This window comes from Acinetobacter bereziniae, assembly GCF_016576965.1.
In the GTDB taxonomy this organism is placed as follows: Bacteria; Pseudomonadota; Gammaproteobacteria; order Pseudomonadales; family Moraxellaceae; genus Acinetobacter; species Acinetobacter bereziniae.
Window position 1 is genome coordinate 1,960,832 of record NZ_CP066119.1, and the last position, 57,671, is coordinate 2,018,502.

Sequence of the window (57,671 nt, forward strand, 5' to 3'; positions counted from 1 at the left end):
GAATAGGTCCAGTCAGCTGCCGCTGAATCAGAACGTGACCAATTGATCAGTGATTCATCTTTATAGTATGAAGGTAAGCCCCCACGTGCGATGCCTGTAATATCAATTTGTTGGTGGCTGATACCGAAACTTGCTTTGGTTCGATCAGTCAAATCAGCTTCAAGTACACCATAAGCAACTTTACGTTCTTCAGCATAACGATCGATATAAGAGTCACCATCTTGATAAGCCAATACGGCACGACCACGAATACTTCCTGATTGGTTTAATGGTGATGAAACATCAATATCGGTACGATATGTGTCCCATGAGCCAGCACTTGCACTCACTGAAGTTTTAAAATTCTGTAATGGTTTTTTCCTAACCATGTTGATACTGGCACTTGCTGAACCGGCACCTGTCATTAAACCATTAGCACCACGTACAATTTCGATACGGTCAAAAAGCGCAGTATCTTGGCTTTGAAAGATACTTGAATAAGAGTTCAGGAGTTTTACACCATCCAATAAGTAATTGTCTACGCTTTGACCACGAGCATAAATTGGTGTGTTATCGGAGCCGATATTACCGCCTTGATTTATGGTTAAACCCGCAGCTTGAGTGACCACATCTGTTAACTGAGTGAGATTTTGATCTTCCATTTGCTGGCGAGTAATCACGCTCACCAGTTGCGGTGTTTCTTTTAAGCTGAGGGCTAATCCAGTGGATGCCGTGGTTGCTTTCGCCGTATAAAGACCTGTTTCTTCGGTTGTTAATGTATCACTGTTGGTAGCAGTGACCGTAATGGTCGGAAGTTGTTCGGAGTTTTGTGGCAGGTTCTCAGTATTATCTGATGCCGCAAATAATGATCCATTGACTAAAATAGATCCACCCCAAAGTACAGTTCGAATAGCCACAGTCAGAGCATGCTTAGCTTGATGTTCCTTCATAAGATTCTCATACGAGTTATATTTATCTATTAGTCGTTTAATGTGAAAAAAAAGCTCAAATTTTTCTAACTTTTTTACTTTTAGACAATTTGGAAATAAAAATATTAAAAAGAAATTCTTATTATTTTATATAAATCAGTAGCTTGATGTTAATCTTGTAAAGCCTTTATCTAATCGAGAAAATTTTAATCTGATCACGATATATCTAGTTCAAGGTATTGTTATAGGTTTTAGAACAAGCGCTGAATGCCTGCTTCATATCTCTTTTTACTGTGGCCTGTGAAATATTGAGTTGCTGACCAATGGCGCGATAAGTCATTCCTTCTAACTGAGATAATAAAAAAACCTGAGCAACTCGATTGGGAAGGTTTTCAAGGGTTTGTTGGACCTGATTCAAAGTTTCGCGCATGCAGATTTGATGTTCGGTCGAAGGATAATCATCTTGAGGGATTGAGGGGAGTGTCTCTAAATAACCTCGTTCAATTTGCTGATGTCGCCAATGATCAATGATGACATGTTTGGCTATGCCCAATAGCCATGCTTTGGGTTCTTTGATTTCTTCAAAACGATAGTTGCTTTTTAATGCACGATAAAAAACTTCTTGACTCAAGTCTTCTGAAGAGTGGTGATTATGCAGCTTATGCTTAAACCACAAAACCAAACTACTTTGATAGTCTTGATAAATATGGTTGAACCATTGCTGTTTTTCTAAGTTCAAATTCATTGAAGTTGCCTGTTGAATCAGCGAACAGAACAAAGTTTTGCTGGGTAGATATAAGTATTGAAAATAATGATAGTGATAATGATTATTAAATGTAATAATAAACATTACAAAAAGCAACATGTAGTATTGAACTGATTTAAATCAAGTTTCATCAAGCGAATGGATGAAATGAGCACTGATTTTTAGTGAATTGTCACTTTATTTGGTTTGATCTTTGTAAATATCGCGAATTCTGCGACTGTCTGAATAAGAGTTTTTATGAGTAATCCATTAGTCAATATAAGCCCCAAAAAGAGTTCACTTCAGCAGAAGTTTAAATATTTAATTGGATTAATCATTCTCATTGGCTCGGCGCTAGCAGGTTTTTATTGGAAAAAATCGACGTCTAAACCTGTAGAGGAATACAGTCAGTGGAGTAAACCTGTTCCTGTAAGAACAGTATCCGTACAGCAGCAAAATTTACAACTTGAGATCAAAGCTATAGGAACGGTAATTCCTGCACATACAGTCAATGTTCAAAGTCAAGTTTCTGGTGTGCTACAACAAATTTATTTTAAAGAAGGTCAATGGGTTAAAAAAGGCGAGCTACTTGCACAACTAGATCCTGCAGCGTTTCAAGTTGCATTGGCACAGGCGCAGGGCACCCAGCAGCAAAATTTAGCACAACTGCAAAATGCAGAAACAGAGTTAAAACGTTATCAATTACTGTTTAAGCAAGACTCGATTGCCAAACAGCAAGTCGAGCAACAACAAGCATTGGTGAATCAGCTTAAAGGGCAAATACAATCGAACAAAGCCCAAGTTGATGCGGCTAAATTACAGCTCTCGTTTACACGAATTTATTCACCGATTGCAGGGCGAGTAGGCTTTAGACAAAAAGATGCGGGTAATTTAATTCAGGCCAATGAAACAACAGGCTTGGTCACAATTACTCAAGTCCATCCTATTTATGTGCAATTTGCAGTTGCCGAAAATTATTTGATGGGGCTACGTGATACTTTGAAAAAAGGACAGCAAATTGAAGTGAGTGCATGGGACAAAAGTGAGCAAAACAAGTTAGCGATGGGACGTGTACAATCACTGGATAATCAGATTGATGTCAGTACCGGGACATTAAAGCTAAAAGCAGTGTTTAACAATCAAGACGATACTTTATTTCCAAATCAATTTGTCAATGTTCGCTTGAATACACAGACGATTCAGAATGCCATCACGATTCCAAATGATGCTGTGCAACATGGCGCCAAAGGAACCTATGTTTATATTGTTAATCCACAACATAAAGCTGAAATTCGCATGCTAAAACTGGGCATGACTTCAAACGGTCAAATTGAAGTGATAGAGGGTTTAACAGCAAAAGAGCAGGTGGTTTTAGAAGGGATTGATCGACTATCAGAAGGAAAAGAAGTTCAAATCGTTTCAGATCAGCGCCAACAAACTTCAAACGTGGACGCAACTCAGAGATAAATCATGAATATTTCACGATTCTTTATTTTACGTCCAGTCGCTACGACGCTGTTAATGCTTGCCTTGTTATTCAGTGGTTTCTTAGTTTGGCGTTTGCTCCCTGTATCTGCTTTGCCACAAGTCGATTATCCGATTATTCAGGTATATACCTTTCAACCCGGTGCAAATCCCGATACGGTGCAAAGAACCATTACCGCGCCACTTGAACGTGAAATGGGGAAAATTGCAGGGTTGAAACAGATGTCGTCCAGTAGTTCTGTTGGTGCGTCGGTAATTACTTTACAGTTTGAACTCAGTGCGGAATTGGGTGTAGTTGAGCAAGAAGTGCAGTCCGCACTCAGTACAGCCAGCAATAAGTTACCCAGTGATCTGCCCACACCGCCTGTGTATCGCAAGGTTAATCCTGCCGATGTTCCAGTGATTACTTTGGCCATTAGTTCTGATACTTTGCCTTTAACTACAGTCTATGACATGGTTGATACACGTGTTGCTCAGAAACTTTCACAACTGACTGGTGTGGGCATGGTCAGTCTTGCAGGTGGGCAAAGACCTGCAATACGGGTACAAATGAATCCAGCAGCGCTTGCTTCTTATAAAATGAGTGCAGAGCAAGTACGAACAGCGATTCAGTCAGCCAATGCCAATCAACCAAAAGGCAGTTTTGATGGTCCTTTTCGAACCACAATGTTGGATGCCAATGACCAGATTCGCTCAATTCACGATTATGAAAATTTAATTTTGCGATGGAATAACGGCGCACCGATACGTTTAAAAGATGTGGCAAAGATCATAGAAGGTAGTGAAGATCGTTATATGGCAGCTTGGGCAGACAGCCAGTCAGCGATTTTGGTGAATATTCAACGCCAACCGAATGCCAATGTGATTCAGGTTGCTGATCAAATTAAGCAGGTATTGCCTGAATTACAAAAGAATTTGCCTGAAAACGTTAAAATTCGGGTTTTAACAGATCGTACGGAAAGTATTCGAAGCTCAATTCGCGATGTACAAAAAGAATTGGTTTTTGCTGTTTGTCTTGTGGTCATGGTGACCTTTCTGTTTTTAAAGAATTTATCTGCAACCATCATTCCAAGTATTGCTGTACCGCTTTCAATTATTGGTACTTTTGTGGTGATGTATTTTCTAGGTTTCTCTGTTAATAATCTGACCTTAATGGCACTGACGATTGCGACGGGTTTTGTGGTCGATGATGCGATTGTGATGCTGGAAAATATTGCACGGCACCGAGAGTCTGGAGAAAATTTATTACAAGCAGCATTGAAAGGTGCTCGAGAAATTGGCTTTACTCTTATATCTTTGACAGTCTCATTGATCGCAGTACTGATTCCATTACTGTTTATGGGCGACGTCGTTGGGCGCTTATTCCATGAGTTCGCAGTCACTTTGGCCGCAGCAATCGCAATTTCTTTGGTGGTGTCTTTAACATTAACACCGATGATGTGCGCCTATTTACTCAAAAATACTCAGCTTGTAACTTCAAAAAAGTCTTGGAGCTTAGATCAAGTTATTGATTATTATGCTAAAGGGTTGGCGTGGGTTTTTCGCCATCAACCCCTGACCTTAGTCGTAATGTTGAGTACAGTATTGCTGGCAGGATTCTTATATTGGGCGATTCCCAAAGGATTTTTCCCAGTGCAGGACAGTGGGGTGATTCAAGTCGTAACTGAAGCACCAGATGATATTTCATTCCAAGCCATGAGTGAACGTCAGCAAAAACTTGCCAGTCAAATTCTCAAAGATCCTGCGGTTGAAAGTTTATCTTCATTTATTGGGGTAGATGCCAATAATCCGAAACTGAGCAATGGGCGTATTTTAATTAACCTAAAGCCACATGCTGAGCGTGATGATGCTGATCTGGTGATGTCCCGTTTGCGTAAACAAATGAGTCAAGTTCAAGGTATTTATGGATGGATACAACCTGTACAGGAGTTGAGTATTGAAGACAAAATTAGTCGGACTCAATATCAACTCAGCTTAAGTGCAACACAAGCTTCAGACTTAGAAAAATGGACGCCTCTATTGGTAGATGCATTGGCACAACGTTCTGAATTTGCAGATGTCACCAGTGAGGGGAGTGGACAAGGTTTACAGGCATTTATTGAGGTCAATCGAGATGCTGCATCTCGTTTAGGTTTAAGCGTTGAAGATATTAGTTTGGCTTTACAGAATTTATTTGCCCAACGTCAGATTGCGACACTGTATACCCAATCAAATCAGTATCGTATTGTCTTAGAGCTCAATCCTGATTTGACACAAGGTTTGGATCATTTAGGGCAAACTTATATTCATAATGGTAATGGTGAACCCATATTACTCAGTACTGTTGCTACGATTGTTCAAAAAAGAGTGCCGACTATTTTACAACAACAAGCACAATTTCCTGCCAGTGGTGTGTCTTTTAATCTTGCTTCAGGTGTGGCATTGGGAGATGCAATTAAAACCATTCATGAAGTGGAACGACAGCTCAATTTGCCTATCGATGTGAAGTTGAAATTACAAGGTGCGGCGGCAGCATTTGAAAATGCCCAACAACATACATTTTGGCTGGTCATCGCCGCGATTGTCACGATGTATATTGTTTTGGGGATTTTATATGAAAGTTTTATTCATCCCATTACCATTCTTTCAACATTACCCTCTGCTGCAATCGGTGCTTTAGTGGCTTTGTTTTTGGTACAACGACCGTTGGATATGATTGCATTGATCGGAATCATCCTATTAATTGGTCTGGTCAAGAAAAACGGCATCATGATGGTCGATTTTGCTTTGGCTGCGCAAAGGAATGAAGGCTTGACACCGCAGCAGGCGATTTATCAAGCAGCATTAATGCGCTTTCGTCCGATTTTAATGACCACACTTGCAGCATTGGTCGGAGCGATTCCACTCATGTTGGCTTCGGGCGCTGGTGCAGAATCACGCCAACCACTCGGCATCGTGATGGTCGGTGGTTTGATTGTTAGTCAGTTACTCACCTTATTTACAACACCCGTGGTTTATTTATTCTTTGATCGATTGCAACAATCTTTTTCAAAATCTGAGTCATCAACAATAACGGCAAATGAAGTAGGGAGAGAGTCTTGAAGGTGCTCTCAAACTTTATTCATCGACCCGTTGCCAGCATATTGTTGGGTATAGCAATTGTATTGTTGGGCATATTGGCTTATTTCCGCTTGCCAGTGGCAGCTCTACCGCAAGCTGATATCCCCACAATTGTTGTGCGAGCCAGTTTACCGGGAGCAAGTCCAGAAAGTATGTCTGCAACAGTGGCAACTCCTTTGGAACGAGCCATGATGGGCGTGTCAGGGGTTAAAGCCATTAACTCTTCAAGTAGTCAAGGTTCAAGTCAAGTGGTTTTGCATTTTGCTTTGGATACGGACATTAATGAAGCTGCTCGAGAAGTACAAGCAGCGATTAATGCTGCTATGTCACAGCTTCCTTCTGGTATGCCTAGCCCACCTGAATATTTTAAAATTAATCCAAGTCAAAGCCCGATTCTTTATTTGGCATTGAGTTCAAAGCATTTATCTGCTGGAAAACTCTATGAGATTGCTGCGAATCAATTACAACCGAATCTTGCTCAAGTCAGTGGTGTTGGTGAAGTTGCCATTGATGGTGCTTCTATGCCTGCGGTGAGAGTGACACTTAACCCGAATGCTTTGATTGCTCAAGGGATCTCTTTGGAGCAAGTTCGTGAAGCGATTGTTCAGGCAAATCGAACACAGGCATTGGGTGTCATAGAGACTGAAAAATTACGATGGCAGGTCGCACTTTCAAATGACTTAAAAACTGCACAAGACTTTGCTGATTTGGTGGTTTATCGAAATGCGCAGACATTGGTTCATTTAAAAGACGTTGCAGAGGTACAAGACTCCGTTGAAAATCGTTATGTCAGTGGTTTTCATAATGGTCAACCTGCTGTGATTATTAAAATCAGCCGTCAACCCAATGCCAATACTGTTGCGACCATTGAAAAAATAAAAGAAAAGATACCTGAATTAAATGCCTTAATTGCTGCGGACGCTCAACTCATCACCGTGATGGATGGATCAGAGATTATTCGAGCCAGTCTTGATGAAGCACGTGATACTTTATTATTTTCCATGTTTTTGGTGATCGTCGTCGTCGCATTGATGTTGGGACGTTTACAAAGTGCAATTGTGCCCAGTATTGCCTTGGTCGTGACTTTGATTGGCGCATGTAGCTTGATTTATCTCGCAGGTTTTTCACTGAATAATTTGTCGATCATGGCTGTGATTGTGGCAATCGGATTGGTTGTGGACGATGCCATTGTCGTCTTAGAAAATATTGAGCGTCATATTGAACAAGGTGAACAGCCTGTTCAAGCTGCAATTAAAGGTATCAGCGAAGTTGGGGCGACTTTGGTGGCAATGAACTTAGCTTTGGTAGTGATTTTTATTTCCGTACTATTTATGGGCGGTGTGATTGAACGATTGTTTAGAGAGTTCTCTTTAACTTTAGTGTTTATTGTCATTTTATCTGTATTGGTGTCATTGGTTCTCACCCCCAGTTTGTCTGCACGGACACTTAAACCCCTTAAAAGTTATCAGCATCAAGCTTTGTACCAGTTTAGCCATCGTACAACACAATATTTAACTCAGCTCTATTTGCGCTCCCTGAAATGGATGATTGGACATGCCTATATTGCAATTCTATTGTGGATTGGGGCAATTGGGGCATCCGCATATCTTTACCAGAATTTATCGAAACGGGTGCTACCTGAGCAAGATACAGGTCGTGTAGATGCCTTTATACGTGGTGATGATGGATTCTCTTTTCAGATTATGCAGCCGAAAATTGCCAGTTTCAGTCAAAGTGTATTAAAAGACCCAGCCGTAAAAGATGTCATTGGGACTTCAGGCGGAGCAGGAGGAACCACAAACTCTTTTCTCATGGTGAGTTTAAAACCAAAAGCCGAGCGTGGTGGAAAATCTTCACATGAAATTGTTGAGCGACTTAAGCAAAATGCACCTTGGCAAGCTGGGGCAATTTTCTCGGCACGTGTTAAGCAAGAGTTAGAACTAGATGATCCATTTTCAAGCGGGAGTGGCCAAGATTATATGTTGCTTCTGCAATCTGACAATGTTGCCTTATTACGCCAATGGGTGCCCAAAGTTGCGCAGGCCATGCAAAAACTTCCTGAACTTGAGGAAGTTGAAAGCATGGGAGATGAAGGCGCTCAGCATGTCACATTAGATATAGATCGTGAAGCTGCTCGTCGTTTGGGTGTAGAGATTGAAAATATATCGAGTGTATTGAATAACTCATTTTCACAACGTCAGATTTCAACCATTTATGATCAAAATCAACAATTTCATGTGGTGATGGAAGTCGATAAGCATTTTACTGAGCATCCAGAAGCTTTGGCGAATGTGCGTATACCAAATCAACAGGGTGCATCGGTACCATTGAGTAATTTTGCCAAATGGTCATATGGGATTAGTAATGATCGAGTATATCGCCGTAATCAGTTTGCAGCGATGGGTATCGGTTATGTGGTGAAACAAGGTTACAGTTATGAACAGGCCGATGCTGCGATACGATCTGTTTTGCCTGAAGTGATGTTGCCCAATGAAATATTTATGACCACGGATAAAGATGTAGAAGCAGAAAGTTTACAAGGTGGCTTAAGCACAGCATGGTTAATTTTGGTGGTGATACTCCTGATTTATATTCTATTGGGGATTACTTATGAGAGTGTTGTTCATCCCTTAACTATTTTATCTACCATCCCAGCTGTGGCATTGGGAGCGCTATTTACCCTATGGTTATTTGATTTCCAATTTACCCTCATTGCACTTTTAGGCATGTTTTTGTTGATAGGTATCGTGGTGAAAAATGCCATCCTTTTAATTGATTTTACTTTGCTTGAACGGCGTCAAGGTAAGTCCGCATACCAATCTGTGTTGTCTGCTGCAAGCTTGCGTTTTCGTCCGATTTTAATGACCAATAGCGCAGCATTACTTGGCGCGATTCCTTTGGCACTTAGCTGGGCTGAAGGGGCTGAGTTACGCCAACCTTTAGGTGTTGTCATTGTGGGTGGATTAGCACTGGGTCAGTTATTCACCTTATATAGCACACCTGTCTTATATTTAGCTTTGGAAAAATGCGCAGAATTTTGCGCAAGATTGAAGCGCAGCCATATCGTTCAGTCTGGTCAATAGGAACTATAACATGCAAAATTTAATCAAAAAAAATGTGATCAGTCTAAGTTGTATGTTGTTCCTGACAGCATGTCAATTAACCAAAGTTTGGCATCCACCGCAATATCAAGTGCCAATTATTCAAGCAGATCAGCACTATAAATATTCAACTTTAAACTGGAAACAAACCAAAAATTTAAAAATACACTCAATTGCATGGTGGGAGATTTATCATGATTCAACCTTGAATCAATTGATGCAACAACTCAATCTCGAAAATTTGGATTTAAAACAGGCTGAAGCACGATATCTGCAAGCTGCCGCATTACTCAACCAACAGTATGCGCAACGTTCAGCAAAGTTAACCGTAGAGGGTGGAGTAAATCGTCAAGCAACCAAGCAAAGCTCAGCAAAAAATCAATGGTCTACGGGTATTCAAGTCAGTTGGATCCCAGATTTGTGGGGCAGAGTTGCAAAAGCGATTGAAGGGCAAAATGCAAATCTAGCCGCTTCTCAAGCAGACTTAGATGCTGTAAGACTCAATCAGCAATTATTAGCAACAGAGGCTTATTGGAATATACGGATATTGGATGCGCAGTTAGCGGTATTACAGCAAACCCAAAAAAGTTATTCACGATCTGTCGAGATTCTCAATAACCAATATCTTGCTGGAATGATCGCACGTGCAGATGTGATTCAAGCAGAAACACAGCGCAAACAAGTTGAAATTCAGCAGATTGAAATACAACGTGATCGTGATTTACAAGAAAATATTTTGGCTGTACTACAGGGCAAAACGGTTTCACAATTTCACATGGCTCGGCAGCAACAAACCTTTCAAATACCTGTTTTACCCACACAAATTCCTAGCCGTTTATTAATTCAGCGTCCAGATGTTCGACGTGCTGAACGAGAACTCGCAGCCACACATGCAGAACTTGGATTAGCGCAAACGGCTTGGCTACCTGATCTTAGTATCGGTATAAATGGCTCAGTCAATGCTCAAACTTTGAGTCAATTATTCCAAGCGCCACAATACTTATGGTCAACAGGTTTGCAAGCGACATCAATTATTTTTGATGGTGGTAAACGTAAAGCTGAAATTGAGCTTGCACAAGCACGTTATGCTGAAAAAACGGCGAATTATAAACAAACGGTTTTAACAGGATGGAAGGAAGTTGAAGATGCACTTCTACAATCTGCCAGTTTTAGGCAACAACAAAATGAACAAAGTCGTTTATTTGAATTAGCAAGAGAAAATGAACAAGTGGTCACTCGCCGTTATCAAGCAGGTATGGTGAGTTATTTAGAAGTGGTTACGGCACAAAATTTGCGCTTACAAGCAGAACAAGCAACTTTGGAATTAAAACAACGACAGTTAAACAATACAGCACAATTGATTGCAGCATCAGGCGGACAGATTAATTAAAAGCATTCATCAATGTTGATTATTGAATAATGCTTTGTGGTTTTTTTCTCGTATTGAGTCTTTTAGATTTTGCTATGCCGTGTATCATCAATGAAGATGTACACCTCCTTGATAGACGATGTGTAGGTTAATTTAAGCAAGTCTCAAACTTACCGCCCTAAACCGAATTTTGCTTTAATTGTTGTCATTTTAGGGTGTTTGGTCCATAAAAATGTACTGTTCAAGTGCGATATTTTAATAAATGTATCTTGATTCATTTTTTTAGATAAAAGTGTTATACAGTCACAAAATATATGTATAATCGCCGAAATTTATCACTTGACATGATTTAAAAATGGTAAAGCTCATAACTTTGACAGTCTTCGTTGGGATTTTATTTCTTGGTTATTTTACCTATGTGGATACGCAACAGAAAAAACAGCAAGAAATGCTGAATATCATTAAAGAAGCAAATTTAACCATTAAAAATGTTGAAGCGAACCCAAATAATCAGCGTATTTTAAAGGGCAATCATTCATCCATATAATCTCAAGAGTGGCTATGCTGATGTTCAAAAATTATCAGATCCGATGAAATGAACGGGGGAGGACGTTCAGTTTGATAAAATTATATAAACAGTATGATATAATTTGCGAAATATAACCGATCAAGTCCGTTTATACATTCTAGAATATTAAAGCTGCGCATTCGCAGCTTTTTTAATTCAAGTTTTTTATCGGAAATGTCATTTTGGTATGTTTATTGAATGCTTAACTACGGCTAAATTGATGCCATGTATCATTTACTCAATCAACTCGATTTTATCAACGAATAGCTCAAACTTAACAGGGGCTCAACAATGACGAATCCAAATCCTTCAGCGGGTTTGCTCGAACGCTTATTTAAATTAAGTGAAAACAAAACAACGTTTAGAACCGAAATACTTGCAGGTTTAACAACGTTTTTAACGATGTGTTATATCATCATTGTTAATCCATTGATTCTATCTGAGACAGGTATGGATCATGGTGCAGTATTTGTCGCAACATGTTTGGCAGCTGCAATTGGTTGTTTGGTTATGGGGGTGGTAGCGAACTATCCAATTGCGCTTGCACCAGGTATGGGGTTGAATGCGTATTTTACTTATTCAGTCTGCTTGGGAATGGGGGTTGAGTGGCAAACAGCATTGGCTGCTGTATTTGTTTCTGGATTGGTATTCATTGCAATTAGTATGTTTAAGATCCGAGAAGCCATTGTAAATGCCATTCCAATGTCATTGAAGTTTGCAATAGGGGGAGGAATTGGTTTATTCCTTGCGCTGGTTGCATTGAAAAACTCAGGCATTATTGTTGCGAATCAAGCAACGCTGGTTGGTTTAGGTGATTTAAAACAACCGACTGTTTTATTGACTTTGTTAGGCTTTTTCCTCACAGTCATTATGCATCACTATAAAGTTCGTGGTGCAATTATTATCAGCATTTTAGCAGTAACAGGAATTGCAACAGCGCTCGGCTTAAACGAGTTTAAGGGTGTTGTGGGTACAATTCCTTCAATTGCACCAACGTTCATGCAAATGAATTTTGAAAATTTATTTTCAGCAAGTTTGGTAGGCGTTATCTTTGTATTCTTCTTGGTTGATCTTTTTGACTCAACAGGCACATTGGTTGGTGTTTCACATCGTGCAGGTTTGTTAAAAGATGGTAAATTGCCACGTTTGAAAAAAGCATTGTTTGCAGACTCTACTGCAATTGTTGCAGGTGCTGCCTTAGGAACATCTTCAACGACACCTTATATTGAATCATCCGCAGGTGTTGCTGCTGGTGGTCGTACAGGTTTAACTGCTGTTGTTGTGGGTTTATTATTCCTTGCATGTTTATTCCTAGCACCGCTTGCTCAATCTGTTCCTGGTTTTGCAACAGCACCAGCATTATTATTTGTTGGTGTATTGATGATCCAAGGGATCACCAACATTGAATGGGATGACATTACCGAAGCTGTTCCAGCATTTTTGACCATCGTATTTATGCCTTTTGCCTACTCAATTGCAGATGGTATTGCAATGGGATTCATTAGCTATGCTTTGGTTAAACTGTTTACAGGTAAAGCTAGAACTGTACCTTATATGGTGTGGATCATTGCTGTGCTTTGGGTGATTAAATTCGTTGCATTTGGTGGCTAATATCCAGAAATGCGTAGAGGGTGTAAACTCATGTTTGCACCCTTTTTTATTTAATGTGTAGATATAAATCCAAGTGATTTGGATATTTTGATTTAATTTAAGAATTTTGAGGATATATCGTGAATAGGTTAGAACTCATCCGTGCTTTGCCAAAGGCGGAACTCCATGTACATATTGAAGGCACGTTCGAGCCAGAACTCATGTTTGCGATTGCTCAACGTAATCAGATTGATATTCCTTATAAATCTGTAGAGGAAGTCAAACAGGCATATAACTTCCATAACCTTCAATCATTTCTTGATATTTATTATGCAGGCGCGAATGTGCTGGTTAAGGAACAGGATTTCTATGATTTGGCTTGGGCGTATTTTGAGAAATGCGCAGAAGATCATGTGGTACATACCGAAATGTTCTTTGATCCACAAACACATACAGACCGTGGTGTAGCATTTGCAACGGTGATCAACGGTTTACAACGTGCATGTGATGATGCAAAAGCTAAGCTTGGGATTAGTTCACATTTGATTATGTGTTTCTTGCGTCATTTAAGTGAAGAAGCAGCTTTTGAAACCTTGGAACAGGCACTGCCATATAAAGATCAAATCATTGGTGTTGGTTTAGATTCAAGTGAAGTAGGGCATCCACCTGCTAAATTTGAACGTGTTTTTGCTAAAGCACGTGAAGCTGGATTTTTGGTTGTTGCACATGCTGGAGAAGAAGGTCCAGCTGAATATGTATGGGAAGCTTTAGATCTCCTCAAAGTTAATCGTATAGATCATGGGGTTCGTTCAGAAGAAGATCCTGTACTTATGCAACGTTTAATTGCTGAAAAAATGCCTTTAACGGTTTGCCCACTCAGTAATCTTAAACTATGTGTTGTCAATGATATGGCGCAGCATAATATCCAGCGCTTATTAGAGCAGGGTGTTCATGTGACTGTAAATTCAGATGATCCATCTTATTTTGGTGGATATATGAATGATAACTTTATATCAATTGCAGAAGCTTTGGATTTATCGACACAAGAATTAAAACAATTGGCAAAAAACTCATTTGATGCTGCTTTTATTTCTGCTGAAGAAAAGCAAAATTGGAATCATCAAATAGATGCATTAAGCTAAGTCAAGGTATATCCTAACCATATTAAAAACAGTGTGTGAGCACTGTTTTTTTTCATGAGGAAAATGATTTGAAACTTTTAACCGCATTGATGTTGATTTTACCCATCACTGTTGCTTGTGCGGATTCCAATAAAAGCATGACGCAACAAATGTTTAAGCCTTTGATAGAATTGCAATGTGCCAATGAATTAAAATCTTCAAAAATTTGGCAAGCTTCGGCTTTTCTATGGTCGAGCACCCAGCAAAACCAAGCGCAGGAGAAAATCTGTGCTTGCGTCAGTGATAATGCTTTAAATGATATTCCTGCTACAGAATTGCTTAAGGCGACCGTGAGCGAGTCGGCTAAAGACAGTTTGGTTCAAAAGGCGGTTATGAACAGCTTGAAAGGTTGTGCAAAAGAAGCTTTAAATTATAGATGATATAGTCAATCTGTTGAAAAATTCATACAGTAGAATATCATTTCTCTTGATCAATAAAATTAAAGCGATCAATATATTGTTCGATGATATAAGCCTTGCACTGCCACGCTTTAGCTCTAGAGTTTAAATTGTTTTGCGTAGGCGATACTTTACTTTTCAGAGGATTCAAAAGTACAAAATAAATTTTAAAAAAGCACATCTGAATGATGTGCTTTTAAGTGCAAACAATTTTAATCTCAAATCATTGTATTTTGAGATTTAGCCCTGACGAGTCATGCTTTTTAAAACATTATCTTTATCAATAAAATGGTGTTTAAGCGCTGCAAGAATATGCCCGACCAGTAATAGCCCAGCTGCCCATGAAATATAAATATGCAGTGGTTTTACAATCGCAGTTAAATCAGGATTGTCTTGAACCAGTCTTGGAATCTCAAACAGATATAATACAGGAACAGGATGACCAGCACTCCAGCTAAATAAACAGCCTGTGATCGGTAAAGCCAAAAGCATGAAATAAAGACCGAGATGTCCCAGATGAGCCAAAGTTTTCATCAAAGGAGACATGGTTGCTGGGAGTTCTGGCACTGGGTGTGTATAACGCCAAAAAATTCGAATAATCACCAAAAAGATAATCACTGAAGCGATATTTTTGTGCAAGGTGATAACATCGCCTTTGAATGGACCATCGACATCATAGCTTAAAAAATTACCACTATAAAAACCAATCACCCATGCGGTGATAAAAATGATTGCCATGACCCAATGTAACCACTGTGCCGTCCTTGTATAGTATTGTGATTTTTGTTGCATGTTACATATTCCAATTTAATTTGATGCCTATGATATGGATTTTTACTACGGAAATCAGTTCCAAAAATTCAACGGATTGTTTTAAATTTGCAACGCTTAATGCAGAAAATGAGAAATAATTATCCATTTAATGGCAGAGCACAAGATTATTAGAATTTTTAGTTTAATCTCACTATAAGTTTAGGCAAAATATATTCTTTATTCGATAAACTGGAAAAATTGTGAAAAAAACTGCTGCCTTTATTGCACCTTTGATCTTGGCTTTGACTGCTTGTGCGACAACGGATTCAATGGATCCTACTGCAGCAGGGACAACGACACAGCAATTAGGTGCTGTAGTGATGAAAATTGCGATTAATGCAAAATGCACGACAGAATTAGAAAACTTACCTGCATGGAAAGTGGCAACACGAGTGATGACTACTGAACAAAAAAGCAATGTTCAAAGCCAAATTTGTGGTTGTGTGAGTGAAAAAGCACCACAAAGTGTCTCTGCTGTAGACTTAGCAACAGCGGCACTAGATCCTCAGGCGCGTGCAACGATTGTTTCCAATGCAGTAACAAAAACAATTAATGCCTGTGTTGCTGAAGCAATGAAATAATTGCCTAGAATTGTTTAAGGCTTTAATGATTTAGGTATGGATTTGATAGGAAAGACGATGTTAGTTGCTGGAGTTGATGAAGCGGGCAGAGGTCCATTGGTTGGATCTGTTGTTGCTGCAGCTGTTATTTTAGATCCAAATAATCCGATAGAAGGATTAAATGATTCAAAAAAACTGACTGAAAAGAAACGTGAAAAGTTGTTTATTGAGATTAAAGAAAAAGCACTTGCTTGGGCGATTGCCGAAGCAACACATCAAGAAATTGATGAGATTAACATTTTACAAGCTTCATTGTTGGCAATGCGACGTGCTGTAGAAGCATTAAAGCTTGTTCCTGAGCATGTATTGGTTGATGGGAACAAAGTCCCTAAAGGCTTAAACATGAGCTGTGACGCTGTGATAGGAGGTGATGCGTTACATGCTGAAATCAGTGCTGCCAGTATTTTGGCAAAAGTGACCCGTGATCATGAAATGGTAGATTTAGACAAGCAATATCCACAATTTGGTTTTGCAAAGCATAAAGGCTATCCTACAAAGGCACATTTTGATGCTATTGCAGAACACGGGGTTATTGATCAACACCGACGTAGTTATTCACCCGTAAAAAAAGCTTTAGGTCTTGAATAAGCACAAAGTTTTTTACCAGTGATTCAAATAAATTTAAAGCGGCTATATAAGCCGCTTTATATTTCAAAACATTTATAATCTTAACGATTATATGTGTTTTGCGAATTATCATCTTCAAAAGAAGGTTGATAATCTTGATCAATATGTTGCAAATGTTCGTGCATAGCACGTTCATGTTGAATACGTTGATAAATTTCTTCGCGATGTACAGAAACTTCTTTTGGTGCATTCACACCAATACGAACTTGATTGCCTTTAACACCAAGCACAGTAACACTGACTTGATCCCCAATCATCAAAGTTTCTCCGACACGGCGGGTCAGAATCAGCATGTTTATCTCCTTGCTTAAACGCTAAACCTGCGATGAATTTCTACAAAAATAGAAAACACAACTTTAAATAGCACCGATAATTTTAACAGAATAATGTGACAAGTTTTTCACTTTCTCACCCCTCCGTTGAAATTTTTTAAAACCTCAAAAACTAATATAACAGAGCCACTATAGAAAACACTATAGTGGCTCTGATTTTTTCTTGGTCAAAACAGCGAATAAGTTGCTATATTTGATCAAAAATTACGCACGCGCACTCGATTCGCCATGTTCACGGTCTAAACCGAACGCTGTGTGAAGAGAACGTACCGCAAGTTCTAAATAATTTTCTTCAATAATCACAGAAATTTTAATTTCAGATGTTGAGATCATTAAAATATTGATCCCTTCATCTGCAAGTGCTGTAAACATTTTACTCGCAACACCTGCGTGTGAACGCATACCCACGCCAACGATAGAAACCTTGACGATATCGTCACGTGTTGCAACTTCACGTGCGCCAATTGCTGTTGCAGTTTCTTCTAAAATTGCTTTTGCTTTTTTAAGTTCACCACGATTCACTGTAAATGTGAAATCAGTCGTACCGTCTTCTTCAACGTTTTGGATAATCATATCCACTTCGACGTTTGCAGCACCAACAGGCGATAAAATTTTTGAAGCAATACCTGGTTCATCAGGTACACCTAAAATAGTTAATTTAGCTTCGTCACGGTTAAATGCGATACCAGAAATAATTGGCTGTTCCATACTGTCTTCCGCTTCAGTGGTGATTAGTGTTCCGACATTCTTTTTAAAGTCTTCGTCGAATGCGCCATCATTGTCATTATCAAAGCTTGATAATACGCGTAAAGGCACTTGGTACTTACCTGCAAATTCAACTGAGCGAATTTGTAGAACTTTAGAACCAAGAGATGCCATTTCAAGCATTTCTTCAAATGAAATGCGATCAACTTTTTTGGCTTTAGGTGCAACACGTGGGTCAGTGGTATATACACCATCAACATCAGTATAAATTTGACACTCGTCTGCTTTCAAGGCAGCAGCCAATGCAACGCCAGATGTATCTGAGCCACCACGACCTAAAGTTGTTGTATTACCATCAGCATCAAAACCTTGGAAGCCAGCAACAACAATGACACGACCTGCATCTAAGTGACTGGTCATAACATCAGTATCAATTGCTTCAATACGTGCTTTGGTAAATGCGCTGTCGGTTTTAATCCCAACTTGGCGACCTGTAAGTGACTTAGCTTCAACACCAATTGAATTGAGCGCCATTGCTAACATTGAAATCGTTACCTGTTCACCCGTTGACACCATTTGGTCTAATTCACGAGGATCAGGGGTTTCGGTAATGGCTTTCGCTAAAGCCAATAAGCGGTTGGTTTCACCACTCATTGCTGATACAACCACTACAACCTTGTGGCCGTGGTCATGCCAACGCTTTACACGACGAGCAACATTTAAAATGCGCTCGGGAGTACCCATAGAAGTACCGCCATATTTTTGAACGATTAATGCCATAGTTGTTCCATATAAGCCATGACTCTAATTGGCATTAGAGTCAGTTACACAAAAGGTGAAGTTTTATTTTTGAGCAAGCCATGCAGTTAGATCTGTCATCACTTGTTCAAACTTCTCGTTTAGTGGCGCGCCACCTTGTGCTAAGTCAGGTTTACCACCACCTTTACCACCAAGCTCAGTTGCTAAGTGCTTAATGATGTCACCTGCTTTTAGATTTGCAGTGAAATCTTTTGCTACAGATGCGATCAGGCTCACTTTGTCGCCTTCAACACCTGCAAGCACAATTACTGCATTATCTAATTTAGATTTGACACTGTCATGAAGATGGCGAACTGACTTCGCATCTTGTCCTTGAACTGTGGCAATAAGTGTTTGACGACCAGCAATTTCCGTCACTTGATTGATCAAGTCAGAAGCTTGGAAGTTCGCCAATTTTTGATTCAATTGTTCGATTTGTTTTTGCAGTTGATGCGCATTTTCTACCGCAGCTTCAACTTTCTCAACAGTTTGGTCTTTTTGGGCTTTCAGCAGATCATTGATATGTAAAATATCGGCATCTACTTTTTGTACTACTTCCAGTGCTTTCGTGCCTGTGACAGCTTCAATACGACGTACACCCGCAGCAACACCACCTTCAGAAGTGATTTTGAATAAACCAATATCACCTGTACGTTTCACATGGATACCACCACACAGCTCAATCGAGAAATTTTTCTCATCTTTCAGTGAGCCCATAGACAGTACACGAACTTCATCGCCATACTTTTCACCAAACAACATCATTGCGCCTTTATCTTTGGCTGCTTCGATGCCGAGAAGTTCTGTAGATACAGCAGTATTGGCAATAACTTCAAGGTTCACTAAACGTTCAACTTGTTGCAGTTGTTCGAAGCTCACAGGTTGGTCATTGGCAAAGTCAAAACGCAAAAGATCAGAAGCGACCAATGAACCTTTTTGCTGAACATGTTCGCCTAAAATTTGACGCAATGCAGCATGTAAAAGGTGAGTGGCAGAGTGGTTACGTGCAGTCGCGTCACGGATATCAGCTTTCACAATAGCTTCAACGCTCTGTGTTGCTTTTAGACTGCCTACAGTCACAATACCTTGATGAACAAATGCATTACCTGATTTTTTGGTATCTTGAACTTCAAAAATACCGGTTTCATTTTTGAAGATACCTGTGTCACCAATTTGACCACCGCTTTCTGCATAGAATGGTGTTTGGTTCAGCACGATCAATGCTTCATCACCTTCAACGACTTCGTCAACTTGAACACCATCTTTATAGATCGCAACAATTTGTCCCTGACCTTGAGTTGCGTCATAGCCGTCAAACTGAGTTTCGCTGTCTACTTTTACAATGCTGTTGTAATCAACTGCAAATTTGCCTGCTTCACGTGCACGTTGACGCTGTGCAGCCATTTCAACTTCAAAACCTGCTTCATCAATTTCGAGTTCACGTTCACGTGCAATATCTGCAGTTAAGTCAGTTGGGAAGCCATAAGTATCGTAAAGTTTAAAGACAGTCTCACCTGGAATAATTTTACCTTTCAGGTTTGCTAATTCACTTTCAAGTAATTTCAAACCTTGTTCAAGTGTTTTTGCAAACAACTCTTCTTCACGAATCAAAGCATTTTCAATGACTTGGCGACGCTCAACCAATTCAGGATAAGCTTCACCCATCACATCAATGAGTGGTTGCAACATTTTGTAGAAGAAAGTACCTGTTGCGCCCATTTTATTACCATGGCGTACAGCACGACGAATAATACGACGCAACACATAACCACGTCCTTCATTGGATGGATTTACACCATCAGCAATCAAGAAACAGCATGAACGTGCATGATCTGCAACAACTTTAAGCGAAGCTGGGTATTCAATTGGTTTATTTTGAGTCTGAGCCTCAGCTTGAGCTTGGCTCATATCTACGCCGATGATTTCAGCTGCAGATTTCAATAAGTTTTGGAACAAGTCAATTTCGTAGTTTGAATTGACGTGTTGTAAAACAGCAGAAATACGCTCTAAGCCCATACCTGTATCGACAGATGGCGCAGGAAGATTGTGCAAGACGCCATCAGCAGTACGGTTAAACTGCATAAAGACGTTATTCCAAATTTCGATAAAACGGTCACCGTCTTCTTCAGGTGTGCCAGGTAAGCCACCCCAGATATGATCGCCATGATCAAAGAAAATTTCAGAGCAAGGACCACAAGGACCTGTATCACCCATCGCCCAGAAGTTATCAGATGCGTATTTCTCGCCTTTATTGTCACCAATACGGATGATACGGCTAGCATCTAGACCGATTTCTTTGTTCCAAATATCAAAAGCTTCGTCATCTGTATGATAAACAGTGGCATAGAGTTTGTCTTTTGGAAGTGCTAACCATTCTTCACCTGTTAGGAAATCCCAAGCAAAACGAATAGCATCATGCTTAAAGTAATCACCAAAAGAAAAGTTACCTAACATTTCAAAGAAAGTGTGGTGACGTGCTGTATAACCCACATTATCCAAGTCGTTATGCTTACCACCTGCACGTACACATTTTTGTGAAGTTGTTGCACGAACATAGTCGCGTTTTTCTAGACCAAGGAAACAATCCTTAAACTGATTCATGCCGGCATTGGTAAACAGCAGAGTAGGGTCATTGGCGGGTACAAGTGAGCTCGACGCGACACGTGTATGTCCTTGCGATTCAAAGTAACGCAAAAATGCTTCACGTATTTCAGCAGTAGTCATAAAACGAGTACTCACAACCAAGTCACTCCTCAATTTTCATATTGGCTAAAAGTGTGTCACTGAGTCTAATTTTATTGCTCAGTCTGCACACAGGCTTAATTTTTAAAAACGCCAAAGTATAACGGAAAATACACGCTCCACCAATGATTTTAAGGTGAATTATTGGTTTTTCTATACAATTGCGACTTTGGTCCAAATAGGTTTTAAATTCTACAAAATTTAAAATACCCCTACATTGTCATTACAACATTTAACGCAAATTAAAAAGGATCAATACTTAAAAAGTTATGATGCTGAAATTTATATACTTGACCATTAAATTTAAGCGTTTGTTGTTGCTTATATTGTTTTTTCACCGAAGTACAGGTTTTGTAGTTGGTTTTGGTCTGATTTTTGGTTTCTTTTAAAATGATGTCCTGTAAGCCATGTGTGATCTTATTTGATAAAATAAGGATGCGTCTGACTTCTGAATTACTGTTTTCTGAACAGTTTCCAATTCGTTCATAGCCGCTTTCATTCATGCTGATACCGCCAATTTCTTTAATGGGGTGTTTAGGATTAACTTTAAATAAAGTTAAATTACTGTGGCTATAAGTGAAACCACCTTGATGCGACGATGAGGTTTCAACACCCACGACATCAATATCCTTTAATGTTGAAAAACGGGTGGTATGTAGTTGTGCACCATCATAATGATCGGCATCTGAGTAAAAGGTTTCTGGTGCTTTATACTTTTGCAGAATTTTATGCTGAGAAGAATCAATTAGATATAAATTCAGATCATGTTCCATGTCATCATAAGATTTATAATCAATTGGCTGGCTAATGGCGATTAAGTGAATTCTTTGTGCATTGTCCAAATGGATACAGCTTTGATATGTTTCAGCATCTGTATTTGCAAAACGCTGATTGACCAATTTAAATTGTTCAATCAATTGTTGTTGCTGTTGTTCTGAGCAACGTTGATAGGGGGCTGCAAATAAGTTTACTGAAATGTAAACCAATGCCATGCCAAGGGAAATCTGAAATATTTTCATAGGCTCATCTCTAAAAGTTCAAAATCTAATTAAATTCCAAAGTCTAAAAATTTAAGATGTTTAAAACGATATTCTTTACCATCAAATTTCATGATATGACGTTGCTTTTTGACAATACGATGGGTACTACAATTTTTTTCGTCAAGTGTTATGCGCTCTGTTTTTTCAGTGAGTTGAATATCTGCTAAACCGTGACTGTTTTGTTTTAATGGGTGAAGTAATATTTGAGTCTCGATTTGTTGATTATTTTCACACATAGACGGTCTTTCGCTACCTGAGTAATTCGTCATAAATTTATCTAAAACCAATTGCAGTTGGTGATTGTTGATTTTGAATAACTTTATTTCACGTATTGTTTTGTCGATCCTGCCTAAATGCTTGTAGGTTAAAGCCAGACCAATAACGGGTGTGGCATAGTCTGTAGAAAAGTGATGAATATCAAATTGTAAGTTTTCATACTGACCGATATCTGAAGTAATCGTCATTGGATAATGATAGTGATTTAGAATTTTTTCAGATGTATTGTCAATTAAGTAAAGATTTAAGTCGTAATCTGGATACCCAGACGACAGAGGAAGTGGTTGACTAACTGCGATCAATTGCAGATTTTGATCCAGCTCGATACAGGTCTCAAATGTTGGATAACGTGTATCGCTGTGTTGTGATGAAATTAGGTTAAGTTGATCAAGCAATTGCTGAGTCTGTGTTTGGCTGCATCGTGAATAGGTATTTTGAATATTCATTTGTTGGGCATAACTGAAAGGAATCAATATAAAAATACATATCGCAATACAGCAAAAATAAAATAGATGCCGCATAAAAGTCATGGTGAGCAAAGATGAATACATTTTTTTATCCAATGATGTTTTAAATTCTATTGTTTTCGAAATTTTTCTTGCTAAAGTCAGCTATATATTAACAGTAGTGACCATAAATCTTATACCATATAACTGATTATGGTAGTTTGGCTGTAAAAGGACATCTGATGCAACGTGTGGCAATAAACGGATTCGGGCGGATTGGGCGAAATGTATTAAGAGCTTGGTTTGAAAATCCGAAGAACTTTCATTTTGAAATTGTTGCCATCAATGATATCGCAGACGTTGAAACATTGGTTCATTTATTTAAATATGACACCACTCACGGACGTTTCGATGGTGCAGTCAATATTGTTGAAGAAAATGGACAGCTTTATATGTCTATTGATGCTCGTCAGATAAAACTTAAAGTTCTGATTTTAAGACAAGAAAATCCAGCACTGTTGCCTTGGAAAGAATTGGATATTAATGTTGTTTTAGAGTGTACGGGTCTATTTCGTTCTAGAGCGGCTGCAACACAGCATTTAATTGCTGGGGCTAAGCGTGTCATTGTTGGTGCTGCACCATTTGATACTGTTGATGCTGCAATCGTATATGGTGTTAATCACCATGAAGTCAAAGCCTCTGACCAAATCATTTCCAGTGTGTCTTGTACCACACAGGCGTTGGTGCCATTGGTCAAAATTATTGATGATGCTTTTGGTATAGAAAGTGCTTTGATGACAGAAATTCACGCGGTTACAGCGGATCAATCGGTATTGGATCATGCTCATCGTGATTTGCGTCGTGCAAGAGCTTCGGGTCAAAACATAATTCCAACCACATCTTCAGCGCTGGGTGCATTGAAGCAAGTCATGCCAAAAATGGAAAATCGAATTGATGGTTTTTCAATTCGGGTACCGACCATTAATGTGGCTGCAATTGATTTAAGCTTTGTTGCAAAGTCAGCGATGACGACTCATTTGATTAATCAAACTTTGGTTCAAGCTGCAAAATATGATTATGCGGAAATTATGTCCGTGACAGATGAACTATTGGTTTCTAGTGATTTTAATCATTCACCTTATTCATTGATTGTTGATCTCACCCAAACACTTGTTGTAGGACAGCAGGCTAAGGTTTTTGCTTGGTATGATAATGAATGGGGCTATGCGAATCGCTTGCTTGATCTGTGTGAATCATTCTATTGAACATTCACTGATGCGTGTGTGATAACAATGCATTCAACACGATGAGAATTCATCACTTTTAACGTGCTGAAATAAAGATAAAATAATGATAGATCACATCTTATAATTGGGGAATGATGATGTTTTTTATGTATATCACTTTGGTGATTGTCTATTTAGCAATTATTTTTATGGTTTGGCAAATGGGGAAGTTGAATAAGCAAAATATCACTTTAATTGAGCGAACCAATCACCAAGAACATTTGATTCAATCACAGGAGAAACATCTTAAACAAACATTGCAAATTATGCAGGATTTAGCAAAAAAGATGCATGTACAACAAGAAGTCTTGGACAATACCTCAAATCGCTTGACTCAAGTTGAGTTTCAAAATGCTGAACTGATTAAAATACTTCAACAAAGTAAACAGCCTTAATTTGCTCAAGAACGTAGAGATGGATGGGCAAATCATGCTCTCAAACAGTTGAGATACTTTATGCGATCAAGTATCTCAACATCGCTGTGGCGACAATACTGATCATTACAGTAGGAAGTAAAGACAAATAACAAGCAGCCAGTATGGTTACAGCAATTGCAACTAAATTCGCTGGATGATCAGAAACAAAATATGGTGCGATGACAGAAACAAGTACGCAACCCGGAATGACTTGCAAAATCCGTGTGGTTCTTTTACTGAGCTGTCGATTTTTTAACAACAAATAGCCTAAAACTCTGGTTGAATATGTGGTCAATCCAACACATAGAATCGCGATAAAGGTGGTCATATGAATCATTCTTCATCTCCAATAAACAAGAAGGCAGCAATAATTCCTGAAATAGAACCCACCAAAACGTACCATCCTTTGGGTAAAAAGTAATAAGCCAAAGCGGCAGCGATGAGGCTAACCAACCAAGGTAATGCGGGTTTAAAGCCTTTCCACATTCCACGTAAAAGCACTAAGCATACAGCCGGAAAAGCCATGTCAAAACCAAATTTGGTAACATCTCCAAGAAAAGAGCCAATACCAACGCCAAGCGTGGTAAAGCTAACCCACATAACATAAAGTGCAAAGCAGAGTCCGATATAAAAGAACACACTAAAGCCTGCATAGGGATTTCGTGGATTTTGTTTGTGGGCATCGGTAATGCTTAAAGCCCAACTTTCATCACACATAAAAAATAACAAAGGCAAAGCTTTACGGTTGGGCAAGTGTCGAATATAAGGTGCTAAACTAGCGCCCATTAAAATATGGCGACTATTCACCAAAAACGTGATTAAGATAAGAAAAAGAAGTTGTGGTGGTTGGGTCCATACTTCAATAATGGCAAATTCTGAACCACCCGCAAAATTAAGTCCTGTAAGTAGAGGGACTTCTAAAGCAGAGAAACCTTTTTGAGCAGCTTGAGTTCCAAGTACCAAGGCAAAAGGGATAATCCCTAATAACATCGGAATGGATGTTTTAAGACCGCGTAAAAATTCTCTGAAATCAATAGAATCATTCAGTTCTGCTGCGGCGTTTTTAAAACTTAACATGAGAAGCTCAAAGTCGAAAATACGGTGTTTGTTTATTTTATGCCACTTGATAGGCTATTTTTCTCTAAATTTTCTGCTTGTAAAAGTTATTTTGCAATAATATTGCTGAAATATGTTATTTTTTAAATTTATATACTAAGACTGGTTTTATGAAATTAGACCAAACAGATCGTCGTATTTTGCGCGCTTTACAGCAAAACGGTAAGTTGCAGAATAATGAGTTAGCCGAGCAGATCGGATTATCCGCTTCCCCATGTTTAAGACGAGTAAAACAACTTGAAGATGAAGGGATCATTGACCGATATGTGGCTTTGGTAAACCCGCAAAAAGTCAATCTCAGTTTGACGGTGTTTGCTCGAATTTGGTTGAAAAGTCAGGATGAGCAAACCGTAAACCGTTTTATCGATTCAATTATGAATATTCCTCAGATCGTAGAGTGCCAATTGATGGCAGGCGATTGTGATTTTTTCTTACGTATCGTTGTTTCTGATTTAGAAGCTTATCGAAAGTTTCAAATCAATCATCTTAATAAAATATCAGGAATTCAGAATGTAAAAACTGAAATCCCTTTGCAAAAAATCAAACTAACCACGACTTTGCCATTGGATTAATGGTTAGTCGGAGTGTACGAATTGGCGTAAATATTTTACAGGAACATGTTCAGTGAGCCAAACGCCATTTTCTGCTTGATAAAAATGATAGCCATCTTGATGCATTTGTTGAGTATCAATCTGATAAATAAACACTTTGCCATGCCGTTTGCCAACTTGAGCCGCAGTAATTTGATCGGCGGACAAATGCACATGATGTCGTTCACCAGACATTAAACCTTGATCTAAAATACTGTCGACAAAGCGTGTTGCCGTACCATGAAAAAGTGTATTGGGTGGTGTGATAGCGATATAATCACGTTTAACTTGCGTACTAGAATGACCTTGTACTGCACGGATTTTGCAGTGATCATTTGAAAGCTGAAAACGTTTTTTATCACTGCTTTCAACAATTTGAATAAATGCATCTAATTTAAGAGGGTGGTGATGCTTAATCAATTGCTGTAAAAGTATCTGTACATCAGTCCAACCTTCGGAGTCTAGTTGGATTCCAATGGTTTCTGGTTGATGTCTAAGTACTAAGCTGAGAAACTTACTGTGTTGTTGCTGATTTTTTTCTTGAGATTTCATTGGTTTATTCTTACATAATTTTAGTAAAAACAGTTAAATTTATGGTTCTATTGTTTTTACCACACTATCAACTGAATATTGTCCCCATTCGGACAGTTGTTCGATAAAGTGATTGATTGCTTGACTGTCAAAGTGAGCCACTAACATATAGCAAGCAGAACCGCAGACTTTATAACAACTTTCGATCGCTTCAAACTGCATAACAAATGCTTCAAACTTTTCAAAATCATTATTTTGCATCATTACTCGGATAAACTGAGTCGTTGGATGATTTAAAGCAATGGTATATTTTTGAATTGTACCTTCGTCTTGCATTCGGGCGATACGACTACCAACGGCTTGTCCTGTACGATGAACCAATTGTCCAATGTCTTTGTTGCTGAGTCTAGAGTCAGTTTTTAGAATCTTTAAAATTTTTAGATCGATTGGGTCATTTGGCAACATGGGCAATTAAACTTTTTTCAGTTTGAAAGTAGGCAGACATTTATTCTTTCACGAGAGTCTGCAAACTGCTAGATATTTTGCTTAATCTTATAAAAACTTCAACAGAACAGTGAGAATGAAAATGAGTCGTACTGCTTTATTGGTGATTGATGTTCAAAATGATTATTTTCCACAAGGCAAGATGGCGTTGTTTGGTGCAGAACAAGCTTTAAAGCATATCAATCGATTGGAAGCTGATTTTATCAAAAATGCTCAACCGATTATTTATATTCAACATATTGCCAAACAAGCGCAAGCAACTTTTTTTCAAGAGGGAACAGAGGGTGCTGAATTACATGCTGGCTTGCAGATCAATCAAGCCCCAATCATCATTGAAAAGCACTATCCCAACAGTTTCTTTCAAACGAACTTAAAGCAAGTGCTTGATCAGCTTAAAGTAGAGCGTTTGATTATTAGCGGAATGATGACGCATATGTGTGTCGATGCGACATCTCGCGCAGCAGCGGAATTGGGCTATCAACCAATAATCATTGCTGAAGCAACAGCGACACGCCAACTCAGTTATGCAGGTAAAACAGTACAAGCTGAAGATGTGCAAACGGCATGTTTATCTGCATTTCAGATGTTTTCACAAGTCATCAGTGTTGATGATTATTTAAAATAGTCAAAATAAAGGGAAATGCAAAAGGATAGCGCTTTTGCTTTTCCCATTTTAAATCAAAACAGCTTCTATTCTTGATTTAAAAAACCTTCTTTAATTTTTTCAGGCAATCCTACATGCCACCAAGTATAGATTGAGGATTTAATTTCCTCATCTTCTTCTGGGGCGTTAAATGGTTCGTCGTCTTCACGAATTAATTCATCTTCTTCGAATTTAAACCAGAATTCCCACGGGTCATCATCACCGCATCCCCACGCACGTACATCAATCTCATCAAGTAGAGATTTTAAGAACAGCACAATTGCTTCAACAAATTCGTCACCTGAAGAACCATGTACAAAATGGGCAATTGAATAACCATCTATCCTACTTATTGATTCAGGACCTAAGTCAAACTCAACATTGTCCACAGTATTTAAAAGATCTTCAACCAGTTCATGTCCCATCTCTGGGTTGATCTCAACCGCGGAAGTCATAAATTTATCCTGATCCCCTCGATGCGCTTTAAATAACTCATCCAGTTTTAGCATAAGGTTTGGATTTGGATGTTTGTAATAAATGTTGCTATGAAGTTCCATACGTTCCCCGATTTTAATATTTAAGTCATGTTGATGTTGGTGATGCTTTTCTATGCAAATGAATTATATTTTGAACAGTGTAAATAGCAATCGGCTTTAAAATGAAAATTTAAATAAATACAAACTATTGTGTTTAGTTTAAGCTGCAGTTTCTAACTTTGGTGTAAGTTGTATACTTGTCAGCAATTTATTAATCAAAAGTTATTTTATTAATGCATGGTGCGGATGATCGTGCTAAAATAAGAGAAATCGGGTGTGTTCCCGATTTTTTTATGCGGATTACTTCCGCGCTGACAGGATTTAGGTTTACAACATGCCCATTTCAGAGACATGGTTATTACCTGATGGTGTAGCTGATGTATTACCAGAGCAAGCGCAAGTAATTGAACAATTGCGCCGTAAAGCTTTAGATTTCCTCGCATCCCGAGGTTATCAGCTGGTGTATACGCCATTCATCGAATACATCGAATCACTTTCTTCTCTTTCCGAATCGAATCAAGATTTAGACCTAGCCACTTTTAAAGTCATCGACCAACTTTCTGGTCGTTTGCTTGGTGTGCGTGCCGATATGACACCACAAGTGGCTCGTATCGATGCCCATGTACATCAAGTACAAGGTGTGGCGCGTTACTGCTATGCAGGAACAGTACTTCATACTAAACCACAAGGTTTTAATACCACGAGAGCACCTTTACAGCTTGGTGCGGAATTATTTGGTTCAGATAGTATTGATGCTGATGTTGAAATGATCGACGTCATGCTTAATCTGATTAAAACAGCGGGTATGGTGGATGGTATCCATCTTGATTTAGGGCATGTTGGGCTATTTAGAAGTTTGGTCAAGCTTGCAGGTTTAAATAAGTCAACAGAACGTCAGTTGTCAGACTTATATCAACGTAAAGCGCTACCAGAACTTGCGGAGTTTACGCAAGAATTAAAATATGGCACTGATTTTTATGCTTTAGGTCGTTATGCAAGTGACTTAGATGCTTTGCAAACGCATATTAGTACAGAAATTTTTGCGGACGAAGCATTCAAACATGCTTTTGATGTACTTAAAACAACATATACCGAAATTCAAGCACGTTGGCCAAATCTCAACATCGGGATTGATGTGGTAGAACTTCGTTCATACCATTATCACACTGGCTTAATGTATGCCGTATATGCACCAAACCGTGCAGCACCATTAGCACAAGGTGGTCGTTATGATGGTATTGGTGAACATTTTGGACGAGCGCGCCCAGCAACAGGTTTCTCTTGTGACTTATATGTTTTAAGTGCCGGGCAACATCAACAGATTGAAAAAGTGGTTGCACCGAAGGGAACAGCTCCTGATTTGCTTGAAGCAATTGCGGAAACACGCAATCAAGGCTTAAGTGTAATTCAGTTATTGGGTAACGACGATTTAAACTCAGTTCCTAATGCAACGCACCAATTGGTGAATGTTGCAGGTGAGTGGAAAGTCGAAACAATTTAACGATCGAATAAAATGTTCATGTCATTTTATTGGGTTTTCTATTTTAACAGCATGATGTAATGAGGCTATTATGGGCAAAAGTGTTGTGGTACTCGGTACCCAATGGGGCGACGAAGGTAAAGGTAAAATCGTTGACCTGCTCACAGATCAAGCAGCTGCGGTAGTACGTTATCAAGGCGGGCATAACGCGGGTCATACACTCGTCGTTGGTGGTAAGAAAACAGTTCTTCACCTCATTCCATCAGGTATTTTACGTGAAAACGTACTTTGCTTAATTGGCAATGGTGTTGTGCTTTCACCTGAAGCTTTGATCAAAGAGATGGATATTTTAGAGAAAGAGGGCGTACCTGTTCGTGAACGTCTACGTATTTCTCCAAACTGCCCATTGATTCTTCCACACCATATTGCACTTGATCAAGCACGTGAGAAAAAACGTGGAAATGCTAAGATTGGTACAACTGGTCGTGGTATTGGTCCAGCGTATGAAGATAAGGTCGCTCGTCGTGCAATCCGTGTTGCGGATTTGGTACGTGGTGGTGATCATCTTAAAGCGCAGCTTGAAGAACTTCTTGAGTACCATAACTTCCAATTGACTCAATTCTTTGGTGTTGAAGCAGTTAAAGTAGAAGATGTACTTGCTCTTTGCGACCAATGGCGTGAAGTGATTAAACCATTAGTATTGGACGTGATCACGACTTTGCATGACTATCGTAAAGATGGTGCAAATATTATGTTTGAAGGTGCTCAAGGTTCATTATTGGATGTTGACCACGGTACATATCCATATGTAACTTCTTCAAATACAACAGCAGGTGGTGTGAGCTCAGGTTCAGGTCTAGGTCCATTACACCTTGATTATGTTCTCGGGATTACCAAAGCATATACAACTCGTGTAGGTGCGGGTCCGTTCCCTACCGAACTTGTTTATGATGCTGCCAATGATGTTGGTGATGCGATTGGTAAACACTTAGGTACTGTAGGTTCTGAGTTTGGTGCTTCTACTGGTCGTCAACGTCGTTGTGGTTGGTTTGATGCAGAAATTTTACGCCGCTCAGTTGATGTAAACTCATTATCTGGTATTTGCTTAACTAAGCTTGATGTTTTAGATGGCTTAGAAGAAGTGAAAATCTGTGTCGGCTATGAAGCTGCGGATTCTGGTTGTGTTGGTTCTACAGATGCGCTTGCATTTGAAACATTAAAACCAATCTATGAAACCATGCCAGGTTGGTCTGAATCGACTTTCGGTGCGAAATCACTAGATCAATTGCCACAAAATGCAATTAATTATGTGAAGCGTATTGAGCAGTTGATTGAATGTCCGATTGACATCATTTCTACTGGTCCAGATCGTGATGAAACGATTGTGATGCGTCACCCATTTGATGCTTGATATATAGATATTTTAAAAGCTCCCTCGGGAGCTTTTTTTATAAAGCTATTTTATAAGGTTTAAATAAAATGTGATTTACTTTGATTTTTTTTACAAAATACAACATAATTTGGGCGCTAAACGTTGAACTCCGTGTTGGAGTTTACATAAAGACTAATGAGCTTTGGTGAAAATAATGATTAACAAGAATGTATTACTTGGATTAGGGTTAGTGGTTGGTTTGTCTGGTTGCACCACGGTTGCTGAGTTAACGGGTAATGACTCTGCAACATTAAACCTCAATGCGGCAGCAGATTATAAGTTATTGGTTGAAGATGCAAAGGCACAAAAAGCACTGGATACGACATCTTCTACTTATAAACGTGTGAATGCTGTTTTTGTAAAAATGAAGCCTTTTGCGGATCAAGCAAATAAAACAGGGCAACAGTTTGACTGGCAGTTAAGTGTGTTGAGATCTGATGAACTCAATGCATTTGTCATGCCGGGCGGAAAAGTGGTGTTCTTCACAGGTATCGTCAATCAGCTTAAATTAACAGATGCTGAAATCGCTGCAATCATGGGTCATGAGATGACGCATGCTTTAGAAGAACACTCTAAACGCGATGCAGGTGCTACTGCAATCACTGATTTTGCTGTGAAGATGGGTAAAACTTATGCAGGTGATAAGTTAGGCTCAATGGGTACTCAAGCACTCGATATTGGTAGTAAATACGGCGTCGGTCTACCTTACTCACGTAGTTTAGAATCTTCTGCGGATCGTGGTGGTTTGATGCTTATGGCTAAAGCAGGATATAACCCAGAAGCCGCAATCACAGTATGGCAAAAAATGAATAAAATTGATGGTGGCAGTACCAATGGTGTTCAAAAGTTTACTTCTACGCATCCATCGAATAATGACCGTATCTCAGATTTAAATAAGAGTATGGTTGAAGCCAAGCAAGTTTATAAAGCTGCAATCAAAAAATAATTGAAATGTAGAAGAGATCTAAGCCTGAAGTTATTCAGGCTTTTTCTTGGAAGTAAAAGACTAAAGTCGAAAATGATTTAAGTTAGGTTTTTATATTCAGCTTGTTAGAATATATCTTTCGATACACATTGAGTTTGAACCATGCAAAAGAATATATCCTCAACGATGTTTTATTCTCTGATTTTTGCAATGGGCGGTGCACCAACAATCGCTATGCTCATTATTCAGGCTCAAACCACTGATCCAGCTATTGTTTCTCAAGCTTTGCTTGGGCTGAGTGTAATGATTGCTTGTATACTGGTTCCTATTGTTCTGATTCAAAATGCATTTCTATTTTTTAAACGAAATGATCAGCAGTTGGAACAGAAAATTATTCCTTTAAAAAATATCTATTTGGCTTTGAATGTGCTGTGTTTGGTGTACTGGTTGATGGTACAGTTTTTGTAGGTTTTTTACTTACATAATTAATATGATTTAATGAAAATTATTGATTTATCCTTATGTAACATTTGCATATAATTCACAACGTTTTTATTTGTTCTCTATGGAGTTGATTATAATGAACAATAAATTAATACTTAGTCTTTGCGCTGCGACTGCGATTTCAATTTCTGGATGTACAACCATTGCGGATATGGCAGGTGCAGACTCTGCAACATTGAATTCAAATGCGACGCTGGGTTTTAACAAAACTGTGCAAGAAGCACGTGCAAATAAAACTTTAGACACAACTTCTGCAACATATAAAAAGGTAAATGCGGCATTTATTCGCTTAAAACCTTATGCAGATCAGATGAACCAAACAGGACAACGATTTGATTGGCAGTTGGCTGTGCTTAAGTCAGATCAGATCAATGCTTATGTTGCACCAGGTGGAAAAGTTGTTTTCTATACGGGCATTGTTAACCGACTCAATTTATCTGAGGCTGAAGTGGCTGCTGTTATGGGACATGAAATGACCCATGCTTTAGAAGAGCATTCAAAACAGAAGTTAGGAGCGCAAGCCTTAACCAATCTTGCCGTAAATATTGGTAAATCTTATGCAGGTAGCCAAATTGGTGAACTAGGCAATGCTGCAATTGATTTGGGCAGTCAAGTGGGTGTAGGTTTACCTTATTCACGTAGCTTGGAAAGCCGTGCGGATGAAGGCGGTTTAATGATGATGGCAAAGGCAGGCTATAACCCTCAAGCAGCAATTACTTTATGGGAAAAAATGGCCAAACAAGGTGGTGCTCAAGGTTCTGCTTTGCTTTCTACACATCCATCTGATGCAAACCGTATCAATGCAATGAAAAAGAATCTTGCAGCTGCGATGGCAGTATACAACGCACGCGGTGGAAAATAAGCGTTTGGGACTACAACAGTTTAATAAGTTAAAAGGATGCCTAGGCATCCTTTTTTAGTTTCTGAATCAGTAACGCGAATGGAGTGGCTATGTACATTAAAACCTGAGTCAAACTAAGGTGCTGGATTAGGTTGTTGTTTATGGATATCTTCGATTTCCGTTAAGATTTCTTCAGACAGATGAAGCTCGAAAGCATGAATATTTTCTTTGAGCTGTGAAAGTTGTGTTGCACCAATAATGGTGCTGCTCACAAAGAATTGCTGTTTAATAAATGCCAATGCCAATTGGGTTAGACTTAAACCGTGTTTTTCAGCAAGTCGCGCATATTGTTCTGTTGCCCAATCACTTTGAGGATTGGTATAACGGCTAAAACGCGAAAATAAACTAATACGACCATCGGCAGGTCGTGCACCATGACGATATTTTCCTGTTAGGTAGCCAAATGCAAGTGGTGAATAAGCCAGTAAACCAACACTTTCAAACTGTGCAATTTCAGACATACCGACTTCATAGGTGCGATTTAACAAGCTATATGGGTTTTGTACACTGACAATTTTTTCTAATCCCAATTGCTCTGCGAGATGTAAAAATTTTAAGGTGCCCCATGGCGTTTCATTGGACAAGCCAATATGGCGAATACGTCCTTTTTTAACTTCATTTGAAAGCGCTTCTAATGTTTCTGCAAGTGGGGTAATGTTTTGAGTCAATGCCGCTTGCTGGTTGCCATAGCCTAAGGTACCGAAGAAGTTTGCAGGTCGCTGTGGCCAATGTAGTTGGTAGAGGTCAATATAATCGGTTTGTAAGCGTTTTAATGAACCATCAATCGCTGAACTAATTTCTGAAGCGATAAATTTTGTATGCCCATCACGGATTTGACTACCGCCTTGCTGTGGTCCAGCGATTTTTGTAGCAATGATGAGTTTGTCGCGTTGACCATTTTGAGCAATCCAATTGCCTATAATGGTTTCTGTTGAACCTTGAGTTTCAGGTTTGGGTGGAACAGGATACATTTCGGCTGTGTCCCAAAAATGAATATTTTGATCAAGTGCATAGGCGAGTTGTTCAAATGCTTCATTCTGAGTATTTTGTTCACCAAAAGTCATGGTTCCTAAACAAATTTCAGGTACCACCAAATCAGAATGACCTAAGCGATTTGATTTCATGTCAGATCCTTTAATGAGAGTTCAATATCTAATGAGAATAATAACGTAAATAAAATTTGATAAGCTGTTGAAATTATTTTTCTAATGACCAAAAGAAGATGAATTTATCTAAAAAATGTATAAGAAAGTATTTATCTTTATCCAATTCACTATTTAAACAGCACAAAGGGAAGATGGACAAAAACTGTAGAGTTTAGACTTAAAAAGCAAACTCGAAAGTTTGCTTTTAAACAATATAAAGATGGTGTTATTTTGAGAATTTTGATATTTATCAAAGCCAAAAATTGGTGATGTTTACTTCTCAAATCAACTTTTAAATTTTATTCATCATCATTGTTATATTCATCTTCAGAGAATTTAGACTCTTCTAAAGACGCATCAAAAATTAAAATTGCTTTACCATCAGTCTCGATCATACCTTGCTCTTCAAGCGTTTTTAATACACGCCCTACCATTTCACGTGAGCAACCTACGATGCGACCAATTTCTTGACGAGTAATACGAATCTGACGACCATTTGGTAAAATCATCGCTTCAGGTTGCGCAGAAAGATCAATCAAGCAACGTGCAATACGACCAGAGACATCAATAAATGCAAGGTCAGTTACTTTACGTGTTGTATTCTTTAAGCGACGAACAAGTTGTGCAAATACTGCATAACTTAAGTCAGGGTATTGTTTACTGATTTCGTGGAAATTGTCATATGAAATCTCTGCGATTTCACATACGTCACGAGTTCTGACTTCGGCTGTACGTTGTGGGTTTTGCTCAAATAAACCCATTTCTCCGAAAAAATCCCCAGGGTTCAAATAGGCAACAACGATTTCACGCTCATCATCTTCGCGTAAAATAATTGAAACTGAACCTTTTAAAATTAAATACAGTGATTTTGACTCTGAACCTGCATCAATGATTGTTGAGCGTTTAGGAAAACGATTGATGTGGGCTCTCTTGAGCAAAGCTTTGACTGACTCAGGTAATTGACCAGGTGACAAAGCATCTGTACTAAGTTGTGCAAAATTAGAAGACATGCTTAAAAATTCCGAATTGGATAATAACTAGATCTTTTGATCTAAATTGAACTCGTCACGTAGAAGCAGTAGAGATGAAATTCCTTATCAACTCATTTTATGCTAGTGTACAGGTACCCTGTAAATTTATAGCTTTTTTTAGGTAGTTGCAATGCAAACTAGCGTTCATTGGTTAGAGAATGTTGCTTTTCAAGCAAATTCAGAAAGTGGTCACCAAATTATTATGGATGGTTCTGCTGAATACGGTGGTGAAAACCGTGGACCACGTCCTATGGAATTGATATTAATGGGACTTGGTGGGTGTGCTTCATTTGATATTGTGACCATTTTAAAGAAATCGAGACAAAATGTAACGGATGTTGTTTGTCAGCTCAAGGCTGAACGTGCAGATACCATTCCAGCAGTATTTACTAAAATACATCTACATTTTGTCGTGACAGGGCATGATGTAAAAGATAAGCAAGTTGCCAAAGCTGTTGAATTATCAGCTGAAAAATATTGTTCGGCGAGTAAAATGTTGTCTGATGGCGGTGTTGAAATCACCCACGATTATGAAATTATCGCTGCTGAATAGCAAAATAAATCTAAAAAAAGCCAATAGTTTTATTGGCTTTTTTTTATTTTTTAGTATTTATAAAACGTGACTAGTGGAGTCAAAATTAAATAAAATAAATTATTACAAAATGTGTATTTTCTCCAAAAAAGCTATTTTTAGTGAGGAAATGACTTAATTTTGCGATCTATTTGAGCAAATTAGTGGCTTAGAAAAAGCTGTGGATCAACACGTGCATTGTTGAGACTCATTCCCCAATGTAAATGTGGTCCTGTTACTCGTCCTGTTTTACCCACCAAACCAAGCAAATCACCTTGTTGTAATATTTGTCCTTTCTCAACATTTATTTTACTTAGGTGACAGAACATACTAATTAAACCTTGTCCATGATCAATCATGACAGTATTGCCATTAAAGAAATAGTTGCCCGTTGCAACCACTTTTCCTGCCGCGGGTGCAATAACTTTTTGTCCAATTGGAGCAGGTATATCTAATCCAGAATGGGGTGCGCGTTCTTCGCCATTGAAAAAACGTTTGCGACCGAATGAATTGCTAAATTTACCTGCAGTTGGTCGGATGAAATTTGGGAAATCTTTCCATTGGGCTGGGCTAAATGTGGTATAGACGTCATTTTGCTCTTTGGCTTCTTGGCTATATCGATCAAGCTGTTGTTGATTTGGATTAACGTAATCCTGGTTTTTTACATTAAGCCGTTGCTCAGCATACTTATAGGGTTGCACCTCAATATTGATTGGACCATTTGAGCTTTGCAGTTCTAGGTTGCCAACCTGAGCAGAAAGTGGAATACCAAATACAATATGATTCACCGAATTGGTCCCATCAACAACCAATACGGGCTTGCCTTGATAACTCACATTCAACACTGTTTTGGGCACAGTAATCACCGCAATACCACCAGCTCGACGTGAGTCTTGAGGTAGCGCAAAGCTTTGAGTTGTGATCATTAGGCTGCTTAAAATGAGGATTTTTTTGATTGAAAACATAATGCTGATACAAGATTTAATTTTTAGACAGTATCTGAGATTGTCCTAGCAAGCTCAAGCCCATGATTGTTAAATTATCAGCACTCCTGTTGATCGTTTAAACGCTTAGCATTTGTGCTTGCGAGTATTTAAATCGACCAATTTTTAAATTGATCAAGCGCTTTCGAGTACAGTTTATAGGTTGGATTGGAGGGAGAATGAATTTGATATATTTTTACGATCACATGCTAATGATCTAGCATGTGATTCATTAGGGGCTGTGGACAATTCGTCTATGTTTGCGACTAGGTGTGTTTTTTAGGCGATTCTAGGCGCGAAATACGAAATTTAGTCATTCTAAATGATGAGAAACACTGTTTCGCAAGGGAACGACGAAGCGACAAAAAACACGCTAGCCCCCGCTACGCCTTGCGCTGCAAACAAAGCAGTGCTTTGTTCTTGCTCAGGGTTGTGGTTAAAATTATCTCAGGCTACGTTATGAAACTTAAAAATAGTCTCGCTATTCTCTTAATTTCATGCCTTGCCTGCTCAATTTTAACCTACAACGCAAGCCATTTATGAAATGTCCACTGACCCTAAAAGAACTGTCTGGATATTCATTGATTTGCAAATGCAGACCGATAAAGTTTAGCTCGTCTTAATTGGTGCAATACTGAAACCAATACATCTATTTCTTCAGTGGTGTTATAGAACGCAAGTGAAGGGCGCACAGTCCGTTCGACACCAAAACGGCGTAAAATTGGTTGTGCGCAATGATGTCCCGTTCGTACAGCAATTCCATGCTGATTTAAAACTTTCCCCACTTCTTCAGTTTCATAACCTGCAAGGGTAAAAGACATCACACTGGCTTTGTTTAAGGCAGTACCAATTAAACGTAAACCAGAAACACTTTGAAGTGCATGTTGACCGTACTCCAGCAAATCATGCTCATAGCGTGCGATATTGTGGATACCGATTCTTTCTATATATTCCAAAGCAGCACCTAAGCCAACAGCATCAGCGATGTTTCCAGTACCAGCTTCAAATTTATTTGGCGCAGGCTGATAGATCACATGTTCAAAGGTGACATCCTGAATCATATTACCGCCACCTTCCCAAACGGGCATGCTGTCGAGTAATTCTGATTTGGCATAAACAGCGCCGATCCCTGTAGGTCCAAAAACTTTGTGCCCAGAGAATACAAAGAAGTCAGCGTCTAAGCTACTCACATTGGTTGGAACATGAGAAACCGATTGCGCGCCATCAATTAAGACCCGTACACCAGCAGCATGTGCTAAAGCGATAATTTCTTGAGTTGGTGTCACCGTACCAAGTGCATTGGATACTTGAGTGATTGAAACAAGCTTGGTCTTTGGATTGAGGAGTTTGAAAAATTCATCAATCTGAATCTGACCCGTATCATCGACAGGGATTACCCGCAGCTTAGCGCCAGTTTCTTGAGTCAGTTGGTACCAGGGGACAATATTGGCATGATGTTCCAAATGCGAGACAATGATTTCATCTCCCGCTTGAATATTTTGTTTTCCCCATGATTTTGCAATTAAATTAATCCCTTCGGTTGTGCCTCGGACAAAAACAATATTTTTAGCAGAAGCTGCACCGATAAAGCGAGCAACCACATCACGTGCATGTTCATAGGCATCACTGGCACGTGCTGCGAGTTCGTGTGCAGCACGGTGAATATTCGAATTTTCATGCTGGTAAAAATAAGAAATTCGATCAATAACTGCCTGTGGTTTATGGGTGGTTGCTGCATTATCCAACCAGATCAAAGGCTGACCATTGACACGCTCTTGCAAAATTGGAAAGTCTTTTCGAATTTGCAGAATATCCAATGGCTGATAATTTTGACTCTGAGTGGGTATTTGCTTATCTGAATGTGGACGAACAGACTTAATTGTGGGTGATTGAAGAAAGTAATAGCCTGATTCAGTCGTCGCAGGTTTGTCATTACGATCTTCTATCGTGCTTTTTAGATGATGATCATTTGTCACATGATAATCATCAAAGGCATAGGGATTTTTAATTCCTTTTGTTTGGCTGATGTTGTGTTGTAGATTTTCAGCATCAACACTTTCATTTTGAGCGAAATCCAAAAAATAAAAAGCGGATTGTGATGGTGTTGCGGATGTTGCTAGCGGAGTAGAGGGGAGTGCAGACGTTGAATTTAAGGCTAAATTCCAATCAGGTGTGACCGTGAATGGGTCTGGCGTATGCGCTCCTCCAATAATTGGCGCCGAAGATAGAATGCGACGTTCAGGATGATCTGTCGTAGGTTCTACATAATGTTGCGTAGATTTCGGATTTAAATGAGCTTGTTGCACAATAGCAGGGATACGACCTGATAAAGCTGCTATTGGATCTTTTGGCTGTGGTGTATGGCTCTGCCCGAGCACTTGATCAGGCAGCTCAAAATTCAAAGCTTGTTTTTTTTGCTGTGGTAATGCCGCAAACAATTCATTTGCCAACTGGGTAATCACAGATTCATGGATTGGTGCATCTTGTGTTGCAGCAGATGAATTATTTGTAGGTTGTTGGATAGTCATGGTATTTATCTACCTCCACATCTTCAAGTACAGCAAGCGCATCATCTGTAAGCACAGCAAGTGAGCAATATAACGAAATTAAATATGAAGCAATGGCATTGCGATTGATGCCCATAAAGCGGACTGAAAGTCCTGGTGCTTGTTCACCCGCAAGACCAGGTTGGAATAGTCCGACGACACCTTGACGTTTTTCTCCAACACGTAACAGGATGATTTTGGTTTTGCCGTCTTCCACTGGGATTTTATTGGAAGGAATTAACGGAATACCACGCCATGTAATAAATTGAGAACCAAACAAGCTGACAGTCGGTGGTGGTACGCCACGGCGAGTACATTCACGACCAAATGCAGCAATTGCATCAGGATGCGCCAAGAAAAAACCTGATTCTTTCCAAACCTTGCGTAATAGGTCATCCAAATCATCGGGTGTTGGGGCGCCTGTCAAGGTTGAAAGGCGTTGTTGATCAGCAACACTCGCCAATAGCCCGTATTCAGGGTTATTGATCAATTCACTTTCTTGGCGCTCTTTAATCGTTTCTATAGTCAGGCGTAATTGTTCTTTAATTTGATCGTGAGGGCTACTGTATAAGTCTGAAACACGGGTATGAATATCGAGTACGGTTGAAACCCCATTTAAAAAATATTCACGAGGATTAAGCTCATAATCCACAAAGGTTTGTGGAAGTGTCGCTTCATCACGTTGGGTGCAGGCAACTTGAATATCATCTGTATTGCTGACTTTGTTGACTCGGTAAATACCAGCTTCTACAGGTGTCCATTGTAATAAATGCGTCAGCCATCGTGGCGTAATTGTTGAAAGTTGAGGAACGGTTTTGGTTGCATTTGCCAGTTGGCGAGCAGCCTGATCATTGAGTGCTTGGCGTGTGACTTCTTGGTTCTTAGCCATGTTTTAATCCTTGGTGATATGAATTGATGGTTGATTACAATTTGTTTAAGGTGTCTATTGTTATCATCTCCAGTAAAATCAGAGTGCTGTTATGAATGCTTCATATTTTGAATCTTTTAAAATATGTATAAGGAATAACTTCGAAAGCTATTCTTGGCGCCAAGGCAATCCATGAAAGCGCCAACCGTTGAATACCCCGCGATGATTGTTTTCATCCAAGTCACCTTCAAAGCCTTGTTCAATGTTATAAATATTTTCAAAACCAGCATTGAAAGCGACATTGGCTGCCGCTGCGGAACGTTTACCACTACGGCACAGTAAAAGAATGATTTTATCTTTGCCCACTTTGCTTTCGAGTTCTTTGGCAAAACGCGGATTACGGTTTAATGCAGTTCCTGTAGCCCAGGGGATGTGAATGGTACCTTCAACAAAACCGACAAATTTTCGTTCTTCATTGGTGCGAACATCGACAATTTCGACATGACCAGCTTGATACAATGCCCAAGCTTCGTGCGGTAAAATCGTACCTGTAAACTCTAAATAATGGTCTTCAACACGTTGTTGCGCTTGTTCAAAAATCTTTTCAATTTGTGCTTGAGTTAATTCGTTAAAATGTTGTTGGTTTAAACTGGTCATTTCAATTGCCTTTCTTCTGACTTAAATTTGTATTTAAGCTTTGATGTATCAGATGTATTGATAACAACTATAAACATTTTGTATATTCTATAAATTAATAAAAAATGGATTACTTATTCTTATTTTGAAATAAAGATTGAATTATTTTTTACAGATATGCTTATATGAATTATGTTTATCTACCATATTGTGAATAAAATAGTATTTAGATGAATAATAAAATTTCATGTGAGGTTTTTTAGATCATGGAACGTCTTTTAGGTAGGTAAACATATGATCCAATGGAATATCCAAAATATTGTGGATGAGTTACAAGAAGCTCGGAATGAATGGCGTACCCAACGTAAAAGTCTCAAAGACTTTGGAGGGAGGGAATTACCGTCAAAAGACGAAATTAAGAAGATCATGAATGACCTATGTGGCATTTTATTCCCTATGCGTTTAGGTCCACATGATTTACGACAACAAAGTGAAAATTTTTATATTGCACATACACTTGAAAAAACTTTGCATTCCTTACTTGAGCAAGTCAAACTCAATTTAACCTATGATTATAAATATAAAAAACATAATGAAAATGCAGACGTCATTGACGTGCTGGCGCAAAGTATTGTCAGTGAATTTGCGCAAAAACTGCCTGATATACGCCGTATTTTGGATACAGATGTGATAGCGGCATATGATGGTGATCCTGCGGCACGTAGTGTGGATGAGGTGTTGTTATGTTATCCGGGAATTTTGGCAATCATTTATCATCGTGTTGCCCACGAATTTTATAAAAAAGATTTATCTCTATTGGCACGTTTAATTGCTGAGATTGCACATTCAAAAACAGGAATCGACATTCATCCAGGCGCACAAATTGAACAAGGTTTCTTCATCGATCATGGTACAGGTGTGGTGATTGGAGAAACGTGTATTATTGGAAAAAATGTCCGAATTTATCAAGCAGTCACTTTGGGTGCTAAGCGTTTTGAAGTCGATGATAGTGGACGTCTACAAAAGGAATATGCACGTCATCCAATTGTTGAAGACAATGTGGTGATTTATGCAGGTGCGACCATTCTTGGACGTATCACGATCGGTCAAGGCGCTGTGATTGGTGGCAACGTGTGGATTACTCAAAGTGTTGCTGCAAATAGTGCGGTTTCGCAGAGTTCGGCAACCAAGACAGAAGTATAGCCAATCTCATCGTATTCATGATGATCTTGATTGAGATTCTATAGTTCAACCCTGATTATCGATACAAGTGATTCGATTTAAATCATTCATATTCAATAAGCTTGATGCTTTTATACAAATTATTAGTTATTACAAACTTTTGGAGAATGACTTTTTTGCATTTTTGAATCACCGATGTTCTTTCTATTGTGAGGCGACATGGATGTTGCCATGTTGAGCGAGTGTATATGAGCAAAAACAAAGCACTGCTTTGTTTGCAGCACAAGAATGCTATTCAAGAAAGAATGGATAAACAAAGAGAAGTTACTTACGCAGATCTATTTAAACTTTTGATATAAAGCGTGGCAATGACAGCTTTAAATGATTCAACAATATATTCATTGCATTGATTTTATTGATCACAAGAAATTATATTTTTACTGTATGCGCTTTTTAAGCGGATTGACTATATTTGCTAAGACAAAGGAATAATGTAATAAGTTTGAGCATTGATCACGATGAGATCATTTCTAACGCGATAAATCTGTGCTGCTTCAAGCGGCAGTTTAAACTGTATTGTTTTGCCATGTTGCTGAATTTCAAATACATCATATCCAATCGGTGTAAACCAAAAAATATAGTGATTTCCTGAGCCTTGGACATCATCAATACTTTGATATTTTAGGTATTTATCGTTTGAAATTATTGGTTTAGGGGCTGTCTTACATTCAGGTAGCTCAATCGAATGTTCTAATTTTGGAAGAAATCTGGAAAAATCTTGACTAAAAATATAGTTTTTTGAGGTTTTTATGAGTTGTGTTTCTTCATCAATCACTTGATAACACTCGGCTTGCTGCTGTTGTAAGTATTGTTTTAACTTTGCAATCATCGCTAAATTAAATGGTTCTGCAGGTTGAACTCGATAATTATTGGGTGAAAAGTTACGTTGTGGTTGTTCAGGCTGAGTTCTAAAAATATCTATTATATTTTGAATAAAAGATTGTTCCTGCTGTTTTTGTTCTTGTTTGACTTTCTCGGCTTCTTTTTCTGAGACATATTGAGGGTCGAAATAAACGATGATGTCATGTTCTGAAACTTTTTTTTGATAAGTTTTTTCCTGTACCATTTGCTCCAATAGTGCATAAGCAAATTGATCATAAGAAAAGGTACTTAGTTGAGTAAAAGTTTGGGTCTGCGCATTGAAAAGATAAGCTTGAGTGGGCGACTGATAATCGGCTTGAAAAATTCTTATAGTCACTAAAAATTGATTTTGACCTAAATATTCAATTTGTTGGATCAACTGCCGGGGTGAAGACGAGACAAAATATGCCGGAAGCTGTTGATGGGTACGTAAATCATAACTACAAATTTTTAAATCCCGTTTGGGTTGATTGACTCTTTCAAATATCGAACAATCATACACAATAAAATTTTCATTCAAAACTTTTAAGATCGTGTCAGCAGGCGATTTAAACCATTTAAATTCTAGATCTGATGTTTCAGGTGTTAATTCTTGAATATGTTTATGTGGAAATTTATCGCTGTTCGGCGATTGATAGCCACAAGCATTTAACATGCTTATAGTGAATAGTACCGACAATAATTTACTGAAATTCAACATTGTTGTTATTCTAAAAAAGTTCAATACTGCTTACTCTAAAGCATATTGTTGAAAATACAAACGCTTAAAGGTCATACGTAATATTTTTGCTTAAATTGACTTGAAAAAGATGAATTTAGCACAAATATTAATACTGAAATATATCCTGACTATTTTAATAAGCTTTTGAAAAATATATAAATTAATTTTTAAATATAGTTGAAATCTACAAAACCGTTCCCATCTATTATTCAAGTACAAATTTGTTGTGAGGAATAACAAGAATGCGATTTGAAAAATTTACGAACCGCTTACAGCAAGCTTTATCAGATGCACAATCTCAGGCAATGGGTAATGACAATACCGCCATTGAAGGTATTCATATACTTTCAGTGTTATTGGAAGAGCCTTCAAACTTGAGTCTGTTACAACAGGCTGGTGCAAATATCCCTGAGTTAAAAGCAAAGTTGCAGAAAGCGTTGGCGGATGCGCCAAAAATTGGAACACCGACTGGAGATATCAACCTCAATCCTGAGGCTGTTCGAGCATTAAATTTAGCAGACAGCTTTGCCCAAAAAGCAGGTGATGAGTTCTTATCTACAGATTGGGTCATCTTGGCATTGGCTGAAACAGGTGCAACCAAAACATTATTAACTGGCGTAGGTGTGACCACTGAAAAACTACGCAAAGCGATTGAAAATATTCGAGGGGGTGAACAAGTGATGGCAAATAACCATGAGGATCAACGAGATTCACTCAATAAATATACAATTGATCTGACTGCACGTGCTGCAGAAGGAAAACTTGACCCTGTGATTGGTCGTGATGAGGAAATTCGTCGTACCATTCAAGTATTGTCACGTCGTACCAAAAATAATCCAGTGCTTATTGGTGAACCAGGTGTGGGTAAAACTGCGATTGTCGAAGGTTTGGCGCAACGTATTATCAATGGTGAAGTACCAGAAGGTTTAAAAGGGAAACGTGTCTTGTCCTTAGACCTGGGTTCATTATTGGCTGGTGCGAAATATCGTGGTGAGTTTGAAGAGCGTTTAAAAGCTGTTTTAAAAGATCTCGCAAAATTTGATGGTGAAATCATCTTGTTCATCGATGAGTTACATACGCTCGTGGGTGCAGGTAAAGGTGATGGTGCAATGGATGCAGGGAATATGTTAAAACCTGCATTGGCTCGTGGGGAGTTGCGTTGTGTAGGTGCAACGACTTTAGATGAGTATCGTCAATTTATTGAAAAAGATGCTGCGCTTGAACGTCGTTTCCAAAAAGTATTGGTAGATGAACCAAGTGTGGAAGATACCATCGCAATTTTACGTGGTTTAAAAGATAAATATGCGACCCATCATGGGGTGCAAATTCTTGACTCCGCGATTATTGCTGCAGCGAAAATGTCGCATCGCTATATTACAGATCGTCAATTGCCAGACAAAGCGATTGATTTGATTGATGAGGCTGCATCACGAATCAAAATGGAAATTGACTCTAAGCCAGAAGCACTAGATCGTCTAGACCGTCGTTTAATCCAGTTGAAGATGCAATTGGAAGCGGTTAAGAAGGATGCGGATTCAGTCAGTAAGGCTGAAGTTGAGCATTTGGAAAAACAAATTGCTGAAGTTCAGAAAGAATACAGTGATTTGGAAGAAGTTTGGATTGCAGAAAAACGTTTGGTTGATGGCACTAATCAGGCGCAAATTGAACTTGATAAAGCTCGCACAGCGTTTGAAAAAGCGCAACGTGAAGGTGACTTGGCTGAAGCAAGCCGTTTGCAATATGGTGTGATTCCAGAGTTGCAAAAACGCTTGAATGAAGAAGAAGTTGCGGAAGTGAATGAAGAGCCAAAACTGATTCGTACCAAAGTGACTGAAAACGAAATTGCAGAAGTTGTCAGTGCTGCAACTGGTATACCAGTGTCCAAAATGCTACAAGGTGAACGTGAGAAACTGCTTCATATGGAAGACTTCTTGCATAACCGTGTCGTTGGTCAGGATGAGGCTGTTGTGGCAGTCGCAAATGCGGTGCGCCGTTCACGTGCCGGTCTTTCCGATCCGAATCGCCCAAGTGGGTCATTCTTGTTCCTTGGACCGACAGGTGTGGGTAAAACCGAGCTTACCAAAGCTTTAGGCAACTTTTTATTTGACAGTGATGATGCGATCATTCGAATTGACATGTCAGAATTTATGGAAAAGCATTCGGTCAGTCGTTTAGTTGGTGCGCCTCCAGGCTATGTCGGATACGAAGAAGGCGGTGTATTGACTGAAGCTGTACGTCGTAAGCCATATAGCGTGGTGTTGTTTGATGAAGTGGAAAAAGCACATCCAGATGTATTTAACATCTTATTGCAGGTGCTTGATGATGGGCGTTTGACAGATTCTCAAGGTCGTGTGATCGACTTTAAGAATACGGTTATCGTGATGACGTCTAACTTAGGTTCAAGTGATGTTCGTGAGTTGGGTGAAGGTGCAAGCGATGAAGATGTTCGAGCAACAGTGATGAATGCCGTTTCTCAGCATTTCCGTCCAGAGTTCATCAATCGTATAGATGAATTGGTGGTGTTCCACTCATTGAAAAAATCGCAGATTCGAGGCATTGCGGATATTCAATTAGATCGTTTACGCGCACGTTTAGCTGAACGTGATATTCGTTTAAATGTTGATGATCAAGCGTTTGACATTCTGATCGATGCTGGTTTTGATCCTGTATATGGTGCGCGTCCACTCAAACGTGCAATCCAACAGCAGGTTGAGAACCCATTGGCGCAAAAAATCTTGTCAGGTGCATTTACAGCGGGTGATACCATCTTGATCAGTGCTGAAAATGGTGAGCTTGATTTTGGGAAATTAAAACTCAGCTAATCGAGTCATGTACCAAAGATAAAAAACCAACCGTTATAAGACGGTTGGTTTTTTTATGTTATAAGAAATCTATATATCAACGGCGAATATTCAATGAATAAAAAAATTTATATCCTATTATTTTCAATTTTATGTTTTAACCCTTTGGCACAAGCCTTACCTGAAAGAACATTTGAAGAAATGATCAAACGATCAGAACAGGGGGATCCAGAAGCAATGTATCAATATGCTGACTTTTTATTATATCGCGAAGATGAGGCATCCCAAAAAAACGGGGCAGCATTGATGCTAAAGTCGGCTCAAGGAGGGTTTTGGCTAGCATTTTCAGTTGTTGGTGATTTCTTTAAATATGGTTTTACGGTCAAGCAAGATCCTTCCAAAGCTGTAGAGTGATATAAAAAATCAGCAGAACAGAATGATCCAGCAGGACAGAATAATTTAGGGCTTGCTTACTATACTGGTGAGGGCATATCGCAAAATAAAGCCTTGGCTGCAAAATGGTATCAGAAATCTGCTGAACAAGGCGATGCCAATGCACAACGTAATCTTGCCCTCATGAATCTATATGGGGATGGAATAACAAAAAATGAAAAGCAAGCATTTCAATGGATGTTGAAATCTGCTGAGCAGGGCGATGAGGATGCTCAAAACAGTGTTGGGCAGATGTATCTGGAAGGTAAGGGTGTTGCTGCAAACGTAACGTTGGCAGTGCAATGGTTGAAGCGTTCTGAAGCACAAGGTAACCGTTATGCACACCAGCAGTTATGGGAAATGTGTAATGCAGGCAGAATTACAGCGGAATGTGTTGATTAGTTCTGTTTGAACCTATTTCAGCCAGTAAGCGGGCTTATTTAACAGATAAGCCTAATCTGTTTTACCTATTATCGGGTTTTCTGATCGTTTGATTGCAACATTTGTTAAAAATTGATAATTTTTAGACAGGAATAATAAGAAAGGGAAGTTGATCATGACGATCAAAATAAAGGAAAAATCTGATTATTTAAAGCTACTGACGATGTTGTTAATGGCACTGGGTTCGGCTGAGATATTGGCAAATCAATTGGATGACCAAGATCTTGCAGAACAGTCTGTAGGTGTAGTAAAGCTTTCGCCGATTATTATTCAAGCCGTTAAACAGGATGCTCAACAATCTGTAGATGAGCAAAAAGATTTACATCATAAGATCGCGCAACAACAAGCAGATGCAGCAAAAAAGGATGAAATATATTCTACTGTATTGACTGATTTTGAGTGGCAAAAAAAAGACCCTGATCCGAATAAACCGGGGGATAAATATATTACCCCTTTAGAAAAATATAAAATTATCGATATGGGATTTAACCCTTATCAACGCCACGATGTTCGTATCACAACACAAGATCGGGTGACCTTGTACATTGGTCATGAAGTTGACCCCGTGGCGTATAAATAGCGAGAAAAAAATTAAACAGGGAAGTGTTTAATTTTCCAAGCTCTGTGGATTTTTTGATTACGTTTAAAATCTAAACCAATGGTTTCATTGCTGATTTCTTGCACATCAAACATAGCCTCAATTTCTTCATCCATCTCAAAACCACGATAGTTATTTGAGAAATATAAAGTCCCTTCGGTCGTTAAGCGGTTCATTGCTCGTTTAAGTAATGAGATATGATCACGTTGAACATCGAATGTACCATAGAATTTTTTTGAGTTAGAGAAAGTTGGAGGATCAATAAAGATCAAGTCATATTGTTCATGACCCTCTTTGAGCCATTCGAAACAATCGCTTGAGAAAAATTGGTGTTGTTCATCAGCATGATCTACGGTCAGACCATTCAGTACAAAGTTTTCTTTAGACCAGTTTAAGTAAGTATTGGATAAGTCCACACTGGTTGTACTGGCAGCACCCCCTAAAGCGGCATGCAAACTTGCAGTCGAGGTGTAGCTGTATAGGTTAAGGAAGTGTTTGCCTTTGGCTTCTGCTGCGATGCGTAAGCGCATTTGACGATGGTCTAAGAATAATCCCGTATCTAAATAATCAGTTAAATTGACCAGAATTTTAGCTTTACCTTCCTGAACGATAAAGCGTTTAGACGCAGTACTTTGTTTGGTGTACTGCGCTTTACCTTCTTGACGCGCACGGGTTTTGATAAAAATTGCATCACGACCTAAACCTGTTACCGCACGGATCGAGGCTAAAGCAAGATTAAAACGCTTTTTGGCTTTTTCAGGATCAATTGATTTCGGTGGGGCATATTCTTGGACATGCAAACGATCACCATAAAGGTCAACTGCAACATTAAAATCAGGTAGATCCGCATCGTAAAGTCTTAAGCAATAAATATTTTCTTTGACTGCCCATTTCTTTAAAGCTTGCATGTTTTTTTGCAAACGGTTGGTAAAGTCTTCAGCACCTTCAATCTTTTCAAATTGTTGAGGTTGCCAATCTGCAAGGAAGGGCTTACTGACTGTTGCTGGTTTAATATCACCAAAACGAACATAAATCGGTAATTTACCATTCATCAAACGTAAAATTTGTGGATTGTTGAAAGCCAATACATCCGCTTGTTCAACTGCTGCAGCTATAACAGCTGCATATTGATTTGGGAAATTCTTTTGTAAAAGCGCAGATAGACCTAAATATAATGCTCGATTTGAAGCTTTATCTCCCAAACGCTCACCATAAGGAGGGTTGGTGACAACAAAGGATGTTTTACCTTCAGCATGGAAGTCTGGCCAATCTGCTAATGTACGTTCTTCGATTTGAATTTGATCGAGTTGCTGTTCAAAACCTGCCGCAATAATATTTTGCTTGGTGGCTTTTACAGCTTCCCAATCTGCATCATAAGCATAGAATTTTGGTAAAGGTTGTTGTAATGCGGCTTGATGACGGTCTGCGGCTTCAGCTTTGATCGACATCCAAAGTTCATGGTCATGCCCATTCCAACCATTGAAACCAAAACGACGGACTAAACCTGGCGCACGGTCAGTCAGAATCATTAGTGATTCAATGATAAACGTACCTGAACCACACATTGGGTCAAGTATGATTTCTGGGTGACGTTCTTTCAATTTGGCTTTTTGTAAAATGGCAGCGGCTAAATTTTCTTTAATCGGTGCATCGGTCATGTAACGGCGATAGCCACGCTTATGTAGAGAATCGCCAGATAAGTCTAGGCAGTAGGTATGTTCAGTTTTGCCTGCAAGTACATATAAGGTAATTTCAGGTTGCTTAATATCAATGCTTGGGCGTTTACCCACTGCTTCCATGAAAGAATCAACCACGCCATCTTTGACACGTAAGGTTGCGAATTGAGTATTGACCTTGATATCACGTTCAACGTGTAGGCGAATGGCAAAAGTACTTTGTGGTGCAAAAATTAACGACCAATCAAAGTTGATCGCACCTTCATAAAGTTCTTCAGCAACGTCACGTGCATCATGCGTAAATTCAAGTTCATGTGTATGAATAGGCGTGAGCACACGTGAAGCAAGGCGTGACCACATACAAATACGGTAAGCATCTTCAAGTTTACCCTTAAAGACCAAACGTCCAGGAAATTTTTCAATATTTTGAATCCCTAAACCTTGAATTTCTTCTTGCAGTAAGGTTTCTAGTCCATCTGCACAGGTAACCCAATATGTAGAAAGACGCGGTTTCGAATTCATGAATATTTCCAAAGACATTAAAGCAATCGCATATTTTAGCGTATTTTGATGACGAAAACTTGTGGATTGTGCCAAGAAGATCGAATTTTTCCAAAAACCTTAAAATTCTTTTATAGATTGTGGTGATTTGCTTGAAATATATTCAAATATCCATATCTAACCAAGATCAAATCAAGAAATTTAAAAAAATGCTGAGTCTTATTCTTTCAATGTTTATTTTTTCACTTTCAATGTCCATATCGCCAGGACCTGTAAATTTAACCATTTTAACCAGCAGTATGAATTATGGCGCTAAACGCAGCTTTGGTTTTATTTCAGGGGCAACAATTGGCTTTACTTTGCTATTGGCATCAGTCTGTTTTGGTCTATATCAAATCATCGTGGTTTATCCTTTGCTATTGGATATTATTACCGTATTGGGTACAGTTTTACTGTTATGGATTGGGCTAAATATTCTGCGCGCAGAAGGCACAACGATTTCTACCCAAAGCCATGCTCAAACTAAAATTCCCACCTTTATGCAAGGTGCATTGATGCAGTGGCTTAATCCAAAAGCATGGATTGCGGCTGTAGCAGGTACGGGTTTGTTTTCAACAGGTCAAATCGAAAATGCTTTGCTGATTTTTGTGCTGATTTATTTTGTGGTGTGTTATTTATCATTAGTGTTGTGGGGAGTTGTGGGGCAAAAATTAGCAAACTTTTTAAACACAGGAAATCGCGCACGAATTTTTAATGTAGCGATGGGATTGGTACTTATTTTTATCTCAATAGAAATGTGTTGGACATATTTTTATCATTCACCTGCTTTATAAGATCATGATCTAGAGAGCTTGGACATGTCAGCGGAATTTTATGTCACCTTTCAGCCTGAAGATTGGTATCGAACACATCGTCAATTGGTGATTCAAATCGCTCAGCAATTGCAGAGTTATCAATTCCTCCAGTCAAATATTGTTTATTTAAAAGCAACGACAGTGACAGGAAATGCATGGGAATATGATGTCCGTTTGATTTTTGAAGAATCCCAAATTCTATTGGAAATATCTGCAATAAATGATCAACTCAGACAAGAAATAAAAGCTTTTTTGGCTTTATTCGGTCAATATGTGCAGGTTGATGTGATCGATGACGATGGAGAGCAAACAAAGTGGTAACTTGGAATTCATCAGTGAACAAAATAATTAGGGTGTGTTGACACTTTTAGATTAAAAAATAGCGAAGTAGTAAAATTAAATCGCCAAACCCAATTTTACTATTCGCTATGCCTCGTACCATGTTAACAGATCAACACTGGCAAAAGTTGAAAGCTATTTTGCGTAATTTATCCATTCATCTCAACTCAAATTTAAGAAATTTTATTGAAGCGATTCTTTATAGGATAAGAACTGGATGTCCTTGGCGTGACATACCCACTTGCTTTGGACAACCGAACTCTATTTTTAAACGTTTTAATTGCTGGTCAAGTAGTGGTAAGTTACTCACTATATTCAAATTATTATCACTGAATACCGATATGGAATGGCTATTCATCGATGGTTCCCATATTCGTGCTCATCAACATTCTGCGGGTATTGCTGATCAGGCAATCTCTAAAAGTGCAGGAGGAAACTCCTCCAAAATACATTTAGTTGTAGATTCAAATGGTAATCCTATTGATTTCATTATTACTGATGGAACCACGCATGATGTTAAAGTCGCACCTGATTTAATTTCAAAACTCGATTTAAATGAGGTAGAGGTTGTATGTGGAGATAAAGGTTACGATTCAGAGCCATTAAGAGAGCAGATTAGAGCAACTAGAACAAAAGCGAATATACCTAAAAAATCCAATAGCCAATCAAACAATGACCATATGGATTGGTATTTATATAAAATCAGGCACTTAGTAGAAAATATGTTCTGTAGATTAAAGCAATTTCGAGGAATAGCCACTCGATACGACAAGTTAAAACGGAACTATGAAAGTTCTGTTGCATTAGCTTGTATATTTTTATGGCTCCCATTGTAGGTTAAATTATGAACCCTAAATGTCAACAGACCCTAACCTGTCATGATAAAACAAAAGCAAGTCTTTGAAGTATTGATTGATTGGTATACACCTGAGAACGGTGGACGTCAGCATATCCCACAACATGGTGTTTATTACTGTACAACAGAGATTTTGCACAAGCATAAGATCAATACTTGGAGTATTGCACTTAAAATGAATGCAATGTCTCCTTATGAAGCAGAAATGTGGTTTTTGTTTGATCATGATGAACGTCATATACACATTGGGCAATTATTCAATTTATTGGAAGGACCTAGATGTGTCGGTCAAATCATGATTCAACGACTTAATTCAACGACTTAAAGATTCTGATTGATTGAACTTTTTAAAAGATGACAGCTGTTAGAATTTAAAATTGGTATATAAATTGCTTAGTTATTCATCGTATTGGTCAGTGTGCTGATGTTAAAAAATTAAATGAATACAGGGGATTTTTATGCAACCAGTCAATAACAATCGATTTATTGCACATGCAGATGCATTTTCAATTGGGGCACTCATTTTAACCAGACTTAGACGTGTAACAGGGCGAGTCATAGATGTGATGTATTTGGTTGACAATAAAAGCTATGCGCAGTATGTCATTGATATATCTTTAGCAACTCAAGATGCTGAGCTCAATCGACATGCTTTACGTTTACAGCATTTACTTGATCAAGAACAACCAGATTTAGATACAACCGTTGACCGGATAGAACAGGATTCAGCATCTGAAGAAGGCTATATTTCTGGTGCAACGGAAGAAGAAATATATCGTGCACAAGTTTCTCATCACTATATTGGTGCATTGAGATAATACAAAATTAAAAGCTTTAAGTATAAAGATGGTCGGGCTTGAAGCTTTTTACGCATTTGAAACAGTAAGTATCCCATTCAACTTATAAGCTGATAAAAATCATAATGATCATAGCGTATAGACTTTGAGTTATAGTAAGTTTAATACGGAAATCAGCAAATATTTAAAAAGACATCAAATGATTTATTCAGGTACAGCAGATGAATCATTCGCTCAAACAGCGCGACGTTTGGCAGATTATAAACTGGCAAAAGATGCAGTTTTTCGACAATGGTTGGACAATAAAAAGTTTAAAGAATTGATTTCGTGCGCACATGGTCGTTGGTATCCTTATGAGGAATTTACATTACCACTTGCACAGTATTTTGCAGAGCAACATGATTTAGCTCATTTAAAATTTTTGTGTGAACATGAAATCCGTTTTCGACTAGAAGATACGCTGAATTGTCTAAAACGAGTCAAAGAATTTGATACGGCATTAACAAATAGCCAAATATTGGAATATGACCTAACCCATGTAGATCCTGAAAAATATCATCCGATTCAGGAGTTGTTTAAATGGCGAGATAAAGCACTGAATAGATTAGACAGTTATCTTGAACTTTTAAAAGATCAATCCGACCAAGACTATATTGAACTGATAAGACAATTAAAACAAAAGCTATTGCAAATGGATGTGAAGCAGTCTGATTTGAAATTGATCAAATTTAAAATTTGATCAGTATTTTTAGCGTTATTTGCCCAAAACTTCGTCTGCCAAAGAAAAGGAAAATCTGTATAATACGTTAACTTAACCTCTAAGGAATCTCTCATGCACTTGGCGGCATTGCATACACCGAGTCAGATTCAACTCAATAATGATGGAAACTTAAAGCATTTCCTGACCATCGAAGGTCTTTCTAAAGAAACCCTCACTAAAATTCTAGATACAGCCCATTCTTTTATAAATGATCAAAATCAACTGATAACGACACCGCTTTTAGAAGGTCGTACAGTGATGAATCTGTTTTTTGAAAACTCAACTCGTACCCGTACCACTTTTGAAGCTGCTGCAAAGCGCTTGTCAGCCAATGTACTGAATATTGATATTGCACGTTCAAGTACCTCAAAAGGTGAAACATTACGTGACACACTTTGGAATTTAGAAGCAATGGCAGCCGATATTTTCGTGGTGCGTCATTCTTCTTCAGGTGCTGCTCACTTTATCGCAGAAACTGTATGTCCTCATGTCGCTATTATCAATGCAGGAGATGGACGTCATGCACATCCAACTCAAGCAATGTTGGATATGTTGACCATTCGCCGTGAAACTAAAAAGAATTTTGAAGATATTAGCCTTGCAATTATTGGCGATATTAAACACTCTCGTGTCGCTCGTTCAGACATTGCTGCTTTACAAACGCTCGGCTGTAAAGATATCCGTGTCATTGCACCAAATACATTATTGCCTCATGGTTTTGATGAATATGGTGAAGGTGTACGTCTATTCAATAAAATGGATGAAGGGGTTAAAGATTGCGATGTGATCATTACCTTACGTATTCAAAATGAACGTATTGATTCACCCGCGTTGTCTTCACAAGCTGAGTTTTACAAAATGTATGGTTTGAACAAAGAACGCCTTGCTTTGGCAAAACCAGATTGTATCGTGATGCATCCTGGACCTATGAATCGTGGTGTAGAAATTGATTCTAGCATTGCGGATGGGGATCAATCGGTGATTCTTCATCAAGTGACCAACGGTATTGCAGTTCGTATGGCTGTTTTGGCACTGGCAATGCAAGGTCAGTTGCAGGAAAAAGGTTTATTAGACGCGATTGCAGTTTAAGGTAGAGGATAAAGTCATGAGTATTGTAAAAATTGAAAATGTACGTGTCTTAGACCCCATCAATAAAACTGACCGCGTACAAACTGTTTATCTGAAAGATGGAAAACTTGTAGAGTCCTCGAATGACGTTGTCGAAAGCATTGATGGGCAAGGGAAGTGGTTGATGCCGACTATGGTGGATCTTTGCGCGCGTTTACGTGAGCCGGGTCAACAACAGCATGGAACACTAAAGTCAGAAGGTAAAGCTGCTCGTGAAAATGGCATTTTACATGTGTTCACGCCACCTGACTCTCAACCGATTGTGCAAGATAACGGCGCTTTAATTCATGGTTTGGTTGAAAAAGCCATGTTGGATGGCGGTATCCACTTAGAGGTGATTGGCGCACAAACACAAGGTTTAAACGGAAAACAGCCTGCCAATATGGCGGGGTTGAAAAAGGGTGGCTGTACAGCTGTTTCAAATGCCTATGCGACCTTTGAAAATGATGATGTGGTACTTCGTACACTGGAGTATGCTGCGGGTTTGGATATGACCGTTGTGTTCTATCCTGAAGAGCATCAAATTGCCAAAGACGGATGTGTACACGAAGGTTTTGTTGCCTCACGTCAAGGTTTGCCAATGATTCCTGCGCTTGCAGAGACAATCGCTATTGCAAAATATTTATTAATGATTGAAGCCACAGGCGTTAAAGCGCATTTTGGCTTACTTTCGAGTGGCGCATCTGTCGATTTGATCAAAATCGCAAAGCAGAAAGGTTTGCCAGTCACAGCGGATGTTGCCATGCACCAACTGCATTTAACTGATCAATTGATTGATGGTTTTAATTCTCTTGCGCATGTACGCCCACCTTTACGTGCTGAACAAGATAAGGAATTACTTCGTAAGGGAGTAAAAGAGGGCATTATTGATGCGATTTGTACGCATCATGAACCTTTAAGTGGCTCGGCTAAATTAGCACCATTTGCTGAAACTTTGCCCGGTATCAGTGCATTTGATACCTATGTGTCTTTTGGCGTTCAATTGGTTCGTGAAGGTTTATTTGAACCTTTAGAATGGGTTGAAAAAGTGACATCTGCACCTGCAAAAGTTGCCAACATGACTGAACGTTGGGTGAAAGAATCAGGTTGGGCATTGGTTGATCCAGACATGGAATGGACAGTGAGCAAAGACAGCATTTATTCAAATGGGAAAAATACACCACTAATTAATCAAAAAATGTTGGGTAAAGTTGTTGCGACATTTATCGCTTAATATAGGAAAGTGTTCACTTCTATTGAGTTTAAAAAGCCAGCATAAGCTGGCTTTTTTTATAGATATAAAACATTTATTGCTACAAAAAGATATTATAAATATCAAAAATTAACCACTAGAATGAAAAACGATCAATAAGTGATTCTAATGCGACAAACACAACAATGATATAGGAGTGTCCAGAATTATGAATATTATTGAGCTTTTAAAACAACAAGTGACAACAAAAGTTTTACAACATGATCAACAGTTTCAAGATGAAAAAAGCGGTGCGTTAAGCGCATTTTTTCCCATACTTCTTACCATTTTTAAATCCAAACCTGAACTGATTAGTACACTTCAGCAAAATCTGAATCCACGGCTCGCTGACATTTTTAGTTATCGTCCAGAAACGGTAAGCCAATTTCTTGATCTGGTTCGGGGGGATGCACCAGCGCAAGACATTGAAAACACATTAAATCATGCTATTTCTCCCACATTATCTTTGCTTGCAGATCAGGCAGGCTCAGACAATAAACATGAAATTTTCGATTTAATTAAGGCGCAGTGGGGGAATATTCAGGCTGCATTGCCTGCATGGGCTGGGGGCTTATTTACAGGACTTGGGCTCAGCGTTGGAGGCTTAGGTTTCGCTTCCAATGCAGAAGCTGTGCCTGTTGCAGAAACGGTCATACCACCTGTTGAGCCCGTTGCTCCTGCACCCGTTGAAATTGTCACGCCTACACCTGTTCCACCGCTTAACTCAAACCCAGTTCAAGATGAGCCAAAGAAATCAAATTGGCTGTTGCCCATCATTGCTTTATTGGTGATTGCAGGTTTAGCTGCATTATTGTTCAAGCAATGTAGCAGTAAACCTGCTGTAGTTGGCGAATCTACAACTGGAAGCTCAGCTTCACAGGCTGTTGTAGATTTACAAGCTGCTGAATTTCAGCTTTCTACTGATGCTCAGGGTAAGCTGGCAAAT

General features: G+C 38.8%; 55 protein-coding genes and 1 pseudogene (2 of these 56 running past the window's edge). 35 read left to right on the plus strand and 21 right to left on the minus strand.

Annotated elements, in window-relative coordinates; all coding sequences use genetic code 11:
* Nucleotides 1-929: the start of a TonB-dependent siderophore receptor gene (locus tag I9192_RS09085; RefSeq protein ID WP_200150350.1), read on the minus strand. It extends 1,288 nt beyond the left edge of the window; only the first 929 of its 2,217 coding nucleotides appear in the window; it begins with the start codon at nt 927-929; its stop codon lies off the left edge, out of view.
* A 205-nt stretch (nt 930-1,134) separates the two neighbouring features.
* Entirely contained in the window at nt 1,135-1,653 is a 519-nt protein-coding gene (locus I9192_RS09090; RefSeq protein WP_005029536.1) for an RNA polymerase sigma factor, read from the minus strand.
* A gap of 258 nt (nt 1,654-1,911) precedes the next feature.
* Between I9192_RS09090 and I9192_RS09095 the strand changes: the two genes are divergently transcribed.
* The 8 genes from I9192_RS09095 to I9192_RS09130 all read left to right on the plus strand — a co-directional run bounded on the left by I9192_RS09095 (nt 1,912) and on the right by I9192_RS09130 (nt 14,426).
* Nucleotides 1,912-3,120: an efflux RND transporter periplasmic adaptor subunit gene (locus I9192_RS09095; protein WP_005029534.1), complete on the plus strand. Its 1,209-nt coding sequence runs from the start codon at nt 1,912-1,914 to the stop codon at nt 3,118-3,120.
* Nucleotides 3,121-3,123: 3 nt separating this feature from the next.
* Complete coding sequence (locus tag I9192_RS09100) at nt 3,124-6,219, plus strand: efflux RND transporter permease subunit (protein ID WP_005029533.1); 3,096 nt, start codon at nt 3,124-3,126, stop codon at nt 6,217-6,219.
* Nucleotides 6,216-9,320: an efflux RND transporter permease subunit gene (locus I9192_RS09105; RefSeq protein ID WP_005029531.1), complete on the plus strand. Its 3,105-nt coding sequence runs from the start codon at nt 6,216-6,218 to the stop codon at nt 9,318-9,320. The genes I9192_RS09100 and I9192_RS09105 overlap by 4 nt, the downstream gene beginning before the upstream one ends.
* A 10-nt stretch (nt 9,321-9,330) precedes the next feature.
* Complete coding sequence (locus I9192_RS09110; protein WP_005029529.1) at nt 9,331-10,728, plus strand: efflux transporter outer membrane subunit; 1,398 nt, start codon at nt 9,331-9,333, stop codon at nt 10,726-10,728.
* A 334-nt stretch (nt 10,729-11,062) separates the two neighbouring features.
* Nucleotides 11,063-11,254, plus strand: a complete 192-nt coding sequence (locus I9192_RS09115; RefSeq protein WP_005029527.1) for a hypothetical protein — start codon at nt 11,063-11,065, stop codon at nt 11,252-11,254.
* A gap of 312 nt (nt 11,255-11,566) precedes the next feature.
* Nucleotides 11,567-12,886, plus strand: a complete 1,320-nt coding sequence (locus I9192_RS09120) for an NCS2 family permease (protein WP_005029525.1) — start codon at nt 11,567-11,569, stop codon at nt 12,884-12,886.
* Nucleotides 12,887-13,005: 119 nt separating this feature from the next.
* A complete protein-coding gene (locus tag I9192_RS09125) occupies nt 13,006-14,007 on the plus strand; it encodes an adenosine deaminase (protein WP_042089885.1) in 1,002 nt (333 codons plus the stop codon).
* 68 nt (nt 14,008-14,075) lie between these two features.
* Nucleotides 14,076-14,426, plus strand: a complete 351-nt coding sequence (locus tag I9192_RS09130; RefSeq protein ID WP_005029519.1) for a hypothetical protein — start codon at nt 14,076-14,078, stop codon at nt 14,424-14,426.
* 258 nt (nt 14,427-14,684) lie between these two features.
* Here the strand turns inward: I9192_RS09130 and I9192_RS09135 are convergent, their stop codons facing one another.
* On the minus strand, nt 14,685-15,236 hold the full coding sequence (locus I9192_RS09135; RefSeq protein WP_005029516.1) for a cytochrome b: 552 nt from the start codon (nt 15,234-15,236) through the stop codon (nt 14,685-14,687).
* A 221-nt stretch (nt 15,237-15,457) separates the two neighbouring features.
* Here I9192_RS09135 and I9192_RS09140 point away from each other — a divergent pair, with 221 nt between their 5' ends.
* The gene (locus I9192_RS09140; RefSeq protein ID WP_005029514.1) at nt 15,458-15,838 is read left to right on the plus strand and encodes a hypothetical protein; all 381 of its coding nucleotides are present in this window, start codon (nt 15,458-15,460) and stop codon (nt 15,836-15,838) included.
* 57 nt (nt 15,839-15,895) lie between these two features.
* Complete coding sequence (rnhB, locus tag I9192_RS09145; RefSeq protein WP_005029513.1) at nt 15,896-16,465, plus strand: ribonuclease HII; 570 nt, start codon at nt 15,896-15,898, stop codon at nt 16,463-16,465.
* Between the two features lie 80 nt (nt 16,466-16,545).
* Here rnhB and csrA read toward each other — a convergent pair whose 3' ends face one another.
* From csrA to I9192_RS09170, 5 genes are all read right to left on the minus strand, one after another.
* Nucleotides 16,546-16,797, minus strand: a complete 252-nt coding sequence (gene csrA, locus I9192_RS09150) for a carbon storage regulator CsrA (RefSeq protein WP_004721174.1) — start codon at nt 16,795-16,797, stop codon at nt 16,546-16,548.
* A gap of 243 nt (nt 16,798-17,040) precedes the next feature.
* Nucleotides 17,041-18,321 carry an aspartate kinase gene (locus tag I9192_RS09155; RefSeq protein ID WP_005029511.1) on the minus strand — a complete coding sequence of 427 codons (1,281 nt, stop codon included), beginning with the start codon at nt 18,319-18,321 and terminating at the stop codon, nt 17,041-17,043.
* Nucleotides 18,322-18,384: 63 nt separating this feature from the next.
* A complete protein-coding gene (gene alaS, locus I9192_RS09160) occupies nt 18,385-21,078 on the minus strand; it encodes an alanine--tRNA ligase (protein ID WP_167539460.1) in 2,694 nt (897 codons plus the stop codon).
* A 245-nt stretch (nt 21,079-21,323) separates the two neighbouring features.
* On the minus strand, nt 21,324-22,100 hold the full coding sequence (locus tag I9192_RS09165; protein ID WP_005029507.1) for a PA3715 family protein: 777 nt from the start codon (nt 22,098-22,100) through the stop codon (nt 21,324-21,326).
* Nucleotides 22,101-22,129: 29 nt separating this feature from the next.
* Nucleotides 22,130-22,948 (minus strand): PA3715 family protein, encoded by an 819-nt coding sequence (locus tag I9192_RS09170; protein ID WP_005029505.1) that lies wholly within the window; start codon nt 22,946-22,948, stop codon nt 22,130-22,132.
* A gap of 137 nt (nt 22,949-23,085) precedes the next feature.
* On the opposite strand from I9192_RS09170, the gene I9192_RS09175 reads away from it, so the two are divergent.
* Both I9192_RS09175 and I9192_RS09180 read left to right on the plus strand, forming a co-directional pair.
* A complete protein-coding gene (locus tag I9192_RS09175; protein ID WP_005029503.1) occupies nt 23,086-24,108 on the plus strand; it encodes a type I glyceraldehyde-3-phosphate dehydrogenase in 1,023 nt (340 codons plus the stop codon).
* Between the two features lie 119 nt (nt 24,109-24,227).
* Nucleotides 24,228-24,524: a hypothetical protein gene (locus tag I9192_RS09180; protein WP_005029501.1), complete on the plus strand. Its 297-nt coding sequence runs from the start codon at nt 24,228-24,230 to the stop codon at nt 24,522-24,524.
* 58 nt (nt 24,525-24,582) lie between these two features.
* Here I9192_RS09180 and I9192_RS09185 read toward each other — a convergent pair whose 3' ends face one another.
* The gene (locus tag I9192_RS09185; protein WP_004831172.1) at nt 24,583-24,882 is read right to left on the minus strand and encodes an AzlD family protein; all 300 of its coding nucleotides are present in this window, start codon (nt 24,880-24,882) and stop codon (nt 24,583-24,585) included.
* Nucleotides 24,879-25,622: an AzlC family ABC transporter permease gene (locus I9192_RS09190; protein ID WP_005029499.1), complete on the minus strand. Its 744-nt coding sequence runs from the start codon at nt 25,620-25,622 to the stop codon at nt 24,879-24,881. The genes I9192_RS09185 and I9192_RS09190 overlap by 4 nt, the downstream gene beginning before the upstream one ends.
* Nucleotides 25,623-25,771: 149 nt before the next feature.
* Between I9192_RS09190 and I9192_RS09195 the strand changes: the two genes are divergently transcribed.
* On the plus strand, nt 25,772-26,233 hold the full coding sequence (locus I9192_RS09195; RefSeq protein WP_004831170.1) for an Lrp/AsnC family transcriptional regulator: 462 nt from the start codon (nt 25,772-25,774) through the stop codon (nt 26,231-26,233).
* 3 nt (nt 26,234-26,236) lie between these two features.
* Here I9192_RS09195 and I9192_RS09200 read toward each other — a convergent pair whose 3' ends face one another.
* Complete coding sequence (locus tag I9192_RS09200) at nt 26,237-26,803, minus strand: RNA 2'-phosphotransferase (RefSeq protein WP_005029497.1); 567 nt, start codon at nt 26,801-26,803, stop codon at nt 26,237-26,239.
* 39 nt (nt 26,804-26,842) lie between these two features.
* Nucleotides 26,843-27,247: an Lrp/AsnC family transcriptional regulator gene (locus I9192_RS09205; protein ID WP_005029494.1), complete on the minus strand. Its 405-nt coding sequence runs from the start codon at nt 27,245-27,247 to the stop codon at nt 26,843-26,845.
* 121 nt (nt 27,248-27,368) lie between these two features.
* On the opposite strand from I9192_RS09205, the gene I9192_RS09210 reads away from it, so the two are divergent.
* On the plus strand, nt 27,369-27,911 hold the full coding sequence (locus I9192_RS09210) for a cysteine hydrolase family protein (RefSeq protein ID WP_005029491.1): 543 nt from the start codon (nt 27,369-27,371) through the stop codon (nt 27,909-27,911).
* Nucleotides 27,912-27,976: 65 nt separating this feature from the next.
* On the opposite strand, the gene I9192_RS09215 is transcribed toward I9192_RS09210, so the two are convergent.
* Nucleotides 27,977-28,486 carry a hypothetical protein gene (locus tag I9192_RS09215; RefSeq protein WP_005029488.1) on the minus strand — a complete coding sequence of 170 codons (510 nt, stop codon included), beginning with the start codon at nt 28,484-28,486 and terminating at the stop codon, nt 27,977-27,979.
* A 313-nt stretch (nt 28,487-28,799) separates the two neighbouring features.
* Here I9192_RS09215 and I9192_RS09220 point away from each other — a divergent pair, with 313 nt between their 5' ends.
* The 5 genes from I9192_RS09220 to I9192_RS09240 all read left to right on the plus strand — a co-directional run bounded on the left by I9192_RS09220 (nt 28,800) and on the right by I9192_RS09240 (nt 33,668).
* Nucleotides 28,800-29,966, plus strand: a complete 1,167-nt coding sequence (locus I9192_RS09220) for an ATP phosphoribosyltransferase regulatory subunit (RefSeq protein ID WP_005029485.1) — start codon at nt 28,800-28,802, stop codon at nt 29,964-29,966.
* 70 nt (nt 29,967-30,036) lie between these two features.
* Complete coding sequence (locus I9192_RS09225) at nt 30,037-31,356, plus strand: adenylosuccinate synthase (protein WP_004831163.1); 1,320 nt, start codon at nt 30,037-30,039, stop codon at nt 31,354-31,356.
* 175 nt (nt 31,357-31,531) lie between these two features.
* Nucleotides 31,532-32,323, plus strand: a complete 792-nt coding sequence (locus I9192_RS09230) for a M48 family metallopeptidase (RefSeq protein ID WP_004831162.1) — start codon at nt 31,532-31,534, stop codon at nt 32,321-32,323.
* Nucleotides 32,324-32,464: 141 nt separating this feature from the next.
* A complete protein-coding gene (locus tag I9192_RS09235; protein WP_005029483.1) occupies nt 32,465-32,770 on the plus strand; it encodes a phosphoethanolamine transferase domain-containing protein in 306 nt (101 codons plus the stop codon).
* Nucleotides 32,771-32,882: 112 nt separating this feature from the next.
* Complete coding sequence (locus I9192_RS09240) at nt 32,883-33,668, plus strand: M48 family metallopeptidase (RefSeq protein WP_004831159.1); 786 nt, start codon at nt 32,883-32,885, stop codon at nt 33,666-33,668.
* 113 nt (nt 33,669-33,781) lie between these two features.
* On the opposite strand, the gene I9192_RS09245 is transcribed toward I9192_RS09240, so the two are convergent.
* Together I9192_RS09245 and crp are read right to left on the minus strand one after the other, a co-directional pair.
* Nucleotides 33,782-34,831, minus strand: a complete 1,050-nt coding sequence (locus I9192_RS09245; RefSeq protein ID WP_004831158.1) for an NADP(H)-dependent aldo-keto reductase — start codon at nt 34,829-34,831, stop codon at nt 33,782-33,784.
* 320 nt (nt 34,832-35,151) lie between these two features.
* Nucleotides 35,152-35,862 carry a cAMP-activated global transcriptional regulator CRP gene (gene crp / locus I9192_RS09250; protein WP_004831157.1) on the minus strand — a complete coding sequence of 237 codons (711 nt, stop codon included), beginning with the start codon at nt 35,860-35,862 and terminating at the stop codon, nt 35,152-35,154.
* A 151-nt stretch (nt 35,863-36,013) separates the two neighbouring features.
* Here crp and I9192_RS09255 point away from each other — a divergent pair, with 151 nt between their 5' ends.
* Entirely contained in the window at nt 36,014-36,436 is a 423-nt protein-coding gene (locus tag I9192_RS09255) for an OsmC family protein (protein ID WP_004831156.1), read from the plus strand.
* Nucleotides 36,437-36,615: 179 nt separating this feature from the next.
* Here the strand turns inward: I9192_RS09255 and I9192_RS09260 are convergent, their stop codons facing one another.
* From I9192_RS09260 to I9192_RS09275, 4 genes are all read right to left on the minus strand, one after another.
* Nucleotides 36,616-37,419 (minus strand): peptidoglycan DD-metalloendopeptidase family protein, encoded by an 804-nt coding sequence (locus I9192_RS09260; RefSeq protein WP_010591505.1) that lies wholly within the window; start codon nt 37,417-37,419, stop codon nt 36,616-36,618.
* A gap of 596 nt (nt 37,420-38,015) precedes the next feature.
* Nucleotides 38,016-39,965 carry a family 2A encapsulin nanocompartment cargo protein cysteine desulfurase gene (locus I9192_RS09265; RefSeq protein WP_005029479.1) on the minus strand — a complete coding sequence of 650 codons (1,950 nt, stop codon included), beginning with the start codon at nt 39,963-39,965 and terminating at the stop codon, nt 38,016-38,018.
* A complete protein-coding gene (locus tag I9192_RS09270; RefSeq protein ID WP_005029477.1) occupies nt 39,940-40,872 on the minus strand; it encodes a family 2A encapsulin nanocompartment shell protein in 933 nt (310 codons plus the stop codon). Before I9192_RS09270 ends, I9192_RS09265 begins: the two co-directional genes overlap by 26 nt.
* 147 nt (nt 40,873-41,019) lie before the next feature.
* Nucleotides 41,020-41,508 (minus strand): rhodanese-like domain-containing protein, encoded by a 489-nt coding sequence (locus tag I9192_RS09275; RefSeq protein WP_004831152.1) that lies wholly within the window; start codon nt 41,506-41,508, stop codon nt 41,020-41,022.
* 273 nt (nt 41,509-41,781) lie between these two features.
* Here I9192_RS09275 and epsC point away from each other — a divergent pair, with 273 nt between their 5' ends.
* Nucleotides 41,782-42,690 carry a serine O-acetyltransferase EpsC gene (epsC, locus tag I9192_RS09280; protein ID WP_005029475.1) on the plus strand — a complete coding sequence of 303 codons (909 nt, stop codon included), beginning with the start codon at nt 41,782-41,784 and terminating at the stop codon, nt 42,688-42,690.
* A gap of 454 nt (nt 42,691-43,144) precedes the next feature.
* On the opposite strand, the gene I9192_RS09285 is transcribed toward epsC, so the two are convergent.
* Nucleotides 43,145-44,290, minus strand: coding sequence for a hypothetical protein (locus I9192_RS09285; RefSeq protein ID WP_005029472.1), 1,146 nt, complete (start codon nt 44,288-44,290; stop codon nt 43,145-43,147).
* A 263-nt stretch (nt 44,291-44,553) separates the two neighbouring features.
* Between I9192_RS09285 and clpB the strand changes: the two genes are divergently transcribed.
* The 5 genes and pseudogenes from clpB to I9192_RS09310 all read left to right on the plus strand — a co-directional run bounded on the left by clpB (nt 44,554) and on the right by I9192_RS09310 (nt 48,565).
* Complete coding sequence (gene clpB / locus I9192_RS09290; protein WP_005029470.1) at nt 44,554-47,133, plus strand: ATP-dependent chaperone ClpB; 2,580 nt, start codon at nt 44,554-44,556, stop codon at nt 47,131-47,133.
* 93 nt (nt 47,134-47,226) lie between these two features.
* Nucleotides 47,227-47,526: an SEL1-like repeat protein gene (locus I9192_RS09295; RefSeq protein WP_005029469.1), complete on the plus strand. Its 300-nt coding sequence runs from the start codon at nt 47,227-47,229 to the stop codon at nt 47,524-47,526.
* 39 nt (nt 47,527-47,565) lie between these two features.
* Nucleotides 47,566-47,757 (plus strand): annotated as a pseudogene (locus I9192_RS22455) (tetratricopeptide repeat protein); the annotation flags it as partial.
* On the plus strand, nt 47,743-47,946 hold the full coding sequence (locus tag I9192_RS22460) for an SEL1-like repeat protein (RefSeq protein ID WP_227567119.1): 204 nt from the start codon (nt 47,743-47,745) through the stop codon (nt 47,944-47,946). The pseudogene I9192_RS22455 and the gene I9192_RS22460, both read left to right, overlap by 15 nt.
* Before the next feature lie 154 nt (nt 47,947-48,100).
* On the plus strand, nt 48,101-48,565 hold the full coding sequence (locus tag I9192_RS09310) for a hypothetical protein (RefSeq protein WP_005029465.1): 465 nt from the start codon (nt 48,101-48,103) through the stop codon (nt 48,563-48,565).
* Nucleotides 48,566-48,576: 11 nt separating this feature from the next.
* Here the strand turns inward: I9192_RS09310 and rlmKL are convergent, their stop codons facing one another.
* Nucleotides 48,577-50,781: a bifunctional 23S rRNA (guanine(2069)-N(7))-methyltransferase RlmK/23S rRNA (guanine(2445)-N(2))-methyltransferase RlmL gene (gene rlmKL / locus I9192_RS09315; RefSeq protein WP_004831142.1), complete on the minus strand. Its 2,205-nt coding sequence runs from the start codon at nt 50,779-50,781 to the stop codon at nt 48,577-48,579.
* Nucleotides 50,782-51,011: 230 nt separating this feature from the next.
* Between rlmKL and I9192_RS09320 the strand changes: the two genes are divergently transcribed.
* The 9 genes from I9192_RS09320 to I9192_RS09360 form a co-directional block, all read left to right on the plus strand.
* Nucleotides 51,012-51,593, plus strand: coding sequence for a LysE family translocator (locus tag I9192_RS09320; RefSeq protein WP_227567568.1), 582 nt, complete (start codon nt 51,012-51,014; stop codon nt 51,591-51,593).
* A 24-nt stretch (nt 51,594-51,617) separates the two neighbouring features.
* Nucleotides 51,618-51,935, plus strand: coding sequence for a hypothetical protein (locus I9192_RS09325; RefSeq protein WP_005029462.1), 318 nt, complete (start codon nt 51,618-51,620; stop codon nt 51,933-51,935).
* 107 nt (nt 51,936-52,042) lie between these two features.
* Entirely contained in the window at nt 52,043-52,789 is a 747-nt protein-coding gene (locus I9192_RS09330; RefSeq protein WP_199946784.1) for an IS5 family transposase, read from the plus strand.
* A 42-nt stretch (nt 52,790-52,831) separates the two neighbouring features.
* Nucleotides 52,832-53,134, plus strand: coding sequence for a hypothetical protein (locus tag I9192_RS09335; protein ID WP_005029458.1), 303 nt, complete (start codon nt 52,832-52,834; stop codon nt 53,132-53,134).
* A gap of 133 nt (nt 53,135-53,267) precedes the next feature.
* The gene (locus tag I9192_RS09340) at nt 53,268-53,627 is read left to right on the plus strand and encodes a hypothetical protein (protein WP_005029457.1); all 360 of its coding nucleotides are present in this window, start codon (nt 53,268-53,270) and stop codon (nt 53,625-53,627) included.
* A gap of 178 nt (nt 53,628-53,805) precedes the next feature.
* On the plus strand, nt 53,806-54,345 hold the full coding sequence (locus tag I9192_RS09345; protein ID WP_005029456.1) for a hypothetical protein: 540 nt from the start codon (nt 53,806-53,808) through the stop codon (nt 54,343-54,345).
* A 93-nt stretch (nt 54,346-54,438) separates the two neighbouring features.
* The gene (locus tag I9192_RS09350; RefSeq protein ID WP_004831135.1) at nt 54,439-55,455 is read left to right on the plus strand and encodes an aspartate carbamoyltransferase catalytic subunit; all 1,017 of its coding nucleotides are present in this window, start codon (nt 54,439-54,441) and stop codon (nt 55,453-55,455) included.
* 16 nt (nt 55,456-55,471) lie between these two features.
* Nucleotides 55,472-56,707, plus strand: a complete 1,236-nt coding sequence (locus I9192_RS09355; RefSeq protein ID WP_200150351.1) for a dihydroorotase — start codon at nt 55,472-55,474, stop codon at nt 56,705-56,707.
* Between the two features lie 187 nt (nt 56,708-56,894).
* Nucleotides 56,895-57,671: the 5' portion of an OmpA family protein gene (locus I9192_RS09360; RefSeq protein WP_151961815.1), read on the plus strand. The gene runs 762 nt beyond the window's last position; the window shows 777 of its 1,539 coding nt (coding positions 1-777); it begins with the start codon at nt 56,895-56,897; its stop codon lies off the right edge, out of view.

What these genes read in the sequence shown, in the direction of transcription:
- I9192_RS09090 (WP_005029536.1), bottom strand. Translation starts at nt 1,653, where the DNA reads ATGAATTTGAACTTAGAAAAACAGCAATGGTTCAACCATATTTATCAA.
- I9192_RS09095 (WP_005029534.1), top strand. Translation starts at nt 1,912, where the DNA reads ATGAGTAATCCATTAGTCAATATAAGCCCCAAAAAGAGTTCACTTCAG.
- I9192_RS09100 (WP_005029533.1), top strand. Translation starts at nt 3,124, where the DNA reads ATGAATATTTCACGATTCTTTATTTTACGTCCAGTCGCTACGACGCTG.
- I9192_RS09110 (WP_005029529.1), top strand. Translation starts at nt 9,331, where the DNA reads ATGCAAAATTTAATCAAAAAAAATGTGATCAGTCTAAGTTGTATGTTG.
- I9192_RS09115 (WP_005029527.1), top strand. Translation starts at nt 11,063, where the DNA reads ATGGTAAAGCTCATAACTTTGACAGTCTTCGTTGGGATTTTATTTCTT.
- I9192_RS09120 (WP_005029525.1), top strand. Translation starts at nt 11,567, where the DNA reads ATGACGAATCCAAATCCTTCAGCGGGTTTGCTCGAACGCTTATTTAAA.
- I9192_RS09135 (WP_005029516.1), bottom strand. Translation starts at nt 15,236, where the DNA reads ATGCAACAAAAATCACAATACTATACAAGGACGGCACAGTGGTTACAT.
- rnhB (WP_005029513.1), top strand. Translation starts at nt 15,896, where the DNA reads ATGTTAGTTGCTGGAGTTGATGAAGCGGGCAGAGGTCCATTGGTTGGA.
- csrA (WP_004721174.1), bottom strand. Translation starts at nt 16,797, where the DNA reads ATGCTGATTCTGACCCGCCGTGTCGGAGAAACTTTGATGATTGGGGAT.
- I9192_RS09155 (WP_005029511.1), bottom strand. Translation starts at nt 18,321, where the DNA reads ATGGCATTAATCGTTCAAAAATATGGCGGTACTTCTATGGGTACTCCC.
- I9192_RS09165 (WP_005029507.1), bottom strand. Translation starts at nt 22,100, where the DNA reads ATGAAAATATTTCAGATTTCCCTTGGCATGGCATTGGTTTACATTTCA.
- I9192_RS09170 (WP_005029505.1), bottom strand. Translation starts at nt 22,948, where the DNA reads ATGTATTCATCTTTGCTCACCATGACTTTTATGCGGCATCTATTTTAT.
- I9192_RS09175 (WP_005029503.1), top strand. Translation starts at nt 23,086, where the DNA reads ATGCAACGTGTGGCAATAAACGGATTCGGGCGGATTGGGCGAAATGTA.
- I9192_RS09180 (WP_005029501.1), top strand. Translation starts at nt 24,228, where the DNA reads ATGTTTTTTATGTATATCACTTTGGTGATTGTCTATTTAGCAATTATT.
- I9192_RS09185 (WP_004831172.1), bottom strand. Translation starts at nt 24,882, where the DNA reads ATGATTCATATGACCACCTTTATCGCGATTCTATGTGTTGGATTGACC.
- I9192_RS09190 (WP_005029499.1), bottom strand. Translation starts at nt 25,622, where the DNA reads ATGTTAAGTTTTAAAAACGCCGCAGCAGAACTGAATGATTCTATTGAT.
- I9192_RS09195 (WP_004831170.1), top strand. Translation starts at nt 25,772, where the DNA reads ATGAAATTAGACCAAACAGATCGTCGTATTTTGCGCGCTTTACAGCAA.
- I9192_RS09200 (WP_005029497.1), bottom strand. Translation starts at nt 26,803, where the DNA reads ATGAAATCTCAAGAAAAAAATCAGCAACAACACAGTAAGTTTCTCAGC.
- I9192_RS09205 (WP_005029494.1), bottom strand. Translation starts at nt 27,247, where the DNA reads ATGTTGCCAAATGACCCAATCGATCTAAAAATTTTAAAGATTCTAAAA.
- I9192_RS09210 (WP_005029491.1), top strand. Translation starts at nt 27,369, where the DNA reads ATGAGTCGTACTGCTTTATTGGTGATTGATGTTCAAAATGATTATTTT.
- I9192_RS09215 (WP_005029488.1), bottom strand. Translation starts at nt 28,486, where the DNA reads ATGGAACTTCATAGCAACATTTATTACAAACATCCAAATCCAAACCTT.
- I9192_RS09220 (WP_005029485.1), top strand. Translation starts at nt 28,800, where the DNA reads ATGCCCATTTCAGAGACATGGTTATTACCTGATGGTGTAGCTGATGTA.
- I9192_RS09225 (WP_004831163.1), top strand. Translation starts at nt 30,037, where the DNA reads ATGGGCAAAAGTGTTGTGGTACTCGGTACCCAATGGGGCGACGAAGGT.
- I9192_RS09230 (WP_004831162.1), top strand. Translation starts at nt 31,532, where the DNA reads ATGATTAACAAGAATGTATTACTTGGATTAGGGTTAGTGGTTGGTTTG.
- I9192_RS09235 (WP_005029483.1), top strand. Translation starts at nt 32,465, where the DNA reads ATGCAAAAGAATATATCCTCAACGATGTTTTATTCTCTGATTTTTGCA.
- I9192_RS09240 (WP_004831159.1), top strand. Translation starts at nt 32,883, where the DNA reads ATGAACAATAAATTAATACTTAGTCTTTGCGCTGCGACTGCGATTTCA.
- I9192_RS09245 (WP_004831158.1), bottom strand. Translation starts at nt 34,831, where the DNA reads ATGAAATCAAATCGCTTAGGTCATTCTGATTTGGTGGTACCTGAAATT.
- crp (WP_004831157.1), bottom strand. Translation starts at nt 35,862, where the DNA reads ATGTCTTCTAATTTTGCACAACTTAGTACAGATGCTTTGTCACCTGGT.
- I9192_RS09255 (WP_004831156.1), top strand. Translation starts at nt 36,014, where the DNA reads ATGCAAACTAGCGTTCATTGGTTAGAGAATGTTGCTTTTCAAGCAAAT.
- I9192_RS09260 (WP_010591505.1), bottom strand. Translation starts at nt 37,419, where the DNA reads ATGTTTTCAATCAAAAAAATCCTCATTTTAAGCAGCCTAATGATCACA.
- I9192_RS09265 (WP_005029479.1), bottom strand. Translation starts at nt 39,965, where the DNA reads ATGACTATCCAACAACCTACAAATAATTCATCTGCTGCAACACAAGAT.
- I9192_RS09270 (WP_005029477.1), bottom strand. Translation starts at nt 40,872, where the DNA reads ATGGCTAAGAACCAAGAAGTCACACGCCAAGCACTCAATGATCAGGCT.
- I9192_RS09275 (WP_004831152.1), bottom strand. Translation starts at nt 41,508, where the DNA reads ATGACCAGTTTAAACCAACAACATTTTAACGAATTAACTCAAGCACAA.
- epsC (WP_005029475.1), top strand. Translation starts at nt 41,782, where the DNA reads ATGATCCAATGGAATATCCAAAATATTGTGGATGAGTTACAAGAAGCT.
- I9192_RS09285 (WP_005029472.1), bottom strand. Translation starts at nt 44,290, where the DNA reads ATGTTGAATTTCAGTAAATTATTGTCGGTACTATTCACTATAAGCATG.
- clpB (WP_005029470.1), top strand. Translation starts at nt 44,554, where the DNA reads ATGCGATTTGAAAAATTTACGAACCGCTTACAGCAAGCTTTATCAGAT.
- I9192_RS09295 (WP_005029469.1), top strand. Translation starts at nt 47,227, where the DNA reads ATGAATAAAAAAATTTATATCCTATTATTTTCAATTTTATGTTTTAAC.
- I9192_RS22460 (WP_227567119.1), top strand. Translation starts at nt 47,743, where the DNA reads ATGTTGAAATCTGCTGAGCAGGGCGATGAGGATGCTCAAAACAGTGTT.
- I9192_RS09310 (WP_005029465.1), top strand. Translation starts at nt 48,101, where the DNA reads ATGACGATCAAAATAAAGGAAAAATCTGATTATTTAAAGCTACTGACG.
- rlmKL (WP_004831142.1), bottom strand. Translation starts at nt 50,781, where the DNA reads ATGAATTCGAAACCGCGTCTTTCTACATATTGGGTTACCTGTGCAGAT.
- I9192_RS09320 (WP_227567568.1), top strand. Translation starts at nt 51,012, where the DNA reads ATGTCCATATCGCCAGGACCTGTAAATTTAACCATTTTAACCAGCAGT.
- I9192_RS09325 (WP_005029462.1), top strand. Translation starts at nt 51,618, where the DNA reads ATGTCAGCGGAATTTTATGTCACCTTTCAGCCTGAAGATTGGTATCGA.
- I9192_RS09330 (WP_199946784.1), top strand. Translation starts at nt 52,043, where the DNA reads ATGCCTCGTACCATGTTAACAGATCAACACTGGCAAAAGTTGAAAGCT.
- I9192_RS09335 (WP_005029458.1), top strand. Translation starts at nt 52,832, where the DNA reads ATGATAAAACAAAAGCAAGTCTTTGAAGTATTGATTGATTGGTATACA.
- I9192_RS09340 (WP_005029457.1), top strand. Translation starts at nt 53,268, where the DNA reads ATGCAACCAGTCAATAACAATCGATTTATTGCACATGCAGATGCATTT.
- I9192_RS09345 (WP_005029456.1), top strand. Translation starts at nt 53,806, where the DNA reads ATGATTTATTCAGGTACAGCAGATGAATCATTCGCTCAAACAGCGCGA.
- I9192_RS09350 (WP_004831135.1), top strand. Translation starts at nt 54,439, where the DNA reads ATGCACTTGGCGGCATTGCATACACCGAGTCAGATTCAACTCAATAAT.
- I9192_RS09355 (WP_200150351.1), top strand. Translation starts at nt 55,472, where the DNA reads ATGAGTATTGTAAAAATTGAAAATGTACGTGTCTTAGACCCCATCAAT.